Origin of the sequence: Aeromonas simiae (assembly GCF_014892695.1) — a bacterium.
In the GTDB taxonomy this organism is placed as follows: Bacteria; Pseudomonadota; Gammaproteobacteria; order Enterobacterales; family Aeromonadaceae; genus Aeromonas; species Aeromonas simiae.
In genome coordinates this window covers 529,538-587,208 of the sequence record NZ_CP040449.1, presented here as the reverse complement: position 1 = coordinate 587,208, position 57,671 = coordinate 529,538, and the positions used below count along the sequence as shown (strand labels likewise).

The following is a 57,671-nucleotide window of genomic DNA, read 5'->3' as shown; positions in this document are numbered from 1 at the left end:
CGTTGGCATGCTCCCCCTGTGGCCAGCTCGGATAGGCCGGATAGGCCGCCGGCACCACATTCAGGCTGCTGCAACCAGTGCCTCCCGGGGTCTCACCGGAGCCAGTGCTGCCCACCACGGCCTCGGGCAGGGTCGGGAACTCGCCCTTAAGGCCGATGCTCTGGCTACCCACCACGATGCGCATGCCGCTCGGTACCCCGGCCGCCGGCAAGTAGTAGGTCATCGCCACCTCCACGTCGGTGCCCGGCGCCCAGGCCTTCCAGGCCGGCAGCGTCATGGCCACCTTGTGGAAGTCCTTCTCGCCGGCGATGCCGTCGGCGTTCTGGTTGCCGCCACTTTCGACCACCTTGAGCCCCATGCCGCTCTGATCGGTCACGGTGTCGGAGGTGGAGGTGGGCACCAGGAACTCGATGCGGGTACCGCCCGCAATGGTCTGGGTCGAGTGGTTGGTGAGCTTCAACGTCGGGTTGATCGGATAGTTGGAGTCCCCCTCCTTGAAGCCTGACAGGCTCACGGCGATATCGAGCTGGGCGGCCGGGGCCGGCAGATCGTTTTGGGCCGTGCCGTAACGGTTCGCCTTGGCAAACTTGTCATAGGCGAGGCTGGTCAGGGTGTCGCCCATACCGTACTCATTCTTGGCCGGATCAAACTCATAGTCGCCAGCCATCTCCCAGAACATCACGCCGCCGAGGCCACGTTGGATGATGTAGTCGAGCTTGCGGCCCATGGACTCTTCATCCTCGGTGGAGAGGAACACCTTCTTCTGCTCGTTCCACAGCCAAGGCGCCTGCGCCTTGTCGTCGTAGTAGCGCACATACTGGCCTTGCATCACGTGGGCCGGGTTGTTGGGGTCCAGCCCCCAGGCCTGGCCGTAGCTCGGCATGGTGGTGATGCCAAGGCGAGCCGCATGCTCCAGGTTCTTGGCATGCCACATGGGCACGGCGCCGGCACCGACTTCCTTGCCGTTCTTGTCGAGATCATGCCAAAGGTTGTCGATACCGACCGCGCCATTACCACAGGGAATGGTGCCGCCACCGGTACCCGGCTGGCATTCGCTCTGGCTCGGCAGCGGCGCCTTACCGCCCAGGCCCTGGGTGCCACCGGTGACTCCCTGCCAGCCACGGGTATAGTAGGGCACGCCGACGTTGATCTTACCGGCCGCCAGGGCGCCACGGAAGTAGTGGGCCGCCCAGGCCGCGTTGAGGTAGCCGATGCCCCCATATTGCGCCTGGCTGTAGACCCCCCACTGCGCCAGCTCGCCGTCAGCCTTGTTGTCAAACAGGGCCGCGTTGTGGCCGACAAAGTGGTTCCAGGCCCCGTGGAAGTCGTACGTCATCAGGTTGACGTAGTCGAGGTACTGAGTGACCTGGAAGTTCTCCATGCCGCGCAGCAGATAGGCCGAGGCCGGTGAGGCGATGGTCAGCATGTATTTGCGCCCATCCTCATTGCCGGCGGCATCGAGCCGGGCGCGCAGGGTCTGCATCAGCACCTTGTAGTTGCCAAACAGCTTGCCACGGCAGAGGTTGGAGAGCGGGAAGTCGTTGGGGTTGCCCGCGTCCTTCATCGACGTGGGGTACTCGTAGTCGATATCCACCCCGTCAAAACCATACTGGCGGATGAAGCTCACCGCCGAGTTGGCAAAGGCGTTGATGCCGTCGCTGTTGACCGAGCAATCACCCTTGGTGGTGGCGCTATAGAAGCCACGGGTATCGGCCCAGCCCCCCACCGAGATCAGGGTCTTCACGTCCGGATATTGCTTCTTGTATTTCGACAGCAGGTTGAAGTGGCCCTGATAGGCGAACTCAGAGTCCATCTCGGCCCCCGGCACACCGTCCCAGGTCATCTTGGTCGCCGAGTCGTCCACCTTGATGGTGTGGCTCTGCTCGTCCACCGCGGCGAAGGCGTAGTTGATGTGGGTGATCTTGCTCCAGGGGATGTCGCTCACCAGGTAGGAGGGCAGGCCGTTCTTGCCGGTGCGCCAGGAGGTGAAATAACCGATGACCCGGCGGGCGTGGTCATCCCCCATGCACTCGTAGCCATCCGGGCGGTAGATCTGGCGCACGTCGCAGGAGAGGTTGCCGCCGGGGGGGGGCAAGGCGGCCTCCTCGACTGTGACGCTGACCGGGGCCGACTCGCCGGCCAGGTTGGTCTGGTCGGTCGCGACCAGCTTGAGCGATGCGCTTCCCTTGAGATCCGGCGTCCAGTTCACCTGCCAGGGGGCGGCGTTGTCCTCGCCCACCTTCTTGCCGTCCACAAACAGCTCGACCTTAGCGACATCGTTGTTGACGTCGGTAACGTTGCCGCTCACCGCCACACTGCGCCCCAGCGTCACCTTGGCGCCGGTGGCGGGGCTACTGATGCTCACCTTGGGCGCCTCGGGCGCCACCACGGCGGCGACGTTGAAGCTGGAATCCGCCTCACTCAGCACCTTGCCATCGTTATCCAGCGCCCTGGCCTTGAGGGCATGGGCACCGACGCCAACGGCAGACCAGCTGGCACTCCAGGGGGAAGCGCTGGCCGTGGCGATAAGCTTGCCGTCGACCAGGTATTCCACCTTAGCCAGCGCCGTCACCGGCCCGCTCAGGGTCACCGCCAACGCGACGCTGGCCCCTTCGTTGACGCTGCTGCCCACGGCAGGGGAGCCGATGGCGACGACCAGGGCCGGAGGGGGCACCTCCCCGCCATAGCGCTTCCAAGCATCGCCCCAGACCGTCCCCACTCCTGGCTCGTAATGATAGGGCGAGGCCCCGCACCAGCCGGAGTAGGGGAACTCTTTGCACTCATAGAGATTGCCGACGTTGCTGACGATATCGCCCGCCTGGTAGGCGGTGCCCGCTTGATAGGGGGGATAGGCGGCCTGCGCCAAGGCAGGCATAAACGCCACGGCGACCAACGCCGCCAGGCGAGTAGGATGGAACCTGTTTTGCATTTTTTCTTCCTTGTTTTCTTGGCATGGTTATCCAAGACAAGGCAGACGCAGCAGGCCACGCTGGGGACAGAATGCAGGCATTGGACTATGCCACCGGCTCAAGCGGAATCCTGGGAAACCCACACCGTCTGAAGCGGTGTCTGGGTCTGCGTCCCGACAGCATCGGTGTGCCCTTGTCCCGGGTTCCTTGAGGAACGGCCCGAGTATAGGAACAGTCTGACAAGCGCTCAATCTTTGTTCGCGAAGAAAAACATCTATTTCTGATCGCCGCCATCCTGACCTATTGCTCATAAAACCATATAAATCATTCGATTATGACGGTGATATCGCTGCTTTTCCGAAGGGCACTAGGTTGCAGAAGTGTGGACAAGGTCACGGCGAGCGCCAAACAAAAAGGCCACCGCGATGCGGTGGCCTTCGATATGGTGGAGCTACGCGGGATCGAACCGCGGACCTCTTGCATGCCATGCAAGCGCTCTCCCAGCTGAGCTATAACCCCATATTTTCAGCGACGCGAAGGTGGGACTTCGTCATCGTTTCACGCCCTGCGTGAACCAACTTGGTGGAGCTAGACGGGATCGAACCGTCGACCTCTTGCATGCCATGCAAGCGCTCTCCCAGCTGAGCTATAGCCCCAAGTCTGGTGCTGATCGCCCGGCGAACCGGTCGACCGAAATGATGGTGGAGCTACGCGGGATCGAACCGCGGACCTCTTGCATGCCATGCAAGCGCTCTCCCAGCTGAGCTATAACCCCACAAAGGTTGGCTGTGAAGCCCTGGGCATCGGGAACCTGGTGGAGCTACGCGGGATCGAACCGCGGACCTCTTGCATGCCATGCAAGCGCTCTCCCAGCTGAGCTATAACCCCAGCGTTCCAGATGTTTCCGAGAAGAATTTGGTGGAGCTACACGGGATCGAACCGTGGACCTCTTGCATGCCATGCAAGCGCTCTCCCAGCTGAGCTATAACCCCAACTCACCTCGGCATCACCAGCAGATATTGCCCGGCGACGGAGGCGCATAATAGGCATCCCCCCTTGCGCTGTCAACACTAAAAATAACGCCAGGGCATCGCTTAGCCACTTTTCGAGCAGGCTGCTGCTTTTGCCAACACCGTTTCCCCCTCAGCCAGCCACAGACAACAAAAAGGGCCCCCGCAGGAGCCCTTGTCAGATGTGGCGTCTCTTATTCGGCCGCCATGCGCGCCGCGATGTACTCAAGCGCCCGCTCGATACGGGAGAGCACGCGCTCCTTGCCCACCAGGGCCATCACGGCGTCGATGGAGGGGGACTGGCCCTGACCGGTGACGGCCACGCGCAGCGGCATCCCGACCTTACCCATGCCCTGACCCAGTTCGGCGGCGGTGGCTTCGATCACCTCGTGCAGCGCCTCGGTGCTCCAGCTCTCCAGCGCAGCCAGCTTCTGCTTGGCCAGCGTCAGCGGCTCGGCAGCCACACCGCGCAGGTGCTTCTTGGCGGCGGCCTCGTCGATGGCCTCGTACTCCTCGAAGAAGTAACGGCTCTGGGCCGCCAGCTCACGCAGGGTGTTGCAGCGCTCGGCCAAGAGGGTGATCACGGCGGTCAGTTCGGGGCCGTTAGTGGTGTCAATGTTCTGGTCGGCCATGTGCCACGCCAGATGCTTGGCCACGTAAGCCGGGTCCAGGGTGCGCATGTAGTGGTTGTTGAGCCACAAGAGCTTGTCGGTGTTGAACGCCGACGCCGACTTGGAGATGGCATCCAGGCTGAACAGCTTGATCATCTCGTCGAGCGTGAAGATCTCCTGATCGCCGTGGGACCAGCCCAGACGCACCAGATAGTTCAGCAGCGCTTCGGGCAGGTAGCCGTCGTCGCGGTACTGCATCACGGACACAGCGCCGTGGCGCTTGGAGAGCTTGGCACCGTCGTCACCGAGGATCATCGAGACGTGGGCGAACTCCGGCACCGGCGCGTTCAGCGCCTTGTAGATGTTGATCTGGCGCGGGGTGTTGTTGATATGGTCTTCACCACGCACCACGTGGGTGATCTCCATGTCCCAGTCATCGACCACCACGCAGAAGTTGTAGGTGGGCGCGCCGTCGGTGCGGCGGATGATGAGATCGTCCAGCTCGCTGTTGGCAAACTCGATGCGGCCACGCACGTGGTCGTCGAACACCACCGAGCCTTCGCTCGGGTTGCGAAAGCGGATCACATGGGGGGCGTCAGCCGGGTGATCGTGCTGGTGATCGCGGCACTGACCGTCATAGCGCGGCTTCTCGCCCTTGGCCATCTGCTCTTCGCGCAGCGCCTCGAGGCGCTCCTTGGAGCAGTAGCACTTGTAGGCACGGCCATCGGCCAGCATCTCGTCGATAAGGCCGTTGTAGCGGTCGAAACGCTTGGTCTGGTAGTAGGGGCCCTCATCCCAGCTCAACCCCAGCCACTCCATGCCCTCGATGATGGCGTCGATGGCCTCCTGGGTGGAACGTTCCAGGTCGGTATCCTCGATACGCAGCACGAATTCGCCGCCCTGATTCCGGGCAAACAGCCAAGAGTAGAGGGCAGTACGGGCACCGCCGACGTGCAAAAAGCCGGTCGGGCTGGGAGCAAAGCGGGTTTTGACTTTCATGGTTGAGCCTTGTGTGGATGACCCATTGCGGGCCGATTCGCCATTAAAACCGCGGCATTTTAGCATCGGGGGCGGCAGATGGGAAAAGCCGTGACCATTTTTCATCCCTGCCCCGAATGGGAAACATTGAATCCCGTCGCAGACAGCCATCGGCACCGGCGCTAAGGTGCCAGGCCAGTTTTGCCGTTCAGATCCCGGCGCCTCGGCCGATAACAGGCTTCCTGCCCCAGCCACGGAGAGCATAAGATGCAGTTTCGCTCCATCCAGACCAAGATCCTGGTCATGGCCGGCCTGGCCATGACGGTGGCCTTGCTGTTACTGATCCTTCTCAACCAATACTCGGGCCGACAGACCCAGACCCTCACCATCGACTCCAGCCGTCAGGCACTGCAAGAGGAGGCATGGCAGAAGGTCACCGCCAACGCCCGCGCCGAGGCGGCCGTCATCACCCAACTGCTGCAAAAGAGCCTCTCCTACACCCAGCAACTGGCCAAGACCATGGCGCTGCAACAGGCAGGTCACCTCCCCTTGAGCCGCGAGAACGCCATCGCCCTGCTGCAAGCACAGCTCTCCCTCGATGACTCCCTCTATGGCAGTTTCGCCGGCTTCGAGCCCAACGGCTTCGATGGCCAGGATGCCGCCTTCAGCGGTCAGGCACCGCTCGGCAGCGACGCCAAGGGGCGCTTTGTGCCCTATTTCTACAAAGATGGCGCCAAGATAGGCAGCGATCTGCTGCTCTCCATCGACAAGGAGGAGCGCGACAGCTTTGGCAATCCGGCCAATGACTATTACGCCTGCCCCAAGAGCCATGGCCGCTCCTGTCTCATCGACCCGTTCCAGGTCGATATCAACGGTCAGAAGGTGATGGTGAGCACCATCACCACCCCGATCATGGCCAGCGGCGCCTTTCGCGGCGTGGTGGCGGTCGATCTGGAGATTGGCGCCCTGAGCCGGCAGGCCAAGAGCCTCAACGCCCATATCTACGACGGCAAGGGCGAGACCCTCATCATCAGCGCCGCCGGTGTCATCACCGGCACCAGCGGCAGTGACAGCAAGCTGGGCCAGCACGCCAACACCCTGCTTGGCGAGCAGTGGCGCGACTACCTCAAGCCCGAGGTGCAGCGCCAGGAGCTGGACGGCGCGTTTCGCATCTCGGTGCCGATCCTGGTGCCCGGCCTGGAGCGCAACTGGGCCATCATCGTCACCTTGCCCTACAAGGTGGTGCTGGCGCGGGCCGATCAGCTCGCGGCCCAGCTCACCGAGATGAACCGCGCCGCCCTTACCCAGCAGCTGGCCGGCGCTATCGCAGTGCTGGTGCTGGCTCTGCTGACCATGTTGCTCATCGCGCGCACCATCACGGGCCCCATTCGCCAGATGGTGGGGCTGGTCGATGACATCGCCGATGGCGAGGGGGATCTCACCAAGCGCCTGGTAAGCCGTTCGTCCGATGAGCTGGGGGCCCTCGCCAAGGGGATCAACCGTTTCATCGACAAGCTGCAACAGCTGCTCGGCGACGTGCTCACCACCGCCGGCGAAGTGAATCGCCATGCCGGCGCCACCGACCAGATCGCCGCCAGCACCAATGCCAACTTGCAACACCATCAGGCCGAGATGGATCAGATGCTCACCGCCGTCCAGGAGATGTCGTACGTGAGCCAGGAGGTGGCCACCCATGCCAACAACACGGCCGACTCCGCCAAACAGGCGCAGCAGGCCGCCGACCAAGGCAAGGGGCGCTTCCAGCAGATGATCGAGGCGATGCACAAGGTGGCCGACGAAGCGGCCCGCGGCGCCGAGGTGGTCGACAGTCTGGCCCGTGACAGCGCCCAGATCACCGACATCCTCACCGTGATTCAAGGGGTCGCCGATCAGACCAACCTGCTGGCCCTCAACGCCGCCATCGAGGCCGCCCGCGCCGGCGAGGCGGGACGCGGCTTTGCCGTGGTGGCCGACGAGGTGCGCAAACTGGCGGGCCACACCCAGCAGGCGGTGCAAGATACCCAGTCCCTCATCGACAGGATCCGTCACAGCTCGGGCAACGCGGTACAGGCCATCGGCCAGAGTCAGCAGCTGACCCAGCAGGCGATGCAGGAGGCGGATCAAGCCGAAGAGGCGCTCGGCCACATCTACCGCGCCATCTCGACCATCAACGACATGACCTATCAGATAGCGTCGGCGGCCGAAGAGCAGAGTTCGGTCTCCGACACCGTCTCGGGCAACCTGGCCAAGACCAATGCGTTGGCCGGTGAGATTGCCCATGATGCGGCTCAAACGGCACAAGCCAGCCAGGCGCTGCGCGCGGCGGCGGAGCGACTCCAAGCGCTGCTCGGTCAGTTCAAATTGCAATGAAGGTGTAAAATTCCTCGCCCGGACTCTCCCCCTCGGGGACGAGTCCGTTTACCATAGGCACCGAATTGCCTGATGGTGGCAATGCAGTAAGAGGAAAATACTGTGCCGACTCCGGATCGCCGTCCCCGCGGCCAACACCGCCGTGCCCGGCAGGGGCGCCGAGCGCCCGCCGAGGGATCCCTGCTTCAACGCATCCAGATCATGATGAAAGACTGGCGCCAGGCGCGTCAGGAGCGCGCCGCCGGCGCTGCCAAACCGTCTGCCTCCCGAAGCAGTGCCAACGCGCGGGGGAACTGGCTGGACAAGAGCCCGCTGCCACGCCGCCATACCCTGGGGCTGTTGATCCTGTTGCCGCTGTGGCTGATATTGCTGGCCTGGCAACCGAGCGACGAACTGCCCGCCACCGCGGCCGCCCCTTCCGGCTCGCTGGAGGTGCCGTTAGCCGTGCCGGTGCAGGCGGCCCGCACCAGCGACGGACAGCCCCAGAAGCCGGTCAAATCGGTTGAACAGCTGCCCGCAGGCTGGCAGTGGCTGGATCACGAGATCGGCGGTGGAGAGACCCTGTTTGCGGTGTTTCGCAAGTACCAGCTGCCGGGCGCCGAGCTGAGCCGTCTGGTGGCCATCGAAGGGCCGGATCGTCCGCTCACCCGCCTGCAATCAGGCAAGACGGTCAATATCCTGCTCGACAACAACCGCCGCATCCAGCGCGTCGAAATCCGCTCCCACGACGAGCCCATCTATCGTTATGTGCGCGAAAACGAAGGGTTTGCGCAAAAAGAGATCCCCGCCTCCTGACCCCCTGATGGGGAGGTTTTGCCTCCCCATCATCTCAATAGTTTTAGCTTGCTCAAAAAACCGTAATCCTATCTTTGACTTGTCATACCCCCTCCGTAGAATCGATGTCGCTTGGGACAGGGAAGGTCGCTATCAAAAGCGTTCGATCACCCGGAGTCTTGAGATGTAATGGCCCTCTACCAGGGTCTCTTTACCTCTGTTATTGATAGGATTGACACATGTCTGACATTCGCACCGGCCAGGTAAAATGGTTCAATGAAACCAAGGGCTTCGGCTTTATCGAACAGTCCCAAGGCCCGGACGTTTTCGTTCACTTCTCCTCCATCCAGTCTGACGGGTTCAAGACGCTGGCCGAAGGGCAGAAAGTCCAGTTCACCGTGACTCAAGGCAAGAAGGGCCCGCAGGCCGAGAACGTAAAACTCATCTAACGCTTGCGCTGGTGAAAAAAAAGAGGAGCCATGCTCCTCTTTTTTATTGCGCGTTGACCTACCGCAGGCGAAGGCCGCGAAAGGGGGCTTTCGCCCCCGCGCGCGGTTTATTTGTCGATATCCAGCATCTGATTGGTGAGCAGGTAGTCGATCACTTGGGACGAGGTGACGGCCGCCCCCCCGGTCAGTGAGCCGAACGAGTGATCCTCCAGCACTATCTCCTGAGTGACCTGCTGGGTCGAGGCATCCTTAATCTGCAGATGCACCCCTTCACTGTCCTGAATGGCCGAGAGCAACCCCTTCAACTCGTTCTGGCTCTTACCGCCATCGTGATCGAGCAGATCGCTCAGATCCAGCTTGTCCCCCTCAGAACGGCTGAAATCGACCACATGGTCACGGGTCAAAGAGCCCGCCACACTGTCGCCCTTCTGCCAGACGAAGGTGTCAGCCCCCCCGTTACCGTGCAGCAGGTCATCGCCACTGCCCCCGATCAGAATATCGTTGCCGAGCCCCCCGGCCAGTTGATCGTTGCCGCTGCCCCCTTGCAAGGTGTCATGGCCACTGCCGCCATCAAGCTGATCGTTGCCCTCATCCCCCGCAAGAAGATCATTGCCGCTGCCGCCGAACAGGATGTCGTTACCGGCATCCCCGTGCAGCTCATCGTCTCCCCCCTGCCCATAGAGGATGTCGTTCCCCGCGCCGCCAAACAGGCGATCGCCCTTGTCATTGGCCCCGGACTGATCAAACTCGCCCGCATGGCTGCTGATGTAGGCATGCACCTGGGCATCACTGACTGAGCTGTGACCCAGCGCCTGGGCGACATACTGCTTGACTGCGGCATACCCCTCTCCGGCGACACCGGCAAAGTGCAGTGCATCGCCAAACAGGATGTCATCTCCCCCCCCACCGCTCAGGGTATCGCTGCCCGGCTGGTTGGTGACCGAGGCGCCGAGGATGGCATCGGCCAGATCGCCGGCATTGACGCCGGTCTTGAGCACCCCATCGGAGTCGAAGACCTTGAGCACGTCATGGGAGATGTTGGGCCCGATGCCGATCGCCTCGACCGCGACCTGCAATCCGGCCAGCAGGGCAAAGCCCTCCATGGAGTGGTCACGGATGACGCTGTCATCGCGGGAAGAGCCGAAGGTGGCAAACTGGTATCCGCCACGCCCGTCAGGGCGCATCATCCCCACCAAAGAGCGACCGTCATAGTTGCCCTTGTTGTCGTAGTAGAGGCGATACACGTTGCCATCCTTGTCGATGAACTCACGCCCCCCCTGACCGTCCTGATAGACCACCGACTTGCCAGGCACATAACTGGTGAGCAGATCACTCAGGTTGCGATCACTTTGCCACTTATTTTCCTTGCTGAAATCCACGACGACGGGATCGCTCCCCTCCCCCACCATGTACTCATTCGGATTACCATCCGTGATGAAGTAAGCCAGGTTCTTGGCATCCACATTGGACGTGGCGGTGCTGCCGGCAAACCAGTTGGCGGTGGTCTTGAACACATCCTCGTAGTTGGTCGAGCCGCCGAAGTAACTGCGGCCATCCATGCTGTGGAGTACCTCCTTGAGCTGATCGATGGCGCCAGCATCGCTCAGCTTCACGCTGACCGAGCGGTTGCTTAAGGTGTCAAAGTCGACCAGGAACAGGTTGACCACCCCGGCCCCGGCCGAGCCGACACTGGCCTTGAGGCTGTTGAAGACCTGTAGCAGCTGCGACTCTATGGTCTCCATCGCCTTCGAGCCGATGCTGCCGGAGCTGTCGACCATGAAGGCCAGGTTGTAGTTCTGGCCCGGCGTCGTGATGCTGCCATCGAGATCCCCGACCACCAGGTTGTGTTCGCTGCCGAAGCTGCGCACCTGCCCGCCCGGCTCCCCTTCGGTGGCATTGAAGTAGTTCAGGCGAATGCTGTCCTCTGCGCTGGCGGTGGCAAGCTGGGCGCTGCCGCTTTCACGGGAAGTGGCTTCCACCTTGATCTCGACCAGCCCCGCCTGGTTGCCCGGCACATGCAGGCTCAGCCCGGTCAGTTTGACGTCGGTGGCCGCCGCATTCCACAGCCCCTTGAGCGTCAGGCTGCCATCAGGGTCGACGGTCCCCAGCAGGGTTCCGTTATGGTAGAGCGTGCTCGCAGGGGGCAGACCGCTCAGTACCAGGCTGTCGAGCACCTCACTGCCATCCCTGTCCGTGAGCGAGGCATCGATCTCGATGGGGTACTCCACATGGGTGGGCTGCTGCAACGTCAGGGTTCCGGTCACCTTGTCCAGGGCATAGATGCCGTCATCAAACTGCACCAACTCGACATCATGCAGCGCCTTGGTGACCGCTTGCCCCCCTTCGCGCACCGAGAAGTCGAACCAGCGGTCGTTGACCGAGTAGCCGGCGCCCTGGGTGATGACATAGTCGGCCCGGTTGCCCGGCAACACGGCGATGTCGGTACCGCCCTCACCATAGAGGCCGTCATGGCCCAACCCGGAGACCAGGATATCGTTGCCTTCCCCCCCATAGAGCGCATCGCCCTGCAGGCTGTTGCTGCCGACCAGCAGGTCATCGCCGGCGAGGCCGACCAGCTGATCGCCGCCTCCATGGCGACTGATCAGGTAGTCGTTGCCATTGCCGCCCAACAATTGCTCCTGCTGGCTGCTGGCATCATAACGGGCGGGGGCCACATCGAGCCCATTCACCTTGCCGGACTGGAACTGGGCCGTGCTGATGCCGTCGCTGGCGAACTGGTCGTAGACAGGGCTGCCATTGCCGGCCTGCCGGATATCCACGGTTGGCTTGTCCGCCACGGCGGCGATATCCAGCACCAGGGTGGCCTCCTCGCTTACGTTCGCGCCATCGCTGATCTGATAGTGGAACAGGGCATAGTCGGCCTGCTGGTTGCCGGTGATGCGCCCCCCTTGATCGTCCATGCTGCTGCTCGACTCATCTGCCGCCGGCACAAAGCGCAGGTGACCTGCGTCGATCTCCTGGGCGCTGACACGGCTGCCAGCCGTCACGGCCACCCATAGCCCCGAGCCATCGAGACGCTGCAACACCCCGTTGGCAGGCAGAGTGCCGATCACCAGACTCAGCTCTGCCTTGCCCTGATCGTCGCTGGCGTTGAAGTCGCTCCAGCTTAAGATCGTCGCCGAGTCTTCACTGCCGCTGACATGACCCCCGGTTGTGGTCGGCGCGCGATCATTGTCGATGATGGTTCCAATGCCGCTCTTGTCCCCCACCGCTATGGTGAGGGTCTCGTTGCCCTCGACCCTGTGGTCATCCTTAGTCACCACGGTGACGGTGAAACTGCTCACCCCTTCCGGCACCCGGATGACGCCGCGAACGCTGTCATAGGTCACCCCATGGCTAAAGAGCAGCTGGGTCCAGTCACTGCTGCTGGCCGGGTTGCTACCACTGCCGCCAATCGAGAAATGGTACTCGGTCGGATGCTGGCTGGTGCCGTCCAGAAGCACGGAGTGCACCAGCGTGCCACCTTCGGTCACAGTGGCGCTGCTGACCCCGCTCACCTCGGGTCGGAACAGGGGATTGACCGCAAAGCTGCCCTCGCTGCCATCCCCGTCCTTATCGATCGCCTTGAAGATGAAGTCGATGTCGCCATCACCGGCCGGACGCTGCATCTCGGCATATTGGAAGAACTCCCACTTGCCGGTGGCCGGGGTGAACTCCAGCTTGAACACCAGATTGCCATCGGCATCCTTGCCAAGCAGGGTATTGGCCCCATCGGCCACCATGCTGATGAGCGAGCCGGAGGCCGTTTTGAGGCCGCTCTCGGCACTGACTAGCTCGAGCGCTCCCTTGCCGTCGGCTCCCCACTGCGGATTGAGGGAGCCAGAGCCATAGGCGATCGCCTCCGTCGTGGCAGAGCCGACAAACTCGATACTCTTCACGGTGAAATCACTGTTGTCGCCATAGAGACCGTTGCCATTATTGGTGGCCTTGATCACCATGGCGTCAAAGCCCCCCTGCTGTACCTGGAAGTGCTCGGCATAGTCGCCACCGGCCGCATTTGAGCTAAAGGTCTGACTCCCGATAAGCTTGCCGTCGCGATAGAAATCGACCACACCGCTCTCCAGTTCACCACCGAACATCTGGCTGAACTTGATGTTGACGCCATAGGCGACCTTGCCCGCATCCAGCGTGATCACGAGTTGCTCTGAGGTCGCGGAGCCATCCGCAAAGTGGCGAAAATCAATCTCGTTAGCGAGGTTGTGATTAGGCGAATCGACGCTAGCCACCCCCACGCCAGCACTGGATCCGTTCACCTTGGTCGCGATCAGATCAGCATTGGTGGCCGAGGTGAAGCCAAGGGCGGTAATGGTGAAGCCCGCCATGTTCAGGGCACTCTGATTGCCGCTGTAGTGGGTCAGATCAAACAGGCCGGTCAGGGTGTCGGGAATATGGGTCCTGCTGACCGACACCGCCGCCATGTCGCCGGCGATCGGCGCATCATCCTCAATGGTGATGGGCAAGCTGCCGGAGGTGCTGCTCTTGCCATCCGAGACGGTGACCCCCAGCTGGAAGTGGAGTCGATCCTCAGTGCCCTTGACCGGATGATCGAGCGGCCCATTGAGGTTCACCTCATAGCGCCACTCCCCCTTGCTGCTGCCCGCCGGGGCGGTCAGCGCCACATCGAGCACGACCTGATAGCCGGCGCTCCCCGGCGTGCCGATATAACCGGTCAGCACCTGGGTCGCGGCGTTCCACGACCACTGCACGGGCGCGCCACCCGAGGTGAGGTTATCCGGGCCGCTCAGGCTGATGGTCAGGTTGTCATGATTGTCCATGTCACCGACCACGATCTTGCCGCCGGCACTCACCGCATCGGTGCTATCACGGGTTCCCGCCGTATCGGCGATACCGCCGGTGAGCCCCTCTTCGGAGAGCACGGCCCCCTGATCGACGCTCAGGGTAGGGGCGTCATTGGTGCCGGTGATGGTGATGGTGACCGTGGTGGTCGAGCCATCGTTGAGATGCACGGTGAACTGCTCCAGCTGCTGCTGACCGGCGGCCAAGGCGTCGACCCGGGCGTTATCCGCCAGCACGAAGCGCCACTGCCCCTGCCCGTCCACCTCAAAGCGGCCGTAGTCACTCTGCTGCGAGCCGGCCACGAAGGCGAGATCTGGGTTGTCGGCGTCGCTGGCGCTCAGGGTGCCGGTGACCGGGGTCTGATCCCCCTCGGTCACCGCGCCGCTGCCGGCCGAAATGACCGGAGCGTCGTCGGTACCGGTGATGGTGATGGTGACCGTGGTGGTCGAGCCGTCAGTGAGGCGCACAGTGAACTGCTCCAGCTGCTGCTGACCGGCGGCCAGGGCGTCGACCCGGGCGTTGTCGGCCAGCACGAAGCGCCACTGCCCCTGCCCGTCCACCTCAAAGCGGCCGTAGTCACTCTGCTGCGAGCCGGCCACAAAGGCGAGATCTGGGTTATCGGCATCGCTGGCGCTCAGGGTGCCGGTGACCGGGGTCTGATCCCCCTCGGTCACCGCGCCGCTGCCGGCCGAAATGACCGGCGCGTCGTCAGTGCCGGTGATGGTGATGGTGACCGTGGTGGTCGAGCCATCGGAGAGGCGCACGGTGAACTGCTCCAGCTGCTGCTGGCCGGCGGCCAGGGCGTCGACCCGGGCGTTATCGGCCAGCACAAAGCGCCACTGCCCCTGCGCATCTACTTCAAAGCGGCCAAACTCACTCTGCTGAGCACCGGCCACGAAAGTGAGATCTGGGTTATCGGCGTCGCTGGCGCTCAGGGTGCCGGTGACCGGGGTCAGATCCCCCTCGGTCACCGCGCCGGCACCGGCCGAAATGACCGGAGCGTCGTCGGTACCGGTGATGGTGATGGTGACCGTGGTGGTCGAGCCGTCAGTGAGGCGCACAGTGAACTGCTCCACCTGCTGCTGACCGGCCGCCAGGGCGTCGACCCGGGCGGAGTCCGCCAGCACGAAGCGCCACTGCCCCTGCGCATCTACTTCAAAGCGGCCGTAGTCACTCTGCTGAGCACCGGCCACAAAGGCGAGATCTGGGTTATCGGCATCGCTGGCGCTCAGGGTGCCGGTGACCGGGGTCAGATCCCCCTCGGTCACCGCGCCGGCACCAACCGAGATCACCGGCAGATCGTCGGTGCCGGTGATGGTGATGGTCACCGTGGTGGTCGAGCCGTCAGTGAGACGCACAGTGAACTGCGCCAGCTGCTGCTGACCGGCCGCCAGGGCGTCGACCCGGGCGGAGTCCGCCAGCACAAAGCGCCACTGCCCCTGCGCATCCACCTCGAAGCGGCCGTAGTCACTCTGCTGAGCAGCGGCCACAAAGGCCAACTCCGGGTTGTCGGCGTCGCTGGCGCTCAGGGTGCCGGTCACCGGGGTCTGATCCCCCTCGGTCACCGCGCCGGCACCGGCCGAAATGACCGGCAGATCGTCGGTACCGGTGATGGTGATGGTGACCGTGGTGGTCGAGCCGTCAGTCAGATGCACGGTGAACTGCTCTACCTGCTGCTGACCGGCCGCCAGGGCGTCCACCCGGGCGTTATCCGCCAGCACAAAGCGCCACTGCCCCTGCCCGTCCACCTCGAAGCGGCCGTAGTCACTCTGCTGCGAGCCGGCCACGAAGGCCAAGTCTGGGTTGTCGGCATCGCTGGCACTCAGGGTGCCGGTGACCGGGGTCTGATCCCCCTCGGTCACCGCGCCGGCACCAGCCGAGATCTGCGGTAGATCGTCGGTGCCGGTGATGGTGATGGTCACCGTGGTGGTCGAGCCGTCAGTCAACCGTACGGTGAACTGCTCCAGCTGCTGCTGACCGGCGGCCAGGGCGTCGACCCGGGCGTTGTCGGCCAGCACGAAGCGCCACTGGCCCTGCGCATCCACCTCGAAGCGGCCATAGTCACTCTGCTGAGCACCGGCCACGAAGGCCAACTCCGGGTTGTCGGCATCGCTGGCGCTCAGGGTGCCAGTGACCGGGGTCTGATCCCCCTCGGTCACCGCGCCGCTGCCAGCCGAAATGACCGGCGCGTCGTCAGTGCCGGTGATGGTGATGGTCACCGTGGTGGTCGAGCCATCAGTCAGACGCACAGTGAACTGCGCCAGCTGCTGCTGGCCGGCCGCCAGGGCGTCGACCCGGGCGTTGTCCGCCAGCACGAAGCGCCACTGCCCCTGCCCGTCCACCTCAAAGCGGCCAAACTCGCTCTGCTGGCTACCAGCCACAAAGGCCAACTCCGGGTTGTCGGCATCGCTGGCGCTCAGGGTGCCGGTCACCGGGGTCAGATCCCCCTCGGTCACCGCGCCGCTGCCAGCCGAAATGACCGGTGCGTCGTCAGTGCCGGTGATGGTGATGGTCACCGTGGTGGTCGAGCCATCAGTCAGACGCACAGTGAACTGCGCCAGCTGCTGCTGACCGGCGGCCAGGGCGTCGACCCGGGCGTTGTCCGCCAGCACGAAGCGCCACTGCCCCTGCGCATCTACTTCAAAGCGGCCGTAGTCACTCTGCTGAGTGGTGGCCACGAAGCTTAAGTCCGGGTTATCGGCGTCGCTGGCGCTCAGGGTGCCGGTGACCGGGGTCAGATCCCCCTCGGTCACCGCGCCGCTGCCGGCCGAAATGACCGGCAGATCGTCGGTGCCGGTGATGGTGATGGTCACCGTGGTGGTTGAGCCGTCAGTGAGACGCACGGTGAACTGCGCCAGCTGCTGCTGACCGGCCGCCAGGGCGTCGACCCGGGCGTTATCGGCCAGCACGAAGCGCCACTGCCCCTGCCCGTCCACCTCAAAGCGGCCAAACTCGCTCTGCTGGCTACCAGCCACGAAGGCCAACTCCGGGTTATCGGCATCGCTGGCGCTCAGGGTGCCGGTGACCGGGGTCAGATCCCCCTCGGTCACCGCGCCGGCACCAACCGAGATCACCGGCAGATCGTCGGTGCCGGTGATGGTGATGGTCACCGTGGTGGTCGAGCCGTCAGTGAGACGCACAGTGAACTGCGCCAGCTGCTGCTGACCGGCCGCCAGGGCGTCGACCCGGGCGGAGTCCGCCAGCACAAAGCGCCACTGCCCCTGCGCATCTACTTCAAAGCGGCCGTAGTCACTCTGCTGAGCAGCGGCCACAAAGGCCAACTCCGGGTTGTCGGCGTCGCTGGCGCTCAGGGTGCCGGTCACCGGGGTCTGATCCCCCTCGGTCACCGCGCCGGCACCGGCCGAAATGACCGGCAGATCGTCGGTACCGGTGATGGTGATGGTGACCGTGGTGGTCGAGCCGTCAGTCAGATGCACGGTGAACTGCTCTACCTGCTGCTGACCGGCCGCCAGGGCGTCCACCCGGGCGTTATCCGCCAGCACAAAGCGCCACTGCCCCTGCCCGTCCACCTCGAAGCGGCCGTAGTCACTCTGCTGCGAGCCGGCCACGAAGGCCAAGTCTGGGTTGTCGGCATCGCTGGCACTCAGGGTGCCGGTGACCGGGGTCTGATCCCCCTCGGTCACCGCGCCGGCACCAGCCGAGATCTGCGGTAGATCGTCGGTGCCGGTGATGGTGATGGTCACCGTGGTGGTCGAGCCGTCAGTCAACCGTACGGTGAACTGCTCCAGCTGCTGCTGACCGGCGGCCAGGGCGTCGACCCTGGCGTTGTCGGCCAGCACGAAGCGCCACTGGCCCTGCGCATCCACCTCGAAGCGGCCATAGTCACTCTGCTGAGCACCGGCCACGAAGGCCAACTCCGGGTTGTCGGCATCGCTGGCGCTCAGGGTGCCAGTGACCGGGGTCTGATCCCCCTCGGTCACCGCGCCGCTGCCAGCCGAAATGACCGGCGCGTCGTCAGTGCCGGTGATGGTGATGGTCACCGTGGTGGTCGAGCCATCAGTCAGACGCACAGTGAACTGCGCCAGCTGCTGCTGGCCGGCCGCCAGGGCGTCGACCCGGGCGTTGTCCGCCAGCACGAAGCGCCACTGCCCCTGCCCGTCCACCTCAAAGCGGCCAAACTCGCTCTGCTGGCTACCAGCCACAAAGGCCAACTCCGGGTTGTCGGCATCGCTGGCGCTCAGGGTGCCGGTCACCGGGGTCAGATCCCCCTCGGTCACCGCGCCGCTGCCAGCCGAAATGACCGGTGCGTCGTCAGTGCCGGTGATGGTGATGGTCACCGTGGTGGTCGAGCCATCAGTCAGACGCACAGTGAACTGCGCCAGCTGCTGCTGACCGGCGGCCAGGGCGTCGACCCGGGCGTTGTCCGCCAGCACGAAGCGCCACTGCCCCTGCGCATCTACTTCAAAGCGGCCGTAGTCACTCTGCTGAGTGGTGGCCACGAAGCTTAAGTCCGGGTTATCGGCGTCGCTGGCGCTCAGGGTGCCGGTGACCGGGGTCAGATCCCCCTCGGTCACCGCGCCGCTGCCGGCCGAAATGACCGGCAGATCGTCGGTGCCGGTGATGGTGATGGTCACCGTGGTGGTTGAGCCGTCAGTGAGACGCACGGTGAACTGCGCCAGCTGCTGCTGGCCGGCCGCCAGGGCGTCGACCCGGGCGTTGTCCGCCAGCACGAAGCGCCACTGCCCCTGCCCGTCCACCTCAAAGCGGCCAAACTCGCTCTGCTGGCTACCAGCCACAAAGGCCAACTCCGGGTTGTCGGCATCGCTGGCGCTCAGGGTGCCGGTCACCGGGGTCAGATCCCCCTCGGTCACCGCGCCGCTGCCAGCCGAAATGACCGGTGCGTCGTCAGTGCCGGTGATGGTGATGGTCACCGTGGTGGTCGAGCCATCAGTCAGACGCACAGTGAACTGCGCCAGCTGCTGCTGGCCGGCCGCCAGGGCGTCGACCCGGGCGTTGTCCGCCAGCACGAAGCGCCACTGCCCCTGCGCATCTACTTCAAAGCGGCCGTAGTCACTCTGCTGCGAGCCGGCCACGAAGGCGAGATCCGGGTTGTCGGCGTCGCTGGCGCTCAGGGTGCCGGTCACCGGGGTCTGATCCCCCTCGGTCACCGCGCCGCTGCCGGCCGAAATGACCGGGGCGTCGTCGGTGCCGGTGATGGTGATGGTGACCGTGGTGGTCGAGCCGTCAGTCAACCGTACGGTGAACTGCGCCAGCTGCTGCTGACCGGCGGCCAGGGCGTCGACCCGGGCGTTATCGGCCAGCACGAAGCGCCACTGCCCCTGCGCATCTACCTCAAAGCGGCCGTAGTCACTCTGCTGAGCACCGGCCACAAAGGCCAACTCCGGGTTGTCGGCATCGCTGGCGCTCAGGGTGCCGGTGACCGGAGTCTGATCCCCCTCGGTCACCGCGCCGCTGCCGGCCGAGATCTGCGGCAGATCGTCGGTGCCGGTGATGGTGATGGTGACCGTGGTAGTCGAGCCGTCAGTCAGACGCACGGTGAACTGCTCTACCTGCTGCTGGCCGGCCGCCAGGGCGTCGACCCGGGCGGAGTCCGCCAGCACGAAGCGCCACTGCCCCTGCCCGTCCACCTCGAAGCGGCCGTAGTCACTCTGCTGAGCACCGGCCACAAAGGCGAGATCTGGGTTGTCGGCGTCGCTGGCGCTCAGGGTGCCGGTCACCGGGGTCTGATCCCCCTCGGTCACCGCGCCGCTGCCGGCCGAAATGACCGGCAGATCGTCGGTGCCGGTGATGGTGATGGTCACCGTGGTGGTCGAGCCGTCAGTCAACCGTACGGTGAACTGCTCCACCTGCTGCTGACCGGCCGCCAGGGCGTCGACCCGGGCGTTATCGGCCAGCACGAAGCGCCACTGCCCCTGCGCATCTACCTCAAAGCGGCCGTAGTCACTCTGCTGCGAGCCGGCCACAAAGGCGAGATCCGGGTTATCGGCATCGCTGGCGCTCAGGGTGCCGGTGACCGGGGTCTGATCCCCCTCGGTCACCGCGCCGCTGCCGGCCGAAATAACCGGCAGATCGTCGGTGCCGGTGATGGTGATGGTGACCGTGGTGGTCGAGCCGTCAGTCAGACGCACGGTGAACTGCGCCAGCTGCTGCTGACCGGCCGCCAAGGCATCGACCCGGGCGTTGTCCGCCAGCACAAAGCGCCACTGCCCCTGACCGTCCACCTCGAAGCGGCCGTAGTCACTCTGCTGCGAGCCGGCCACGAAGGCGAGATCCGGGTTATCGGCGTCGCTGGCGCTCAGGGTGCCGGTGACCGGGGTCTGATCCCCCTCGGTCACTGCGCCACTGCCGGACGAGATCTGCGGCAGATCGTCGGTGCCGGTGATGGTCAGGGTGATAACATGGCGGGTGCCGTCCACGCTCTGGACGGTGAAGCGCTCGACCTTGGTCTCCCCTTCGCCCAAGAACTGCACCTGGCTGTTAGCAACCTGATAGGTCCAAACGCCCGTTTCGCTGATGGTCAGGCGGCCCAGCGCGCCGTCACTCGGCGTGCCGCTGCCAGCCACAAACCTGGCCTCGTCTGCCCCGTCTACGTCGGTCACGGTCAGGGCGCCGCTCTCGAGCAGGGTCGGGGAGCTCTCATCTTCGGTCACACCGCCACTGTCGCTACCCGCGATAACGGCCCCATCATTCACGCCGGTCACGCGACCGCTCACCGTGGCCGTATCGGCGTTCACGCCATCGCTGATGGTGTACTGGAAGCTGATGTCGCCGTTGAAGTTGGCGCCGGGCATGAAGATCAGCTGGCCGTTGCTCAGCATCACGGCGCCGTTTTCGATGAGGAGGCTCTGCCCCTCGGCAATCGTCTGGCCATTGATCGCCGTGATGGTGAGGGGGTTGCCCTCGGTGTCGAGGTCGTTACCCAATACGTTCAGGGTGATGGAGCCATCCTCGGCCACAGTAAAGGCGTCGTTGATCGCCTCCGGCGCCGCATTCACCACGCTGTTGTCACTGCCCTTGGGCGAGAGATTGCCCGAGGTGTCGGTCAGGGTGGCATCCACGGTCACCGGCCCGGTCAGCGGCAGGCTGCCGGAGGGAATCGTGGTGATCACTTGACCCGACGTGACGTCCTCCTCGGTCAGGAGCTTGCTGAAATCGGGTTGCCCATCGCCGTTCCAATCCACATTTAGGGTGTCGCCACTCTGGGCACTCTCCGGCAGGCGGATAACGATATCGACGCCATGTTGGCGCTCTGTGTCTGAGATGACGCCATCACCGTCGAGGATCTCGACAGTCGGTGCCACCGGCGCCGTGGTGTCCGCCACAGCACCCTCGTCACTCACTTGAACCTGAGCGGCGATCTGCTCGTCCGTCGTATCGTAGCCGGCGGTGGCGATGGTCTGATTCAGGTTCATCTCGACCACGACAAAACCGCCATTACTGGCGCCAGCGACACCCCCTGCGCCACCTGCGGCGGGCGCGCCCCCTGCCGCCGAGGCCTCAAAGGCCTGCGTCGGATCGACCCCCTGCATAATGGCTTGTTGCAACGCGGCAATATCGTCGGGAACCCCTGCGCCGGGCAGCGCCGCCAATAGTTCGGGGGCGGCCTCATCAGCCGCTCGCATCTCCAACTGCCCTTCACCCTGGCTTTCCACCACGCTGCCCTTGGGCAAGTGATCTCCCACCTGCACCGGTTGCCGGGAGCCATCGTCGGCGATGACATAGGCAGTGCCGTTGACATGGGTGATAACAACATCCTGTTGCAGCCTGGTGGTACTCATTGAGCGCTCCTCGTTCCTTGTTCAGGGACAGTTTTTTGAGCGTCTACTTTAACGATCGGAAAAGACCGACAACCAGTGGTAAATTTCGAATGAATCTCTCACTCCAAAGAGAGATGTAACGTAAAACCCGAAAGATTTCATTCGGATGGAAATACTAAGCCCCATCAAAAAAACAAGGCCGCATGAAGCGGCCTTGGCGGTAGGGGTCAGACACCGGCCCAGAGCAGGAGGGCCAGCAGTTGTGGCGATATGATGCGCAGGAACATCACCAGTGGATAGACAGTGGCATAAGAGAGCGCACTGGCACCGCTGGTTGCATGCATGCCATTGGCAAAGGCCAGAGCGGGAGGATCCGTCATCGAGCCCGCCAGCATGCCACACAGGGTCAGGTAGTTCATCTCGCCATACCAGCGAGCCAACAGGCCGACCGTCAGCAGTGGGATGAAGGTGATCAATGCCCCGTAAAACATCCAAGCCAGACCATCCCCATGCAGCAAGGTCTCAAAGAAGCCCGAGCCAGACTTGAACCCCACGACGGCCAGGAACAAGACGATGCCGATCTCGCGCAGCGCCAGGTTGGCACTGGGCGGCATGAACCAATAGAGACGGCCTATGCTGCCAATTCGCGCCAGGATCAGCGCCACCACCAGCGGGCCGCCGGCCAACCCCAGCTTGAGTGCAGCCGGGAAACCCGGCAGGTAGAAGGGGATGGAGCCGAGCAGCACCCCCAACCCGATGCCGATGAAGACCGGCAACATCTGCACCTGTTGCAGTTTCTGCTGCACGTTGCCGACTATGCTGGTCACCGCTTCGATGCCGTCGAGTCGCCCGACCAGGTTCAGTATGTCCCCAAATTGCAGGCTGGTCTGGCTGGTTGGCACCAGCTCGACCCCGGCCCGGTTGAGGCGGGAGATGACCACATCGTATTTTTGCTTGATGTCGAGATCGCGGATCTTCTTACCAAGCACCTGCTCGTTGGTCACCACTACCCGCTCCACCCGCATGTCGGTCCCCCGGGTTGAGAGGGAGGTTTCCACCTCTTCACCGAGCACCAGCAGGGCGTTGTGCAGCGCCGGTTTTTCCCCCACCAAGTGCAGTAGATCCCCCAGCTCAACCCGAGTATCCGGGCGCGGAACCATCAGCTCGTCACCACGTTTTAGGCGGGAGCAGACGATATCGGCCTCGTTCATGCTCGGGATCTCGCTGATCATCAGCCCGTTCATGTTGGGGTTGCGTACCGCGATGTTGATGGTGTGCAGGCTCTCGGCGGTCTTGCCGCTGTGCTTCTCAAACTCGGCCGCTTCGCTGTCGATCTTGATACGAAAAGCGAGGCGCACCAGCCACATGGTCAACAGGATGCCGCAGATGCCAAACGGATAGGCCACCGCGTACCCCATCCCCATCAACCCGGTGATCCCAGGATCGGCCCCCAGTTCGGAGAGGATCTGCTGGCCGGCACCGAGTGAGGGGGTATTGGTCACGGCTCCCGAGAAGATCCCGAGGATAACCGGCAGCGGCACATCGAAGACGTGGTGCAGCAACACCACCATGAGCCCGCCCAGCAGGACGATCAGGCCGGCAAATAGGTTCAACTTCAACCCCGAGCTACGCAGGGAAGAGAAGAAACCAGGGCCCACCTGGATACCAATGGTATAAACGAACAGGATTAACCCGAACTCCTGAATGAAGTGCAGGGTATGAGCATCCAGCTCAAGTTGCATCAGACCGGCGAAATGACCGACCAAGATGCCGCCAAACAGAACGCCACCGATGCCGAGACCGACTCCATAGACTCGCAAATTACCGAGCCACAGACCCAACACGGCCACCAGCGCCAGTATGCTGATGGCGAGTGCGATATCACTCATCTGTCTGTATCCTCAAAAGAAAAACAGCTCCTAGCTTCTCAGTTCCCCCCTGAAATGACTGTGTTTAAGAGCACGTTTTAATGAAATAACGCCCTTTCATCTACCAATTTAGGGTTATTTGATAAGGCCCTATCGGACTTTTCCCTCCCAGTGCCGCTCCTGCTGCCATGCCCGGCCATTTGCGGTATGCTCTGCGCCCAGTCCGGCGCATCGAGCATGGAGTGTAGGCCGCCAATGAAATTCGACGAGTTGTTTCTCTCTCCCCATCAGGATCTCGATGGTCACATCAGCGCCCTGATCCACGCCTTCCACGAGACCGATGACAGTCGCCTGCCCTACGATCGCGCCCATTTCATCCACCAACTGAGTGAAGCCGGCATGCCTTCTGGCGAGGCATCGCTGGCCGACTATGTCGAGCGGCTGGCCGGATTGCTGCCCGGGATCTCCCACCTCGCCTCTCCCCGCTACATGGGACACATGACGGCACCGTTGCCGGCCTATACCGGGGAGCTGTCACGCCTGCTGGCCATGCTCAATCAGAACCCGATGAAGATGGAGTCATCGCGCCTGCTCAGCTTCCTTGAGCGCGAGTCGCTGGCCCGCCTGCATCGCCTGGTCTATGACCAGGACGACGCGTTTTACCAGGCACACATGCATGCCAAGGATTCGGCCCTCGGCGTTATGACCAGCGGTGGCACCATCGCCAATGTCACGGCGCTCTGGCTGGCGCGCAACCGTGCCTGCGGCGATAACCTGTTCGCCTTGGCGGCCGAAGGGTGGCGAGGGGTTGCGGTGCTCGGCTCACGCCTGATGCACTACTCGTTTGATAAAGGCATGGATCTGCTGGGGGCTGGCGCCAGCGCGGTACACCGTCTGCCGGTCGATGAACACAACCGCCTCAGCATTCCCGCCCTCGAGGCTGAGCTGGCCCGCTGCAAGGCGGAGCGGATCAAGGTGCTGGCCCTCGTCGGGGTAGCGGGAACCACCGACTTTGGCTCCATCGATCCCCTGCCCGAGATGGCCGACATCGCCCAACGGGAGCATATCCACCTGCATATCGATGCCGCCTGGGGAGGCCCAACTCGCTTCTCTTCGCGCTACCGCGATCTGCTGGCCGGCATGGAGCGCGCCGATACCGTCACTCTGGACGGGCACAAGCAACTGCTGGTGCCCCTTGGCACCGGCATGCTGCTGTGCCGTGAACCCGGCCTGATGATGGCGGTCAAGCGCGAGGCCCCCTACGCCATCCGCGCCACCTCGTTCGATCAGGGGCGCTTCACCCTGGAAGGTACTCGCCCGGCCAACGCCCTCTATCTGGACGCAGCCTTCCACCTGATAGGGGTAAGTGGTTACGCCCGCCTCATTGAGGAGAATTACGACCGGGCCCGCCTGATGGCAACCCTGATCGAGGCCGATCCCGCCTTCGAGCTGATGGCCGCACCGGTGATGAACCTGCTGGCCTACCGCTGCATTCCACCCCATTTGCAGGGGCGCACCCCGGATGAGTCAGACAATATTCAGATCAATGCCTTCAATATTGCGCTGCAAAAACGCCAGCGGGCCGAGGGACACAGCTTTGTCTCCCGCACCGCACGCAGCGTCACCCGCTATGGCGAACAGCCATTGACCCTGTTGCGCGCCGTGCTGCTTAACCCGCAGATCCGCCGCGAACATATCGAGGCGCTGCTGGCAGAGCAAAAGCGCCTTGGTGCCGAACTGGCGCAAGAGTTATTTACCTGAGCTGTTGTGCCCGAACCGACTCGGGTACACTGATTTCCACACCGAATTGACGACCTCGACATGAAACAATTTATCGAATTTATCCCGCTGATCGTCTTCTTTGCGATCTACAAGCTCTACGACATCTATTACGCCACGGCCGCGCTGGTGGTGGTCACTGCCCTGCAACTGCTCTACAACTGGCTGAAATATCGGAAAGTAGAGAAGATGCAGCTCATCACCTTCGTGGTGGTCGCCTTCTTTGGCTCATTGACCCTCATCTTTCACAACGATGCCTTCATCAAGTGGAAGGTCACCGTCATCAACGGACTGTTTGCACTGGCCTTGCTGATCAGCCGCTACGGCTTTGGCAAGAATCTGATCAAACAGATGCTCGGCAAGGAGCTGACCGCTCCGGATGGGATTTGGGATCGCCTCAACCTCGGCTGGGTCGGCTTCTTTGCCCTGTGCGGCGCCCTCAATCTCTATATCGCCTTCAGCCTGCCGCAAGAGGTCTGGGTCAACTTCAAGGTGTTTGGCCTGCTTGGCATGACCCTAGCGTTCACCCTGCTCAGCGGCTTTTATCTCTATCGCCATCTGCCGGCCGAGCAGAAGAAATAGCGTTTAACACAAGGAGAGTCACATGTGGTACCTGATCTACGCCGAAGATGTCCCGGGCAGCCTGCCCATGCGCAAAGAGGCCAGACCGGCCCATCTGGCCCGCCTGCAAACACTGCAAAATGAGGGGCGACTGCTGGTTGCCGGCCCGAACCCGGCCATCGATGCAGAAGATCCGGGCGAGGCAGGCTTTACCGGCTCGACCGTGATCGCCGAATTTGCCTCCTATGCCGAGGCGCGCGCCTGGGCCAATGCCGATCCTTATGTCGCCGCGGGTGTCTACGCCCAGGTGACGGTGAAGCCGTTTAAGAAAGTGTTCTAAAAAAACACCGGGCACTGCCCGGTGTTTTTTTATTCGCTCGCGCTGACCACAAACCAGGGATTGAGGATCTCGGGCTTGTTGTAGCGAAGGGGGACACCTTCCAAGGTGGTCACCTTACCACCCGCCCCTTCGACCACCGCCTGCGCCGCCGCCGTATCCCACTCACACGTGGGGGCCAGTCGCGGATAGAGGTGCGCCTTGCCCTCGGCCACCAGACACAGTTTCAGCGAACTGCCGAGGGAGATAAGCTCCAGGTTATCTCCAAGCGGCGCCAGATAGTCGAGCGTTTCAGCACTGAGGTGGTGGCGACTGCCAACAACCCGCCACCGTTCCCCTTCCTGATGGGGGACGGTGCGTATTGCACTGCGCGCCCCTTGTGCTTCGCGCCACGCCCCCAGCTCGCGCCCCCCTTCCCACAAAACATCCAGCACAGGGGCATAGACCACCCCCCATACGACTCGCTCCCCTTCAATCAATGCGATGTTGACGGTGAACTCCCCATTGCGGGAGACAAACTCCTTGGTGCCATCAAGGGGATCCACCAGCCAGTAACGATGCCATTGGCGACGCGCTTCCTGCACCTGGGCAGGGGACTCTTCCGAGAGCAGCGAAATGGTGGGGGTCAGGTCAGCCATGGCCTGAACAATGCAGTCATGGGCTCTGCGGTCAGCTTCTGTCAGAGGCGAATGGTCGGCTTTGTGCTCGACGGCAAACGCCTGCCCGTAGACATCGAGGATCTCCGCTCCGGCCGCGCGTGCCACGCGACAGACGGCAGCACGCAGCTCAGTGGTTAGCATCATCTTATTTTTCCTCAATTTTTCATCATGTTGCCATCATATAGCAGCGCCAACCGCAGGCTTATAGCCATTCGTGATGGGGTATGCCCGTGTCAAATCTGACATAGGCCCGACAGACCGCTCTCCTAAACCTAAAACGGTTTTTCCACCGTCGAGGAATGCACCATGAAGACACGGAATCTGTTGTTGGCCATGCTACTGGCCGCCCTCCCCCTGACCGGCCTGCAAGCCGCAGAGAAACCCGCCGCCAAGCCCCAGAGCGCAGTGGTGGAGACCACCAGTCCCGGCAAAATCAATATCAATACCGCCAGTACCGAGCAATTAACCCAACTCAAGGGGATCGGAACCAAGAAAGCGCAGGCGATCGTTGATTACCGGGAGAAGCAGGGCAAATTCACCTCGGTCGAACAACTGGCCGATGTCAGCGGTATCGGGCCGGCCACCCTGGAGTCGAACCGGCAGAGCATCGTCGTAAAATAACCCCCGGGCGGCCAGTGGCCGCCCGTTTCTTCTTGGAGTAAGATGCCGGCACTTACTCTCCCAATGGGACTCATCAATGAAAAAGACGCCAAGCGTAGTTCGCAAAGCCATCCTTCCCGTTGCCGGCCTTGGCACCCGCATGCTGCCCGCCACCAAAGCTATCCCCAAAGAAATGCTGCCGGTTGTCGACAAGCCGCTGATCCAATACGTGGTCAATGAAGCCATTGCCGCCGGGATCAAGGAGATCGTCCTCGTAACCCACTCAAGCAAGAACTCCATTGAAAACCATTTCGACAAGAGTTTCGAACTGGAAGCGACGCTAGAGAAGCGGGTAAAACGCCAGCTGCTGGCAGAAGTACAGGCCATCTGCCCGAAAGATGTCACCATCATGCATGTGCGCCAAGGCGAAGCCAAAGGTCTTGGCCACGCCATCCTGTGCGCCCGTCCGCTAATTGGTGACAATCCCTTCGCCGTACTGCTGCCGGATGTACTGCTCGATGATGCCGCCAGTGACCCCAGCCGCGACAACCTCTCCGAGATGGTTCGCCTGTTCGAGGAGCAGCAGGGGGTCAGCCAGATCATGGTGGAAGAGGTGCCGCAGAGCGAAGTCGACAAATATGGTATTGCCGACATCAACGGCGAGACATTAACTGCCGGTATGTCATTGCCGATGCAGGCCATAGTGGAAAAACCAGCCAAGGATGAGTCCCCATCTAACCTCGCCGTCGTCGGCCGCTATGTGCTCTCTTCGAACATCTGGCCGCTGCTGGAGAAAACTCCGCCTGGCGCCGGAGACGAGATCCAGCTGACCGATGCGATTGCCATGCTGATCAATCAGGAGCAGGTCAACGCCTACTTCCTGAAAGGCAAGAGCCACGACTGCGGCAGCAAAATGGGGTACATGAAAGCCAACGTCGAGTATGCGGTACGTCACCGCGAACTTAATGGTGAATTCATCAGTTGGCTGAAAGCGTTTGCCAACCAACTGTAAAATTGAATATTTCTGAATAAATCAGCATAAAAAACTGGGCATCATTCGATGCCCTTTTTTCTTTAAATCAACAAAAAACAATAAAAAAAATAATAAAAATACGTTAAATCATATTCTTGTAATTAACCCACCATTGCTTTATAAGAAATGAGGCTAGTTCCATAGCCCTTGCATAAAATCACAAATAAAACAGTAAACACAGGTGGAAGTTCCATGCAAACCCCGTCTCAAGGGACCTTCTTAGGTCATCCTAAAGGGCTTTTTTTGCTCTTTAGTACCGAACTATGGGAGCGATTCTCCTACTACGGCATGCGTGCCGTTCTGGTTCTCTATCTCACTGCCCAGACTACCAATGGCGGTCTCGGCTGGAATGAAGCCGATGCACTTCGGCTCTACGGCATCTATACCGGTCTGGTCTACATCACCCCGCTCATTGGTGGTTGGCTGGCCGATACCTTCCTCGGTCAACGCCGAGCCATTCTGATAGGCGCGACCCTGATGGCCGCCGGTCAGTTTACCCTGGCCCTCCCCCACTCCCTGTTCCCAGATCAAGTCTTCACCGTTTTCTATTCCGGTCTTGCCCTGCTCATCATTGGTAACGGTCTGTTTAAGCCCAACATCTCCACCATGGTGGGGGACCTCTATGAAGAGGGAGATCACCGCCGTGATGGTGCCTTCACCATCTTCTATATGGGGATCAATCTCGGCTCCCTGCTGACAGGCGTGATCTGTGGCGCCGCTGCCAATGCCTTCGGCTGGCAAGCTGCCTTCGTCGGTGCCGGTATCGGTATGCTGATCTCGCTGCTGCTGCAAGCCACCATGGCCCAGCGCTTTCTGGGTGATATCGGCCGCGTGCCGGCAGCCAAGCGTGCAGTAGAAAAAAGTCTGAACAAACAGAAGAGCCCCTTGACCAAGCAGGAGAGGGATCGCATCAAGGTCATCTTAGTGCTTGGCCTGTTCACCATCATCTTCTGGGCCGGTTTTGAACAAGCCGGGGGGCTGATGAACCTCTATACCCAGGAGTACACCGACCGAATGATCGGCAGTTTTGAAGTCCCTGCCGCATGGTTCCAGTCCTTGAACCCCTTCTTCATCATCACACTGGCACCGATCATCGCCACTGTGTGGGTCAAACTGGGACAACGTGAACCCAACTCCCCGGTCAAGTTCGCTATGGGTCTGCTGTTCCTCGCTATCGGCTTCCTGTTCATGGTCGGAGCCGTACTGCAACAAGGTGGTGACAGTACCGTCAAGACCTCCATGTTCTGGCTGATCGGCGCCTACCTGTTCCATACCCTGGGCGAGCTCTGCCTCTCCCCCATCGGTCTTTCCATGGTGACCAAGCTGGCTCCGCTGCGCCTGGCCTCCCTCATGATGGGTGCCTGGTTCGGCTTCAATGCCCTTGCCAACTATATTGCAGGCTTTATCGGCTCCTTCGTCGGCGAGTCTGGCCCGCTAGCCATCTTCAGTGGCATCGCCGTGGCGGCCACCATCAGCGCCGTCTTGTTGCTACTGATGGCAAACCGTCTGGTCTACTGGATGCATGGTGCCGAAGGTCCGGCCACCCATCAGGAGGCCGCAGATCAAGGGAAGCCACACGCTTCCACCATCTGATGGATCTCAATGAGAGAGGGCGCCCTAGGCGCCCTTTTTTGTTACTGCTGATGCTGGATACATAGATTGAGTTCCGCCCCGGATTCATTGCTGACCTGTAGCGAGAAGGGGGCATGCCAACTACGGCGGTGCAAGGGATAGTCGGTATCACGCAGTAGCCCAAGTGGCATGCCACCGCAACGCGCCAACCAGTGGGGCGAGGCCAGACCCGCATTAGCCAGCAGCAGGTTGTCATCGGGTGAGAAGAGCAGCGCCGCCACGCTGACAGGCTGGCGGATCCCCGATTCACACAGGTGCCAGTTGAGATAACTGAGCAGCTTCGCTGGCTGCTCTAACAGCCGGCTCTCTCCCTCTTGATACTGGCGATAAGGGCCGTTCATCAACATGCGGACCAATGCCGAACAGAAAGGGCCATCCTGCCCGAGCAGCGGCAGCTCCATCACTAAGATGAGCAGGGAACGGGAGACCCGAAAGCTCTCGACGATGAACAGATGGCCCATCCCCTCGCTGGTCACCTGCCACGGCCCCCACTCCTGCAGGGTCGAGTCCAGCTGCTGCCTCACCATACGGGTTGCCAGGCGATCGTCGCGCCGCAGCGCATCCATGTGCTCAAGCAGCTCAAGCTGCTGCATCGCACTCGGGGTCTGGTTCAGGGATTGTTCGATGCTAAAGCGCACCAGTTCCCAGTCACGGATGGGTTTGATCAGAAAATCCCTGGCACCCGCCCGGAGCACCCGTGCCACCACATCCATCCGGCTCTGGGCCGAAATCACGATGATCGGCAGCTCGGGATAGCGCACCCGCAGGCAAGCCAGCACCTCATGGCCATCCATCGCCGGCATATTGAGATCACACAGCACCAGCTCGGGTTTATGCAAAGCGGCGGCAGCCACCCCCTCAATCCCGTCTTCGGCCTCGAACACACGGGCCCCACAGATCTCCAGATAGCAGACCAGCTGATGGCGAAAGATCGCATCATCCTCGATGACCAGTATTCGGATTCCGGTTTCCAACATACAGCGACGGCTCGGCAAGAGGGTGAAAAGGGGAAGGCATCGCCATTAAGACTAGTTCAGCTCAAAGGGCGTGCACCACGATTGCCTGAGAATAATATTCCGGTCAATAGCGTTCTATGTCAGAAAACATGCCAGCCGGTTGGCCATCGTTCGCCATTAATTCGGTGTAGATGGTCTGTTCGACTCCGTTTCCCCTGCGACAGGGGCGCATTTTCACCCTACGATGCGCTCGTTTGTCTGCAACGCCCGCTTCGGGGATAATGCTCGCAGGAACCTTCTCCAATAAGCCATATGACCCCAGCCGAATACAGTGCGCTCGAACACCCCCGCCTCTCCCACCCGGCCCGCACGCTCTACTGCCTGCAACTGCGCCGGATCTGGTTGGAGCATCAACCCCGGGTCATCAATTACCCGGTGCTTGGGCGTGCCCTGGCGGTCGTGGATCCGGGCGATCCCTCCGGTTTCAGCTTTCAGGTCAATGCCAGGCAACTGACCGGCCTGCTCGATGAACTGGTCATGGCCGGGCTGCTCGAGTGCGAGCAAAGCGGTGAGCACTATCACCAGCAAACCTTCCGATTGCCCCTGCTGGAGGAGGAGACCAGCTCTCCACTGCCCCAGCGCCCCTTCCCCATGCATCTGCACTGGCGACCCGATGATGCCCTGCCCGCCCTTGCTAGGTTGTGTGGCGTTATCGATTGCAGCTACGGCGAGGAAGAACTTGGCGAATTTATCGCCTACTGGCTGGGGAGACCTGAGGTGTTCGAAAACCAGCATCAGTGGATGCTCAAGTTTGTCCGGGCGATCAAGACCCGGCGCTATATCCGCCGCCCCCCAGCAGAGTCTGGCGCCCAAGGCTATCAGCAGGCCCGCCCGCCAGTCGCCGAATCAGGCCCCAGCCGCCGGGCCCAGGAAATGATTGAAGAGGCCAAGCGCCTGACCCAGCAAAAGGAACAAGATGATGTCCAATGAGCAGGATCCCCTGAAAGAGGCGCTGGCTGACATCGAGGCCAAACGCCAGCAGATCCAGCACGAAAAAAAGCGAGGACGCCAGCCCCATGATCCCGATCTGCAACGCCATGTCGGCACACTGCTGGATCGGATCCGTCGCCTGCAACGCGAGACCGGCGGCTCACACTACGAGTACGAGGCCCTGCGCAAAGAGTACGAGGCCAAAGCCAATGCCGAGGTACGCGAACTGCAAAAACAGGCGCGTCAGGAGCGGATCTCGCGCCTCATCGCCCAAGCCGACCTGAACCCGGAGTGGGTGTTTGAACGCATGGATCACGACGATCCCAGCCTGCAATACCCTATCGAAACCGCTCGCTACTTCATCAGCGGCTTCGAACATTGGGAAAAGAGCGGCGGCGGCTGCATGCTCATCTATGGCGACTATGGCACCGGTAAATCTACTCTGGCTGGCGCGGTGGCTCATGAACTCATCGAACGCCACCAGAAGTCGGTGATCTTCCAGCAATGGGCCTCCATCGTCGATCGCCTGTTCTTCAACGTCATTGGAGATCAGGAGGAGCGCAACCAGTACCGCCGAGCCTTGGAAGAGGTCGATTTGCTGATCATCGATGAGGTGGCGGCAAACCGCGCCAAGCTGGCCGAAAGCCAGTCCAGCTTCCTCGGCCACCTGCTGCGCCGGCGTCGCAACCTCTCCCGAAGTGTCATTCTCATCACCAACCACTCACCGGAAAGCCTGCACCGCGCCATCGGCGACTTCAGCTTTGAAGCCATCAAGGCCTTCAATCCGGTCGACATTCACCTCGCAGGGCCGAGCCGTCGTCCCAACATCGGTCACTATTCCGGCTGAAAAAACGAGGCCCACTATCTTGAGATAGTGGGCCTTGAAAAAGGTGCTACGGAATTGCGACTTACGCCGCAAGAAACTTTAGAAGGGGACACCTTCTAAATTGGCAACAGCGATAATAACGGCGCGCAAACGTTTTACATAGCCTCTACACACAGAACTGAGAGATATCTCTCAGTTCTGTGGCTCCTGCACCTCTTGTTTCCAATCACGACACTCACCAGCCCAAAGCCGGGTATGGATGCCATGACGAAGCACCCAGCACTGCATCGCGGTGACAAACTGTCCTGGCCTGTATCCCTCCGGCCCTGGTAGCAGGATAACCCAGAGGCGGGAACCATCATCAAGCAGCCAGTGTCCCCCACCTAGCGGTGACACCAACATCCCCGTCAACTCGGCGATGCACACCTCTTCACTATCCGGCGCCTCATCCCGACAGCGGACAAACTCCCGGTAAAGGCCAAATTCTGCCAGTTCACACAGGATAGAAAGTCCCACCTTGCACGCCATACTATCCCTCCGAAGGGCGTCATTGGAGACATAGTGGTTAGGACAACAAGAAAATGAAACAACCAGTTTACATTTTGGTGAGCGCCGCCACAAAGATTAAAAATCACGTCACATACAGACAAATGATGTCGCCAATGCAGCATCATTCGATATATCTCACCAATTCAGACGGATATAACCACATCCTCATGCCAAGAAATTCAAGGCACATCTCCTCCCGCTCACACCGCTAACCCGAGTGCCGTCCTGGCCTGTGGCGCACCAGCCCCTTGGTTAACCACAGTCAACTTAAATCAGCCCCATACGAAACCCAAACTAGTAAAAGGAGAAGGCTATCCACGACACTGCGCATCTTCTTTCCCCCTCCTTTTTCGTCCCCACAGCAAGTCGGAAACGAAATCATGACTTATCACTCAATGCAGAATTAATCTGTTGTTTCATATATGGATATAGATCATGCTTCGACTTACCATGGCGGGCCCTGCCGGCTCTTCGCAGCCAGGTGTGGCCTGGCGAAACTCATGACATTTGACGCAAAGGATACGCAGCAATGAGTTTGATTGGTGTACTGTTTGCCGTCCTCGTGATCCTCGGTGGCAACATGATCGAGGGCGGTCACCCGAGCGCCCTGCTTGACCTGCCGGCCTTCATGATCGTGATCGGGGGAACCATAGGCGCAGCCATGACCCAATTTCCCTTCTCGGTCATCGGCGCCTCCATGAAACGCTTCAAGTGGCTGATAAGCCCCCTGCGCACCGACCTGCGTGCCCAATCCGAACTGCTGCAAGAGCTGGCAGGCAATGCCCGCCGCAATGGCATGCTGGCGCTGGAGGGCATGCTCGATCAGATCCAGGATCCCTTCCTGCGCAAGGGGATCCAGATGATGGTCGACGGCTATGAGAAAGAGAAGATCCACGAAGTGCTGGAGAACGAGATCGAGTTCGAGCACGAAGACATAGAGCAGACCGTCAAATTCTATGAGGCCATGGGCGGCTACTGCCCCACCATGGGGATCGTCGGGGCTGTGTTTGGCCTGATCCACGCCATGGGACTGCTGGATGCCCCAGACAAGCTCGGCGGCGCCATCGCCGTGGCCTTTATCGCCACCATCTACGGGGTATCGGCGGCCAACCTCATCTTTCTCCCCTTCGGCAACCGCTATAAAGCCTTTGCCCATCAGATCCGCCACTACAAGGAGATGACCCTCACCGGCATCATGTGCATCATGGATGGTGAATCTCAGCAGCGCCTGCAGATCAGCCTGAGCCCCTACACAGGAGAAGATGGCAATGAAAAAGAAAAAGGCTGAAGCGCCCGAGAATCATGAGCGCTGGCTGGTCTCCTATGCCGACTTCATGACCCTGCTGTTCGCCCTGTTCGTGGTGCTCTACTCCTTCGCCATGGCCAAGCAGTCCGAGGTGCGGGTCATCATTCAGGGCTTTATCCAGTCACTCGGCAAGATTGGGCTCATCTCCCCGCCAGCCGGCTCCCCCGTCTTGCAGGGCGGCACCGGCATCCTTGAGCCAGAATCACGCAGCACCATCAGCACCGAGAACAAGCCGAGCGTGATGGAGAGCGATCACGCCCCCGCCTCCGACCCCATCAATGAGACCATAGGCCAGTCGGCCAAACCGGATCAGACCAACTCCTGGCCCCATCCCAGCCCGGAAACCCAGGGTTGGATCAAACAGAGCAAAGAGAAGCTGGAGCACAGCCTCAAGAGCCAGATCGAAAGCAAGGAGATCGAGGTGGAACAGCTCGGTAGCCAGCTGGTGATCCGCATCGGTGAGAAGGCGCTGTTTCCCGCCGATTCCGCCTTTTTGCAACCCCAGTTCATCCCGCTACTGGAGAAGATCGCCACTGTGCTGACCACGATTCCGGGCTCCGTCACCGTGACTGGACATACCGACAACTCCACGCCCCCTGCCGAGCTTTACCGGGACAATTGGGAACTTTCGGTACTGCGCGCCGCCGCCGTGGTACACACCCTGATCACCAACAAGGATCTCGCCGCCAGCCGCGTTGTCGCTCAAGGCCGCGCCGATGCCCAGCCCCGCTTTGCCAATGACAACCCGGAGCATCGCCAGGCCAACCGCCGCGTCGAGATCACCTTGTCGCAGGGCTCCCCCAGCGAGCAGCAGCTTCCTATGCTCCACTAGCGTCTCAACATAGGTAAAGCCCCTTCAAATGAGAAGTGTTTTTATTTACCAAATAAAAACATGACCACCATCAAGCGTTACGATTAATTAAAAAGCATCACAAATGCGTCACGTTGCGCTATCAAGCAGTTACATAAGATGACATCATTACCCTGCCGTTTCACTCTTCGGTAGGGAACACCGCATATGTTGTCTGGAGTCATAGCGCAACACTGGGCTTTCACTGTCTATGTGATTGGCGCTTTTGCCATTTGCTTCACCATGATCGGCCTCGCAGCCCTGCTGGGTGGCCGCGCCAAGGGGCGAGCCAAGAACAAGCCTTTCGAATCGGGCGTCGACTCTGTCGGCAACGCCCGCTTACGCTTTTCTGCCAAGTTCTATCTGGTTGCCATGTTCTTCGTCATCTTCGACGTTGAAGCCCTCTATCTCTTTGCCTGGTCGGTCTCGGTGCGCGAGAGCGGCTGGGTCGGCTTTGCCGAAGCCGCCATTTTCATTGTGTTGCTACTGGTCGGCCTACTCTATCTGTGGCGTATCGGCGCCCTCGAGTGGTCGCCCAAGAAAAAGCCGCTCAACCAGCACCAGGATTAACGCCTTTTCTGAGGTTTGCGCATGAAGTACACCCTGACCCGGATCGACCCAGACGCGCCCATCGAGCGCTATCCGCAAGAACAACGCCAGACCGTAGACGACCCTCTGGCCCAGCATGCCGAGCGGGGCATCCTGCTCGGGCGGGTGGAGGAGGTGTTGCACGACGCCGTCAACTGGGGCCGCAAGAACTCACTGTGGCCCTATAACTTCGGCATCTCCTGCTGCTATGTGGAGATGTGTACCGCCTTCACCTCTCCCCACGACGTGGCCCGCTTCGGAGCCGAGGTCATCCGTGCCTCGCCGCGCCAGGCGGACTTCATGGTGATCGCCGGCACCCCCTTCATCAAGATGGCCCCGGTCATCCAGCGCCTCTACGAGCAACTGCTCGAGCCCAAGTGGGTCATCTCCATGGGTGCCTGTGCCAACTCAGGGGGCATGTATGACATCTACTCCGTGGTGCAGGGGGTCGACAAATTCCTGCCGGTCGACGTCTACATTCCGGGCTGCCCGCCCCGTCCCGAGGCCTTCCTCGAAGCCCTGATGCTGTTGCAGGACTCCATTGGTAAGGAGCGCCGCCCCCTCTCCTGGGTCGCCGGCGATCAGGGGATCTACCGCCCCCAACTGGAAGCGCTCAAAGAACGCAAGCGTGGCGAGCGGATCGCCGTGAAGAACCTGCGCACCCCGGACGAGAGCTGATATGCGACTGACCAACCAATTTCCGACCAATCCCGCGATGGCGCTCTGGCAACCGAGCGACCATCTGGACGCGCCGATCTTGGGTGAACTGTTCGCCCACTTCGGGGCCGAACGCTTCACCGTGCAGAGCACCCGCACCGGGGTGCCGGTGCTCTGGCTGCCGCGCGAGCTGCTCATCGACGTGCTGCGTTTCGTCAAGCACCAACCCAAGCCGTTTGTGATGCTCTACGACCTGCACGGGGTCGACGAGCGGATGCGCAGCCACCGCGAAGGGCTACCGGCGGCCGACTTCACCGTCTTCTATCACCTGATCTCCATCGACCGTAACAGCGATCTGATGCTCAAGGTGGCGCTGCAAGAGAGCGATCTGCACCTGCCGACCGCCACCGGCGAGTTCCCCAACGCCAACTGGTACGAGCGCGAGGTGTGGGATCTGCTGGGGATCACCTTCGACGGCCACCCGCACCTGACCCGCATCATGATGCCCAAGAGCTGGCAAGGGCACCCGCTGCGCAAAGACTACCCGGCGCGCGCCACCGAATTTGACCCCTTCATGCTCGATGCCGCCAAGCAAGACATGGAGCAGGAGAACCTGCTGTTCAAGCCCGAAGAGTGGGGCATGGCCCGTGGCAACGAGAACGAGGACTACATGTTCCTGAACCTCGGCCCGAACCATCCCTCCGCCCACGGAGCGTTTCGCCTGGTGCTGCAACTCGACGGCGAAGAGATCCGCGATTGCGTGCCCGATATCGGTTATCACCACCGCGGCGCCGAGAAGATGGGCGAGCGCCAGTCCTGGCACAGCTACATCCCCTACACCGACCGGGTCGAGTACCTGGGCGGCGTGATGAACAACCTCCCCTACGTGCTCTCGGTCGAGAAGCTGGCCGGCATCAAGGTGCCGCAGCGGGTCGACATGATCCGGGTGATGTTGGCCGAGCTGTTCCGCATCCAGAGCCACCTGTTGTTCATCGGTACCTACATCCAAGACGTGGGGGCCATGACCCCGGTCTTTTTCACCTTCACCGACCGCCAGCGCATCTACAACATCATCGAGGCGATCACCGGGGCGCGGATGCACCCGGCCTGGTTCCGCATCGGAGGGGTAGCGCACGACCTGCCCAAAGGGTGGCGCCAGCTCATCAAGGAGAACCTGCTCGACTGGCTGCCCGCCCGCCTCAAGGATTACGAGAAGGCGGCCATGCGCAACAGCATCCTTAAGGGGCGCACCATAGGCGTCGCCGCCTACTCGACCGAGCAGGCGCTGGCCTGGGGCACGACCGGCGGCGGCCTGCGTGCCACCGGCCTCAATTTCGATATCCGCAAGTGGCGTCCCTACTCGGGCTACGACCAGTTCGAGTTCGAGGTGCCGGTGGGCGCCAACGGTGATGCTTACGATCGCGCCCTGGTGCGTCTTGAGGAGATGCGCCAGAGCATGCGCATCATCGCTCAGTGCGTCGAGCACATGCCGGAGGGGCCGTTCAAGGCCGATCACCCGCTCACCACGCCCCCTCCGAAGGAGCGCACCCTGCAACACATCGAGACCCTCATCAACCACTTCCTGCAAGTGTCATGGGGGCCTGTGATGCCCGCCGCCGAGTCATTCCAGATGATCGAGGCGACCAAGGGGGTCAACAGCTACTACCTGACCAGTGACGGCTCCACCATGAGCTACCGCACCCGGGTGCGGACACCGAGTTTTGCCCACTTGCAGCAGATCCCCTCGGTGATCCGCGGCCAGATGGTGTCAGATCTCATCGTCTATCTGGGCAGTATCGATTTCGTTATGTCGGATGTGGATCGCTAAGCCATGAGCCACCAGCAATGTCAGTGCCAAAGCGGCGCATTACAACAAGATGCACACGGGTGCCAGGGCAAGGACGCCTTCGTCCTCTCCGACGCCGAGCGTGATGCCATCACCCATGAAAAACACCACTACGAGGACCCCAGGGCCGCCAGCATCGAGGCACTCAAGATAGTGCAGCAGGCCCGCGGCTGGGTGCCCGACGGCGCCATTCCCGCCATCGCCGCCGAGCTGGGGATCCCGGCCAGCGACGTGGAGGGGGTCGCCACCTTCTACAGCCAGATCTTCCGCCAGCCGGTTGGGCGCCACATCATCCGCGTCTGCGACAGCATGGTCTGCTACATCAACGGCCATGAGGGGGTGCTCGCCACCCTCAAGGACGAACTCGGGATAGCACCGGGCCAGACCAGCAGCGACGGCCGCTTCACCCTGCTGCCGGTCTGTTGCCTCGGCAACTGCGACAAGGGGCCGGCCATGATGATCGACGATGACACCTACGGTGGCCTGGATGCCGCCGCGCTCAAGCAGACGCTGGAGGGCTACCAATGAGACTCTCCTCACTGGGCACCGCCAACCGCACGGCGCGCGCGGCCGAGACCCACCCGCTCACCTGGCGGCTGCGCGATGACGGCCAGCCGGTGTGGCTGGACGAATACCAGAGCAAGCAGGGCTACGACGCCGCCCGCAAGGCCCTCACCCAGATGAGCCCGGACGAGATCGTCGGCACCGTCAAGGATGCCGGCCTCAAGGGGCGTGGCGGCGCCGGCTTCCCGACCGGCGTGAAGTGGGGGTTGATGCCTAAGGACGAGAGCCTGAACCTGCGCTACCTGCTGTGCAACGCCGACGAGATGGAGCCCAACACCTACAAGGATCGGCTGCTGATGGAGCAACTGCCCCACCTGCTGATCGAGGGGATGATCATCAGTGCCAAGGCGCTGAAGGCCTACCGCGGCTACATCTTCCTGCGCGGTGAGTACGTCGATGCGGCAGCCAACCTGCGCCGCGCGGTGATCGAGGCCAAGGCCGCCGGCCTGCTCGGCAAGAACATCCTCGGCTCGGGCTTTGACTTCGAGCTGTTTGTGCACACCGGCGCCGGCCGCTACATCTGCGGCGAGGAGACGGCCCTCATCAACTCGCTGGAGGGGCGCCGAGCCAACCCGCGTGCCAAACCCCCCTTCCCCGCCGTCTCCGGCGTCTGGGGCAAGCCTACCTGCGTCAACAACGTCGAGACCCTGTGCAACGTGCCGGCCATCGTCGGCAACGGCGTGACCTGGTACCAGGGGCTGGCACTGGCCGGCTCTGAGGATCACGGCACCAAGCTGATGGGCTTCTCCGGCAAGGTGAAAAACCCAGGGCTGTGGGAGCTGCCTTTTGGCATCACGGCCCGCGAGCTGTTCGAGGAGTATGCCGGCGGCATGCGCGACGGCTATCGCCTCAAGGCGTGGCAGCCGGGCGGCGCCGGCACCGGCTTCCTGCTGCCCGAGCACCTCGATGCCCAGATGTACACCGCCGGTATCGGCAAGGTCGGCACCCGGATGGGAACCGGCCTCGCCATGGCGGTGGACGACAGCATCAACATGGTCTCGTTGCTGCGCAACATGGAGGAGTTCTTCGCCCGCGAATCGTGCGGCTGGTGCACCCCATGCCGTGACGGCCTGCCGTGGAGCGTCAAGCTGCTGCGCGCCATCGAACTCGGCGAGGGACAAAGCGGCGATATCGAGACCCTGGAGCGCCTGTGCCGCCAGCTCGGCCCGGGCAAGACCTTCTGTGCCCACGCCCCCGGCGCCGTCGAGCCACTCGGCAGCGCCATCAAGTACTTCCGCTCGGAGTTCGAGGCAGGGATCAAGGGTACGGGTGACAACCGTAAGGCAATCAAGGGCGTACAGCCCAACCTGCTGGATCAACGCTGGTAGGAAGCGGCCCGGAAGGCTCCGGGCTCGCATCAATCCCACCCGTACCGGTAGTTCGTTGCGAAGGAATCATGCTGTATGGCAACCATTCATGTTGATGGCAAGGAATACGAAGTCGACGGAGCAGACAACCTGCTGCAAGCCTGTCTCTCCCTTGGCCTGGATATCCCCTATTTCTGCTGGCACCCGGCGCTTGGCAGCGTCGGCGCCTGCCGCCAGTGTGCGGTAAAACAGTATCAAAATGCCGATGACAAGCGCGGCCGCCTGGTCATGTCATGCATGACCCCGGCCAGCGACGGCACCTATATCGCCATTGAAGACGAAGAGGCGAAAGAGTTCCGCCAGAGCGTGGTGGAGTGGCTGATGACCAACCACCCCCACGACTGCCCGGTGTGCGAAGAGGGGGGCGCCTGTCACCTGCAAGACATGACGGTGATGACAGGCCATAACAGCCGCAGCTACCGCTTCACCAAGCGCACCCACCAGAATCAAGATCTCGGCCCCTTCGTGGCCCACGAGATGAACCGCTGCATCGCCTGTTACCGCTGCGTCCGTTACTACAAGGACTATGCCGGTGGCGAGGATCTCGGCGTCTACGGCGCCCACGACAACGTCTACTTCGGCCGGGTCGAGAGCGGCACCCTGGAGAGCGAGTTCTCCGGCAACCTGGTCGAGGTCTGCCCGACCGGGGTGTTCACCGACAAGACCCACTCCGAGCGGTTCAACCGCAAATGGGACATGCAGTTCGCCCCCAGCGTCTGCCAGCAGTGCTCGGTGGGCTGCAACATCAGCCCAGGTGAGCGCTACGGCGAGCTGCGCCGCATCGAGAACCGCTACCACGGCGCCATCAACCACTACTTCCTGTGCGACCGCGGCCGCTTCGGCTATGGCTGGGTCAACCGGGAAGACCGGCCGCGCCAGCCGCTGCTGCGCGACGGTGACAGCCACCTCAGCATCACCCGCGAGGGCGGAATCAACCGCGCCGCCGACGCCCTGCGTTCGGCCCGTGGCGTGATCGGCATCGGCTCGCCGCGTGCCAGCCTCGAGAGCAACTTTGCCCTGCGCGAGCTGGTCGGCGCCGAGCGCTTCTCCAGCGGCATCGAGCGCAGCGAGTGGGAGTGCCTGACCCTGATGCACACCGTGCTGACCGAGAGCGGCGTGCGCACCCCGAGCCTGCGCGACATGGAGGAGGCCGACGCCATCCTGATCCTCGGCGAAGACGTCACCCAGAGTGCCGCCCGCATCGCACTGGCCCTGCGCCAGGCGGTCAAGGGCAAGGCGCGCGCCAAGGCCAAGGCAATGAAGGTCGACCTGTGGCAGGTCGCCGCCGTGGCGACCCTGGGTCAGCACGATCGCTGGCCGCTGCTCATCACCGGCACCCACCCGAGCCGGTTGGACGACGTGGCCGAGGCCACTTGGCACGGCGCCCCGCTCGACCAGGCCCGCCTCGGCTTTGCCATCGCCCACCAGCTCTGTGACAGCGCCCCCGCGGTCACCGATCTGGACGAGGCCACCGCGGCCCTGGCCCACCAGTGGGCCGAGCTGCTGGCCGGCGCCAAGAAACCGCTCATCATCGCCGGCGCCCAGGCGCGCACCCCGGCGCTGATTGAGGCGGCTGCCAACCTCTCCCGCGCCCTCAAGCAGCGCGGTCAGGAGGCAGAGCTGGCGCTGGTCGGCGCCGAGGTCAACTCCCTGGGGCTGGCCATGCTCGGCGGTATGCCGCTCGAGGCCGCCTTCGAGGCCATCGAGAGCGAGGCAGACCAAACCCTGCTGGTGCTGGAAAACGATCTCTATCGCCGCGCCCCGCGTGAGCGGGTCGATGCCGCGCTGAGCCGACTGCACCAGCTCATCGTCATCGATCATCAAGAGACCGCCACCACAGCGCGGGCCAACCTGGTGCTGCCGGCCGCCACCTTCGCCGAAGGGGATGGCACCCAGATCAACATGGAGGGGCGCGCCCAGCGCCTGTTCCAGGTGTTCGATCCCCACTGGTATCAGCCGGACGTGCTGATACAGGAGAGCTGGCGCTGGTTGAGCGCACTGGAAGGCGCCGTACTCGGCGAGGCGCCGCGCTGGTCCACGTGGAGCGACGTCTGCCACGCCTGCATCGACGCCTATCCGGTACTGGCCCCGATGACCGAGCCGGCCCCCAACGCCGGTCTGCGCATCCGTGGCATGAAGCTGGCCCGTGAGCCGCACCGCTACAGCGGCCGCACCTCCATGCTGGCCGATCGCAACGTGCACGAGCCGCGGGTGGCGCAGGATCAAGACTCGCCGTTCGTCTTCTCCATGGAAGGCTACGCCGGTGCCCGCCAACCGCTCTCCCAAGTGCCGTTTGCCTGGGCGCCGGGGTGGAACTCGCCGTCGGCCTGGAACAAATTCCAGGACGAAGTGGGCGGCCACCTGCGCGCCGGCGACCCCGGTCGCCGCCTGATTGAGCCGGGTCACGACACCCTGACTTGGTTCCAGGCACCGGCCCCCTTCAGCGCCCCCACCAGCGGGTTGCAGGTGGTGAGCCTCGCCCGCCTGTTCGGCAGCGAGGAGCTCTCGGCCAAAAGCCCGGTCTTCCAGCAGCGCATGGGCGTGCCGGAAGGGCTGCTGAGCCCGGCCGATGCCGCCCGCCTGCAAGTGCAAGATGGCCAGAAGATCGCCTTCAGCTGGGGCGGTAACCACTGGCAATGCCTGGTGCGGGTGAGCGAGCACTTCCCGACCGGTCTGGTCGGCCTGCCGCTTGGCATGGAGGGGCTGCCGACCGCCATGCACCACGCCGTGCTTCACGATCTCAAGGAGGCGATCGCATGAGCGACGAACTGCTGAACCTGCTGATGGAGGTGGGCAAGGCGCTGGTGATCCTGGTGGCCGTGATCGGGGCCGGCGCCTTCATGAGCTTCATCGAGCGGCGCCTGCTGGGGCTGTGGCAGGATCGCCACGGCCCCAACCGGGTGGGCCCGTTTGGCCTGCTGCAACTGGCGGCGGACATGATCAAGATGTTCTTCAAGGAGGACTGGATCCCGCCGTTCGCCGATCGCCGCCTGTTTGTGCTGGCGCCCATCATCGCCTTCACCGCCTTCATCCTGGCCTTCGCCGTGGTGCCGGTGACCCCCACCTGGGGCGTTGCCGATCTCAATGTCGGCCTGCTCTACATCCTGGCCATCGCCGGGATGGCGGTGTACGCGGTGCTGTTTGCCGGCTGGTCGAGCAACAACAAGTACTCCCTGCTCGGCAGCCTGCGTGCCTCGGCCCAGACCCTCTCCTACGAGGTGTTCCTCGGTCTGTCGCTGATGGGCATCGTCATCCAGACCGGCAGCTTCAACCTGCGCGACATCGTCGAGGCCCAGGCGGGACTGTGGAACATAGTGCCCCAGTTCCTCGGCTTCATTACCTTCCTGTTCGCCGGTGTGGCGGTGACCCACCGTCACCCTTTCGATCAACCGGAAGCCGAGCAGGAGCTGGCCGACGGCTACCACATCGAGTACGCCGGCATGAAGTGGGGTCTGTTCTTCGTGGGTGAGTACATCGGCATCGTGCTGATCTCCTCGCTCATCGTGACCCTCTTCTTCGGCGGCTGGCACGGCCCCTGGCTGCCCCCCATCCTCTGGTTCGCCCTGAAGACGGCCTGTTTCATCGTCTTCTTCATCCTGCTGCGGGCCTCCCTGCCACGCCCGCGCTTCGATCAGGTGATGGCGTTCGGCTGGAAGGTGTGTCTGCCCCTGACCCTGCTCAACATGCTGGTCACCGGGGCGCTGGTGTTGGTCAATGCGTGAGGCGAGATGAGATGAAGATCGTCAGTATTATCAAGGGGGTCGGCTCCCAACTGCGCAGCCTGGCCATGGTGTTTTCCCACTCCTGGCGCCCGCGCGAAACCCTGAACTATCCGGAGCAGGCGGTGCCGCTCCCTCCGCGCTATCGCGGCCGCATCGTGCTGACCCGCGATCCGGACGGCGACGAGCGCTGCGTGGCGTGCAACCTGTGCGCCGTGGCCTGCCCGGTCGGCTGCATCTCGCTGCAAAAGTCCGAACGCGAGGACGGCCGCTGGTACCCGGAGTTCTTTCGCATCAACTTCTCGCGCTGCATCTTCTGCGGTCTGTGCGAGGAGGCCTGCCCGACCACGGCGATCCAGCTCACCCCGGATTTCGAGATGGGCGAGTATCGCCGCCAAGATCTGGTGTACGAGAAAGAGGATCTCCTCATCAGCGGCCCGGGCAAGTACCCGGATTACAACTTCTACCGCATGAGCGGGATGGCCATCGACGGCAAGCCCAAGGGCGCCGCCGAGAACGAGGCCAAGCCCATCGATGTGAAGAGCCTGTTGCCCTGAGGAGCCTGCATGGAACTGCTTTTTTACATGGCGGCATTGGTCGCCGTTTACTCCACCCTGAGGGTCATTAGCACCAGCAACCCGATGCATGCGCTGCTAAACCTCATCGTCTCCCTCATCGCGGTGGCCATCATCTTCTTCACCTTGGGCGCCTCGTTCGCCGGGGCCATGCAGGTGATCGTCTATGCCGGCGCCATCATGGTGCTGTTCGTGTTCGTGGTGATGATGCTCAACCTCGGCTCGGCCAAGGAGCAGGAGAAGCAGTGGCTCTCTCCGGCCACCTGGGTCGGCCCGGCCCTGCTCTCGACCCTGCTGCTGGCGTTTCTCGCCTACGGCATCCTCGGGGTGACCGGCGGCCAGCTCGGCAGCGCCGAGGTGACCGCCAAGCAGGTGGGCATCAGCCTGTTCGGCCCCTATGTCATCGCCGTCGAGCTCGCCTCCATCCTGCTGCTGGCCGGTCTTATCACCGCCTGGCACCTGGGGCGCGAGGAGAAGCCGGGCGAGGTGCTTTCGGTGCCGAAACAGAAAGAACAACAAGGAGGTGAGGCGTGATCAACATTCCCATGGAGCATGGCCTGCTGCTGGCAGCCGTCCTCTTTTGCATCGGCCTGTGCGGTCTGCTGATCCGGCGCAACCTGCTGTTCATCCTGATGAGCATCGAGATCATGATGAACGCCTCGGCGCTGGCCTTCGTGGTGGCCGGTAGCCGCTGGCTGCAACCTGACGGCCAGATCATGTACATCCTGGTGATTTCCCTGGCAGCCGCCGAGGCCAGTATCGGACTGGCGCTGGTGCTGCTGCTCTACCGTCGTTACCACACCCTGAACGTGGATACTGTGAGCGAGATGCGCGGATGAGCCTGCTAACCCTGACTTTCGTTTACCCCTTGCTCGGCTGGCTGCTGCTGGCCTTCTCCCAGGGCCGCTGGAGCGAGCAACGTGCCGCGCTGGTCGGCGTGGGCAGCATCGGCCTCTCGGCGCTCACCACCCTGTGGGTCGGCATCGATTTTATCGGTAACCCGCCCGAGGGGGGCGTCTTCAGCCAGACCCTGTGGCAGTGGATTGCCGTCGGCAACTTCACCCCCGCCTTCACCCTGTCACTGGATGGGCTCTCGCTCACCATGATGGGGGTGGTCACTGGGGTGGGCTTCTTCATCCACCTGTTCGCCTCTTGGTACATGCGCGGCGAAGAGGGGTATTCGCGCTTCTTCGCCTACACCAACCTCTTCATCGCCAGCATGATCTTCCTGGTGCTGGCCGACAACCTGCTGTTTGTCTACCTGGGCTGGGAAGGGGTGGGGCTGTGCAGCTACCTGCTGATCGGCTTCTACTACCGAGATCGTAACAACGGCGCTGCCGCCCTCAAGGCGTTCGTGGTGACCCGGGTGGGCGACGTTTTCCTCGCCATCGGCCTGTTCATCCTCTACCGGGAGCTCGGCACCCTCAACGTACACGAGCTGCTGGTGCGCGCTCCTGCCATGCTCGAGCAGGGCTCGCCAGCCCTCGAACTGGCCTGCCTGATGCTGCTCGGCGGCGCGGTTGGTAAGTCCGCCCAGCTACCGCTGCAAACCTGGCTGGCCGACGCCATGGCCGGCCCGACCCCGGTCTCGGCGCTGATCCACGCGGCCACCATGGTGACGGCAGGGGTCTATCTCATCGCCCGCACCCACGGCCTGTTTGTGATGGTGCCGGACGTGCTGCATCTGGTCGGCGTGGTCGGGGCCATCACCCTGCTGCTGGCCGGCTTCGCCGCCCTGGTGCAGACCGACATCAAGCGCATCCTGGCCTACTCAACCATGAGCCAGATCGGCTACATGTTCCTGGCCCTCGGGGTCGGTGCCTGGCAGGGAGCCATCTTCCACCTGATGACCCACGCCTTCTTCAAGGCGCTGCTGTTCCTCTCGTCGGGCTCGGTGATCCTCGCCTGCCACCACGAACAGAACATCTTCCGCATGGGGGGGCTGAGAAAGAGCCTGCCGCTGGTCTATCTCTGCTTCCTGGTGGGGGGCGCGGCCCTCTCGGCCCTGCCGCTGGTCACCTCGGGCTTTTACAGTAAGGACGCCATCTTGTGGCAGGTGCAGGCCTCGGGGCAACAGACCCTGCTGCTGGCCGGTCTGGTGGGGGCATTTCTTACCTCCCTCTACACCTTCCGCCTGATCTTCATCGCCTTCCACGGTAAGGAGAAGATCCAAGCCCACGCCGGCCACGGGCTGGCCCATCATCTGCCGCTGCTGGTGCTGCTGGTGCTCTCCACCGCGGTGGGCGCCCTGATCGTGCCGCCGCTGGCCGGTGTGCTGCCGGCCGGCCCCGGCGATCATCTCGAAGAGGGGCGCCACAGCCTGGAAATATTGTCTGGCATCGTTGCGATAGCGGGCATTGCCCTGTCGGCCCTGCTGTTCCTCGGCGAGCGCCGCCTCACCACGGCGCTGGGCCAGAGCGCGCTCGGCCGCCCGGTCGCCAGTCTGTGGCTGCACGCCTGGGGTTTTGACTGGCTCTATGATCGCCTGTTCGTACGGCCATTCCTGGCCCTGGCCCGCCTGAGCGGCCCGGACCCGGCCGATCGGGTGATGGGCTGGAGCGCCACCTTGGCCCTGCTGGGTAACCGTCTGGTGGCGTTGACCGTCACCGGCAAGCTGCGCTGGTACGCCGCGTCCATCGGCATGGGCGCCGTACTGGTGCTGGCCGTGCTGTTGTTGGTGTGACGGCGCTGCCGTCACCGCATTAAGAGAGGATATCGTGACTCTACTCCTAATCCTGCTCATCCCCTTCATCGGCGGCCTGCTCTGCTGGCAGGGTGAGCGCTTTGGCGCCCATTTCGTGCGCTGGGTGGCGCTGGTGTCGATGACGACGGTGCTGGTGCTGGCCGGGGCCCTCTGGCTCGGCGGCACCTATGCCCTGCCGCAAAGCGGCTTCATTCAGTGGGCCGCCGAGCTGCGCCTTGCCTGGATCCCGCGTTTTGGCATCGATCTGCACCTGGCGGTCGACGGTCTCTCCATCCTGATGGTGGTGCTCACCGCCTTCATCGGCGTGCTGGCCATCCTCTGCTCCTGGAAGGAGATCGTGCAGCGAGTGGGCTTTTTCCACCTCAACCTGCTGTGGATCCTAGGCGGCGTGCTCGGCGTCTTCATGGCGGTGGATCTGTTCCTGTTCTTCTTCTTCTGGGAGATGATGCTGGTGCCCATGTACTTCCTGACCGCCCTGTGGGGCCATTCGGTCAGTGACGGCAAGTCGCGCATCAACGCGGCCACCAAGTTCTTCATCTACACCCAAGCCAGCGGCCTCATCATGCTGGTGGCCATCATCGGCCTGGTGCTGACCCACTACCACGCCACCGGCGTCTTCACCTTCAACTATCAGGATCTGCTGCACACCGAGATGAGCGAAGGGATGCAGTGGGCGCTGATGCTCGGCTTCTTCATCGCCTTCGCGGTCAAGATGCCGCTGGTGCCGCTGCACGGCTGGCTGCCGGATGCCCACAGCCAGGCGCCAACCGCCGGCTCGGTGGATCTGGCCGGCATCCTGCTAAAGACCGCCGCCTATGGCCTGCTGCGCTTTGCCCTGCCCTTGTTCCCCGAGGCGTCGGCGGCGTTTGCCCCTTATGCCATGGCGCTCGGCGTCATCGGCATCTTCTACGGAGCCCTGGCGGCCTTCGCCCAGACCGACATCAAGCGCCTGGTGGCCTACACCAGCATCTCCCACATGGGCTTTGTGATGATCGCCATCTACTCGGGCACCGAACTGGCCATCCAGGGCGCCGTGGTGCAGATGATCGCCCACGGTCTCTCGGCGGCTGGCCTGTTTATCCTGTGCGGCCAGCTCTATGAGCGCCTGCATACCCGCGATCTGCGCGAGATGGGTGGCCTGTGGAGCCGGCTGCGCTACCTGCCCGGCGTGATGATGTTCTTCGCGGTGGCCTCGCTCGGTCTGCCGGGCACCGGCAACTTCGTCGGCGAGTTCCTGATCCTGCTCGGCAGCTTCCCGGTCGCCCCGCTGATGACCATCCTCGCCACCTTCGGCCTGGTGCTGGCCTCGGTCTATTCGCTCATCATGCTGCATCGCGCCAGCTTCGGCCCAGCCAAGAGCAGTAATCCGCTACAGGCCCTCGATGGCCGTGAGGTGACCATGATGCTGGTGCTGGCCGGCCTTTTGATCCTGCTCGGCCTCTACCCGCAACCCGTGCTGGATACCGCCAGCGCCAGTGTGGCCCAAGTGATGCACTGGTATGTGACCCCCTCTGCCGGAGCCCTGCAATGACGTTTACAGCTTCTCAACTGCTGGCCCTGCTGCCCCTGCTGCTCACCAGCGCCACTTTGGTGGCGCTGATGCTGGCCATCGCCTGGCGGCGCAACCACGAGTTCGCCTTCATGGTGACCATCGCCGGCCTCAACGCCGCGCTCCTCTCGGTGCCCTTGGTGATGGGGCTAGGCACCCAGCAGGTCACCCCACTGCTGGTCATCGACAGCTACGCCCTGTTCTATTCGACGCTGGTGCTGGTCGGGGCGCTGGCCACCTGTACCCTCGCCCGTAGCTGGCTCAAGACCCTGCCGGACAACCGCGAGGAGTTCTACCTGCTGCTGCTCATCGCCACCGCCGGGGGGCTGGTGCTGGCTGGCTCACGCCATCTCGCCTCCCTGTTTATCGGTATCGAGATGCTGACCCTGCCCATGTTCGGCCTGGTCGCCTATGCCCGTGGCGAGCGCCACAGCCTAGAGGCCGGCGTGAAATACATGGTGCTCTCGGCCGCCTCCACCGGTTTTCTGCTGTTTGGCATGGCCCTACTCTATGCCCAGGCCGGCAGCCTGAGTTTTGCCGACATCGGCAAGACCCTGACCACCAGCCCTGAGCACCATCCGTTGCTGCTCGGCGGCATCGGCATGATGCTGGTGGGCTTTGGCTTCAAGCTCTCGCTGGCGCCGTTCCATCTGTGGACCCCAGACGTTTATGAGGGCTCGCCGGCCCCGGTGGCCACCTTCTTGGCCACCGTCAGCAAGGTCGCCGTGTTCTGCGTACTGCTGCGCTTCTACTTGGCGGTACCCGCCGCCGGTGACGCCGCAGTGCAGTGGCTGCTGACCGCCATCGCCATCCTGTCGATCCTCATCGGCAACCTGCTGGCCCTGATGCAGAGCAACATCAAGCGGATGCTCGGCTACTCCTCTATCTCCCACTTCGGCTACCTGCTGACCGTGGTGGTGGCAAGCCGACTGGGGCAGATCCCGGTCGAGGCGGCCGGTGTCTACCTGCTGATGTACCTCTTGACCAACCTGGGATCGTTTGGGGTGGTGAGCATGATGTCGAGCCCGTTCCATGGTAAGGATGCCGACAGCCTGCACCACTACCGCGGCCTGTTCTGGAAGCGCCCCTACCTGACTGCCGTGCTGACCGTCATGATGCTCTCGCTGGCCGGGATCCCGATGACCCTTGGTTTTATCGGCAAGTTCTATCTGGTCGGCGTGACCGTCGAAGCCAAGCTGTGGTGGCTGGCCGGCGCCATCGTGCTCGGCAGTGCCTTGGGTCTTTTCTATTACCTGCGGGTCATGGTCACCCTCTACCTGCGCGAACCCGGCATGCAGCGCCGCGATGCCGAGGCGGGTTGGCACCTCTCCTCAGGCGGCGTGGTGGTGCTGCTCTCCGCCATTTTGGTGGTGCTGCTTGGCATCCTGCCGCAACCGGTCATCTCGCTGGTACGCGGCCTGATGACGATGCAGTTCTGACAAAAAGACCCCGGCCAAGGCCGGGGCCTTTTTTTTACGCATTCTCCGCCAGCAACGCATGCACTATGCCGTGCCATGCGAAGCGACATACCAATAGTGTCCACCCAGTCCCACCCGATCCTGTGCGTTTTTATCGCCCCCAAAGGCCGGTTTTTCAGCATCAGCCTCTCCCTGCCCGACCTCGAACGCCGCCGGCTGTGGTACTATGAATGCCTCATGAGAAATAACCAATCGAGTGATGGAACAGGATCAACTGCTAGAGCGCGCCCGCCTTCTGTGTGACCAGCGCGGACTTCGTTTCACTGCCACCCGGCAGCAGGTGTTGCGCCTGCTGGCCCGGCATGGCAATGCCATCAGCGCCTATGAATTGCTCGATCAGTTGCGCCTCACCGAGCCCAATGCCAAGCCGCCAACTATCTATCGCGCGCTCGATTTCTTACTAGAACAAGGTTTTGCCCATAAGGTAGAATCCCTCAACGCCTACCTGTTCTGCTGTCATTTCGATCACGCTCATCCTATGCAACTCCTCATCTGCGATCGCTGTGGCAACGTAGTCGAGCTGCACGACAAAGCGATCGACAGTGCGTTTATGGAACAGGCTTCACTGTATGGCTTTACTATTACCAACAAGACCATAGAGGCACACGGTCAGTGTGCCCGCTGCACATCCAGTCAGGGGAATAAACATGAAGGCTGATTTCATCAATCCATTTCTCTTATCCCTGCTTAACGTCATGTCCACCATGGCCCAGCTCGAACTCAAACCCGGCAAGCCCAAGCGTAAAACCGATGAGCTGGCCCGTGGCGACATCTCCGGGCTCATTGGCATGGTGGGCCCGAAGACCCGTGGCTCACTCTCCATCAGCTTAGAGAAGCGACTGGCGCTCGAGATCATGCGCCGCATGCTGGGCGAGGCCCCCGCGCACCTCAATGGCGAAGTGACGGACATGATTGGCGAGATCACCAACATGGTCGCCGGTGGCGCCAAGCGAATGTTGGGAGAAAAGGGCTATGAGTTCGACATGGCGACCCCCATCGTCGTCGCAGGGCCGAGCCATGCCATTACTCACAAGGCCGAAGGCATGAAGATCATGATGCCGTTCGAAAGTGAGTTCGGGGGCGCGACCGTCGAGATCTGCTTCGAATAGGAGCCACGCCATGTAGACGCTGTTGAAATGGATCTTCATCGGCTGGGCTGGGGTGCTTGTCCTGTGTGACATGCGCTTGCAGACCTCCATCTACCGCTACGAGGACAACCGGGTCGAACTGCGGCTACCACGCTGGCAGGCAGACACCCCATGGGCCCGCCTGATCTGGCATGCCGGGCAGTGGCAGTGGGACTGGTATGGTCTAGAAGGCGCGCGTCGCCCCCTCGACATCTCCCCCGAATAACGAAAAGAAAAAGGGCCTGCAATTGCAGGCCCTTTTTCATGGAGATGACTCTCAGGCTGTCTTGGCCTCGACCGGGGTTCTCGGGCGAACCAACATTCCCAGCCCGCAGGCGGCCAGGGTCGGCAGCAGCCAGGCCAGGCCCTTATCAAACAGGGGCAGGAAGGAGAAGGTGTCCATCTTCACGCCAGCCGCACCCAGCCCATCCAAGCAGCCGAACAGGAAGGCGATGGTCAGCACCAGACGGAAGGTGAGGGTCGGGCGACCGAACTGCTCTTTGAGGAAGGTGAGCACCACCAGCGCCACTGCCACCGGGTAGATAGCGACCAGTACCGGGATGGAGAGGCTGATGAGCTGGCTCAGACCCACGTTGGCGACCAGGGCACAGATGGCACCCATCAGCACCACCAACTTGCGATAAGAAACGCCAGTCAGGTTGTGGAAATAGTCGGAGCAGGCAGAGATCAGCCCCACGGCCGTGGTGAAGCAGGCCAGGGTGATGATGCCGGCCAGGATCAACTGACCCGGTTGCCCGAACAGGCTCAGTACATAGGCACTGACGATAACGCCGCCGTTGCTCGCCTCGCTCACTACGCCCAGCGCCGTGTTGCCGAGCTGGAACAAGGAGACATAGACCACACACAGGCCGGTGGCAGAGATGGTACCGGCAATGGCCAGATACTTGAACTGACTGCGGTAGTCGGTGACACCCTTCTGACGCAGCAGGTCAACGATGAGGGCACCAAACATCAGGGACGCCAGGGTGTCCATGGTGTTGTAGCCTTCCAGCATCCCTTTGATGAAGGGGGTGCTGAGGTAGTCGCCAGAGGCTTCCGGCATGGTGCCCTGCGGGGCGATCAGCACACCGGCGGCCAGCGCCAACAGCAGCACGATCAGCACCGGAGTCAGCACCTTACCGACGGCATCCATCAGCTTGCCCTGATTGAGGGAGACCAGAATGGCCAGACCGAAGAAGATCAAGGTATAGAGGATCAGCCCCTCCTGTCCCATCTCCCCCAGGAAGGGTTTAAGACCCATTTCATAGGCCACCAGACCGGTACGGGGAGCGGCAAACGCCGGCCCGATAATGATATAGATGGCCACCGCCAGCACGGTGGCGACCCCTGCCGGCAGCAGACGGGTCATGCCCGCCCACCCATCGCCCGCCTTGGCGACGGCGATGATGGTCACCAAGGGCAGACCGACGGCGGTGACCAGAAAGCCAAACATGGCCAGGGTCATGTGCTCACCAGCCAGAAAACCGGCCAGAGGGGGGAAGATGATATTGCCTGCGCCCAAATAGAAGGCGAAGGTCATAAAGCCCAATCCGAGTACATCGGACAGTGTCAGTGATTTCGTCAAGGTCAACCTCGTCTGTCTTGTAACTTATTGCTTTTTTGTATTTTTTGGCTCTGCCGACCCCATGGGAGAACGGTAGGCAAAAAAAAGGCGCCGCTGTTTTATTGACCTGAAGCAGTGGTTTTTGCTGGTCTGGAGCGGTCGCTCGTTTTAACGTCAGAATAAAGGAGTGAGAAATAAGTTCAAGACGAAATTTACATCTTAAGATAGAAGGGAGAGGTTAACTGGATATATCTTTCGCAATAACGACCATCAACAGAATGGATCACGATTTGACCCTGTTTAGCCGTGATTAATTCTCTGGAAAACAGCAATAAAACACGATTTGCCTCTTTCCCCTCCTTGCCGACCACTATTTCATCACATGCACAATGCAGATCATATCGTGCTGCAATATTCCGCAAACGTTCGCCCTCCTCGCGGGGAAGTACCAACGCCACCCGCCCCTGCGGAGCCAGTAGGCGCTGACAGGCAGCCAGCAGATCGTGCTGGCTGAGGCTTCCCGTATGTCTGGCGCGGGCTCGCGCCGGATCGGCAAAGGACTGACCGGCATGGAAATAGGGGGGATTGGAGACAATGAGATCATACGGCCCGCCCTCGAACTGCTGCAAGGAAACAGGATGCACATGAATCTTATCAGGCCAGGGGGAGGCCAGCACATTCTCCTGTGCCTGCGCGGCGGCAGCAGGATCTATCTCGATCGCGTCGATCTGCACATCAGGGGCTGAGCGCTGGGCCAGCATCAGGGCGATGAGGCCGGAGCCGGTGCCAATATCGAGGATGCGCCGCACCCCGTCGAGCGGCGCCCAGGCGCCTAGCAGCACCCCGTCCGTCCCCACCTTCATGGCGCAGCGGTCATGGGCCACATGAAACTGTTTGAAGGTAAATCCAGGGCTTGCCATTACACACTCCTACTGCACAGGGAGCGGATTATAGCGATTGTCGCCCTCTCGCCATAGGAGCCGGCCTCACTATCGCCTATAATGCGGCGTTTTCTCCGTAACCGAGTATCGCCATGAGCATGTCCTTCGACGACTTCGACCTGCACCCAGCCCTCAACCAGGCCCTGGCCGACATGGGCTTCACCCGCCCCACGACCATCCAACAGATGGTGCTGGAGCCGGCCCTGGACGGCCGCGATATTCTGGCCTCAGCACCGACCGGCACCGGCAAGACCGCCGGTTTCCTGCTGCCTGCCTTGCAACATCTGCTCGATTTTCCGCGCCGCAAACCCGGCCCTTGCCGGGTACTGGTGCTGACACCGACCCGTGAGCTGGCGTTGCAGGTGACTGCCCACGCCAAGGCGCTGGCGGCCCACACCTCACTCGCGGTCGAGACCATCATCGGCGGTGTCTCCCACGAGGAGCAGCGCCCGGCCATGACCCGTACCACCGATATCGTGGTTGCCACCCCAGGCCGTCTGCTCGAATACATCAATGCCGGCGAGTTCGAGAGCGATGACATCGAGATCCTGGTGCTGGACGAAGCGGATCGCATGCTCGACATGGGCTTCATCGACGACGTCGGCCGCATCGTTGCCGAAGCGCGCTATCGCAAGCACACCCTGCTCTTCTCTGCGACCCTGGAAGGGGCGGGTCTGACCCGCTTTGCCAATGAGATCCTCAAGGAGCCGGTCGAACTGCACGCCGAACCGCCGCGCAGTGAACGCCGCAAGATTACCCAATGGATCCACCTGGCCGACGATGCGGCCCACAAGCTGGCGCTGCTGACCCACATACTGCGCGATCCCGAGACCAAGAAGGCCATCATCTTCGTCAAGACCCGTGAGCGGCTGGCCGAACTCGCGGGCCAGTTGCAGACCGCAGAGATCCCCTGTGCCTGGATCCGTGGCGAGATGGAGCAGGAAAAGCGCGTCGAGGCAATCCGCAAGTTCAGCGAGGGGGATGTTCCCTTCCTCATCGCCACCGACGTGGCCGCCCGTGGTATCGACCTGCCAAACGTCAGCCATGTCATTAACTACGACATGCCCTACAGCGCTGACGTCTATGTGCACCGTATCGGCCGTACCGGCCGCGCCGGTAACCGCGGTTGCGCCATCAGCCTGACCGAAGCCCATGACATGGCGGTGGTCGCCAAGATCGAACGCTACACCGAGGAGCGCCTCAAGCGCCGGGTGATCGACGAGCTGCGCCCCAAGCACAAAGAGGCCAAGGTGCCCACCAAGAAGAAAAAGCCCAAGGAGGACAAAAAGAAGTCCACCAAGAAGAAGGGCAAGAAGCGCTAATAAAAAAACAGGCCGGGGAAACCCGGCCTGTTGCTTGATGACGCTCAGGCGTCGAAGTGAGCGGCAGGCGCCTCGTCAGAGGGCATCACCGGCATCTCCCCGTCGGTAAAGATGTCGCGATAGGCGACATAGACGGAGTAGTTGAGCGTCGGGATCACCACCAATAACCCCACCACGAGCAGCATGCTGCTAAGGAGCAATAGCACGCAGGCCAGCAGGCTCCAGGTCAGGAAGGGCCACATATTGCGCAGACAGCCGATGAAACTCAGCCACAGGGCGTGATGAACAGGCACTTTCTGCAACAAAATGAGCGCCGGAGCAAACGTGATCGCCATCAACAGTGGCACCGCCATTAACAGGCTAAGCGAGACGGCCAGCAATACCGCCCGCATCTCATCAACCGTGAAGGAAAGGTTGAGCGGCTCCTGGGCCAGCAACAGTTGGGCCGGCTCCCAGTGAGTGAGCAGCGCCGAGCTGAGAAGCTCAATCGGCAACAGCGCTAGGATCAACACCACGCCACCAGCCAACAGAGACCGGAACTGCTGACGAAAACCGGTGAACAGATCGTCGAAACGGATCTGCCGCTCCCGCCAAGCTCGCTGGGCTGCGGCCATCCACCCTGCCATCCACACCATATAAAGCAGATTGGAGATCACACCACCAATGGGCAGCATCTCCAACAACAAGCCGATGGTCAGCCAGCAAAGCAACATAACCACGCTCACTCCCCGCCCATGAAGAAAGAGAGCAAACCCGCCACGGGTCCAGTACCAGCCACGACCAGCAGGATGGCGACGCGGCATGGGGTGAGTCTGCATAAACGGGCTCCTTGAAAAACAAGCCGTTGATTTTATATGAGAAGAGTGAATATACCATGAGTGTTTTGGCACAATTACCGCACCATTGAGCAGAAAGGGGCCGACTTGGCCCCCATTTACCGTTAAAATCCGCCCATTGTTGCCATCGCGGAGGCCTTATGCGCACCCGTCTGCTCTTCATCCTGCTGTCACTTTCTCTTGCGCTCAACCTGACCCTGTTGATGCGCTTGCCATCCTTCGAGCAGGCCGCCGACGCAACACCAGAGGTCACGCAACAAGAAGAGTCACCATCGTCCCTCCCCTGTCCTGTGCCCTCACTCAAACCCGGAATGCGAGCCCCCATCGGCAACCGCACCGAGACAAGTGGAGCCCTTCCCCCTCCGATAGAGCTGGAGCAGGCCATCAGCGAATGGACCCGCGGCAGCGAAGGGAGCCAGTTGCTCGACAAGTTGTTTATCGCCGAGCAGGGACGCGCCTTACCGGCCCTGTTCACTCAGTTGGCAATTCCTCCTGCCTTGCAATCACAAATTGGCGAGCTACTTGAAGAACTCTATCGCCTCAGCTTCGAGCAACCGGCCAACTATGGGCCGCGCAGCAAGGCCATCTGGGAAGAGATCGCCATGCTGACCGACCCGCAAACACAAGAGCGGCTCGAGCACACACTCAGCAGCGATGATCCCTATCGCATGCGAGAGTTGCAGGGGCGGATGGCCGAGCAAGGGGAACTGCTCAGTGCCTCGCAGCGCGACGCCTTACTCAGGATGCTGACCGAGACCGAGCAGCAGCTCTCCCAGAACCTGGCCGCCGACCCGGCCCAATGGTTAGAGACCCAGCGTCAGACGACTCAGCAGTTGCTGGCCCAAGCGGCCAAACAGCTCAACGCACACCAGTATCAGGTGCTGCGTGACATGCTCGAGCTGGATCTGCTGCACCAGGAGGTCAGCACCCGTCTCGAACAGATCTACCAAGACCTAGACCCTAAACCGGAATTATGATGATGCGCTCCCTGCTGTTACTCTCTGCCCTGCTCTTCTCTCTCACCGCTCATGCCGAAGGCTTCCTGACCCGGCTGCTTAATCATCCCGTTCCCGGTGGTGTGGCCGTCCTCAATCTGGGGGATGGCTCCCCGCCGCCGCAGGCCAGCTTCAACAGCAAACCGGTCATGGTGGTAAAAGAGGAGGGAACCCGCTGGATTGCCGTGGTCGGCATCGACCTCAAGACCCTCCCTGGGGAGCAGACGCTGAGAGT

The 57,671-nt window shown here is 62.1% G+C and carries 41 protein-coding genes and 5 tRNA genes (2 of these 46 running past the window's edge); 32 read left to right on the top strand and 14 right to left on the bottom strand.

Features of this window, described 5'->3' with window-relative positions:
• From FE240_RS02765 to gltX, 7 genes are all read right to left on the bottom strand, one after another.
• Positions 1–2,929, bottom strand: the 5' portion of a protein-coding gene (locus FE240_RS02765) for a glycosyl hydrolase family 18 protein (protein WP_193003293.1). Its footprint begins 110 nt before the window's first position; the window shows 2,929 of its 3,039 coding nt (coding positions 1–2,929); the start codon lies at positions 2,927–2,929; the stop codon falls past the left edge of the window.
• Between the two features lie 423 nt (positions 2,930–3,352).
• Positions 3,353–3,428, bottom strand: a tRNA-Ala gene (locus FE240_RS02760).
• A gap of 61 nt (positions 3,429–3,489) precedes the next feature.
• Positions 3,490–3,565: transfer RNA gene (locus FE240_RS02755), tRNA-Ala, on the bottom strand.
• A gap of 43 nt (positions 3,566–3,608) precedes the next feature.
• A tRNA-Ala gene (locus FE240_RS02750) sits at positions 3,609–3,684 on the bottom strand.
• A gap of 37 nt (positions 3,685–3,721) precedes the next feature.
• Positions 3,722–3,797 (bottom strand) — tRNA-Ala (locus FE240_RS02745).
• A gap of 28 nt (positions 3,798–3,825) precedes the next feature.
• Positions 3,826–3,901, bottom strand: a tRNA-Ala gene (locus FE240_RS02740).
• 212 nt (positions 3,902–4,113) lie between these two features.
• Positions 4,114–5,529 carry a glutamate--tRNA ligase gene (gltX, locus tag FE240_RS02735; RefSeq protein ID WP_042046814.1) on the bottom strand — a complete coding sequence of 472 codons (1,416 nt, stop codon included), beginning with the start codon at positions 5,527–5,529 and terminating at the stop codon, positions 4,114–4,116.
• Between the two features lie 246 nt (positions 5,530–5,775).
• Here gltX and FE240_RS02730 point away from each other — a divergent pair, with 246 nt between their 5' ends.
• The 3 genes from FE240_RS02730 to FE240_RS02720 all read left to right on the top strand — a co-directional run bounded on the left by FE240_RS02730 (position 5,776) and on the right by FE240_RS02720 (position 9,101).
• The gene (locus FE240_RS02730; RefSeq protein ID WP_193003292.1) at positions 5,776–7,878 is read left to right on the top strand and encodes a methyl-accepting chemotaxis protein; all 2,103 of its coding nucleotides are present in this window, start codon (positions 5,776–5,778) and stop codon (positions 7,876–7,878) included.
• Between the two features lie 102 nt (positions 7,879–7,980).
• Positions 7,981–8,673: a LysM-like peptidoglycan-binding domain-containing protein gene (locus tag FE240_RS02725; RefSeq protein ID WP_193003291.1), complete on the top strand. Its 693-nt coding sequence runs from the start codon at positions 7,981–7,983 to the stop codon at positions 8,671–8,673.
• 218 nt (positions 8,674–8,891) lie between these two features.
• Positions 8,892–9,101, top strand: a complete 210-nt coding sequence (locus tag FE240_RS02720; protein WP_042046817.1) for a cold-shock protein — start codon at positions 8,892–8,894, stop codon at positions 9,099–9,101.
• A gap of 107 nt (positions 9,102–9,208) precedes the next feature.
• On the opposite strand, the gene FE240_RS02715 is transcribed toward FE240_RS02720, so the two are convergent.
• Positions 9,209–21,679 (bottom strand): retention module-containing protein, encoded by a 12,471-nt coding sequence (locus FE240_RS02715; RefSeq protein ID WP_193003290.1) that lies wholly within the window; start codon positions 21,677–21,679, stop codon positions 9,209–9,211.
• A 206-nt stretch (positions 21,680–21,885) separates the two neighbouring features.
• On the bottom strand, positions 21,886–23,547 hold the full coding sequence (locus tag FE240_RS02710) for a putative transporter (protein ID WP_193003289.1): 1,662 nt from the start codon (positions 23,545–23,547) through the stop codon (positions 21,886–21,888).
• Between the two features lie 234 nt (positions 23,548–23,781).
• On the opposite strand from FE240_RS02710, the gene FE240_RS02705 reads away from it, so the two are divergent.
• Genes FE240_RS02705 through FE240_RS02695 form a run of 3 tightly spaced genes read left to right on the top strand, consistent with a single transcriptional unit; the run spans position 23,782 to position 26,206 of the window.
• A complete protein-coding gene (locus FE240_RS02705) occupies positions 23,782–25,287 on the top strand; it encodes a pyridoxal-dependent decarboxylase (protein WP_193003288.1) in 1,506 nt (501 codons plus the stop codon).
• A 60-nt stretch (positions 25,288–25,347) separates the two neighbouring features.
• Positions 25,348–25,887, top strand: a complete 540-nt coding sequence (locus FE240_RS02700; RefSeq protein WP_193003287.1) for a septation protein A — start codon at positions 25,348–25,350, stop codon at positions 25,885–25,887.
• A gap of 22 nt (positions 25,888–25,909) precedes the next feature.
• Positions 25,910–26,206, top strand: a complete 297-nt coding sequence (locus tag FE240_RS02695; RefSeq protein ID WP_042048552.1) for a YciI family protein — start codon at positions 25,910–25,912, stop codon at positions 26,204–26,206.
• 29 nt (positions 26,207–26,235) lie between these two features.
• On the opposite strand, the gene cysQ is transcribed toward FE240_RS02695, so the two are convergent.
• Positions 26,236–27,006: a 3'(2'),5'-bisphosphate nucleotidase CysQ gene (cysQ, locus tag FE240_RS02690; RefSeq protein WP_193003286.1), complete on the bottom strand. Its 771-nt coding sequence runs from the start codon at positions 27,004–27,006 to the stop codon at positions 26,236–26,238.
• Between the two features lie 162 nt (positions 27,007–27,168).
• Here cysQ and FE240_RS02685 point away from each other — a divergent pair, with 162 nt between their 5' ends.
• The 3 genes from FE240_RS02685 (at position 27,169) to FE240_RS02675 (ending at position 30,088) form a co-directional block, all read left to right on the top strand.
• A complete protein-coding gene (locus tag FE240_RS02685) occupies positions 27,169–27,483 on the top strand; it encodes a ComEA family DNA-binding protein (protein ID WP_193003285.1) in 315 nt (104 codons plus the stop codon).
• A 76-nt stretch (positions 27,484–27,559) separates the two neighbouring features.
• On the top strand, positions 27,560–28,474 hold the full coding sequence (gene galU / locus FE240_RS02680; RefSeq protein WP_193003284.1) for a UTP--glucose-1-phosphate uridylyltransferase GalU: 915 nt from the start codon (positions 27,560–27,562) through the stop codon (positions 28,472–28,474).
• A gap of 213 nt (positions 28,475–28,687) precedes the next feature.
• Positions 28,688–30,088 (top strand): peptide MFS transporter, encoded by a 1,401-nt coding sequence (locus tag FE240_RS02675; protein ID WP_193003283.1) that lies wholly within the window; start codon positions 28,688–28,690, stop codon positions 30,086–30,088.
• Positions 30,089–30,129: 41 nt separating this feature from the next.
• Here FE240_RS02675 and FE240_RS02670 read toward each other — a convergent pair whose 3' ends face one another.
• Positions 30,130–31,104, bottom strand: a complete 975-nt coding sequence (locus FE240_RS02670) for a response regulator (RefSeq protein ID WP_193003282.1) — start codon at positions 31,102–31,104, stop codon at positions 30,130–30,132.
• Between the two features lie 291 nt (positions 31,105–31,395).
• Between FE240_RS02670 and FE240_RS02665 the strand changes: the two genes are divergently transcribed.
• The 20 genes from FE240_RS02665 (at position 31,396) to FE240_RS02570 (ending at position 52,004) form a co-directional block, all read left to right on the top strand.
• Positions 31,396–32,073: a DnaT-like ssDNA-binding domain-containing protein gene (locus FE240_RS02665; protein WP_193003281.1), complete on the top strand. Its 678-nt coding sequence runs from the start codon at positions 31,396–31,398 to the stop codon at positions 32,071–32,073.
• On the top strand, positions 32,063–32,920 hold the full coding sequence (locus FE240_RS02660) for a DnaA ATPase domain-containing protein (RefSeq protein WP_193003280.1): 858 nt from the start codon (positions 32,063–32,065) through the stop codon (positions 32,918–32,920). The genes FE240_RS02665 and FE240_RS02660 overlap by 11 nt, the downstream gene beginning before the upstream one ends.
• A gap of 1,057 nt (positions 32,921–33,977) precedes the next feature.
• Positions 33,978–34,736: a flagellar motor protein gene (locus FE240_RS02655; protein WP_042048563.1), complete on the top strand. Its 759-nt coding sequence runs from the start codon at positions 33,978–33,980 to the stop codon at positions 34,734–34,736.
• On the top strand, positions 34,711–35,586 hold the full coding sequence (locus tag FE240_RS02650) for a MotB family protein (RefSeq protein WP_193003279.1): 876 nt from the start codon (positions 34,711–34,713) through the stop codon (positions 35,584–35,586). Before FE240_RS02655 ends, FE240_RS02650 begins: the two co-directional genes overlap by 26 nt.
• Positions 35,587–35,772: 186 nt before the next feature.
• A complete protein-coding gene (locus FE240_RS02645; protein WP_193003278.1) occupies positions 35,773–36,174 on the top strand; it encodes an NADH-quinone oxidoreductase subunit A in 402 nt (133 codons plus the stop codon).
• Positions 36,175–36,195: 21 nt separating this feature from the next.
• Positions 36,196–36,870 carry a NuoB/complex I 20 kDa subunit family protein gene (locus tag FE240_RS02640; protein WP_042048566.1) on the top strand — a complete coding sequence of 225 codons (675 nt, stop codon included), beginning with the start codon at positions 36,196–36,198 and terminating at the stop codon, positions 36,868–36,870.
• A gap of 1 nt (position 36,871) precedes the next feature.
• The gene (gene nuoC, locus FE240_RS02635; protein ID WP_193003277.1) at positions 36,872–38,677 is read left to right on the top strand and encodes an NADH-quinone oxidoreductase subunit C/D; all 1,806 of its coding nucleotides are present in this window, start codon (positions 36,872–36,874) and stop codon (positions 38,675–38,677) included.
• Positions 38,678–38,680: 3 nt separating this feature from the next.
• Entirely contained in the window at positions 38,681–39,223 is a 543-nt protein-coding gene (nuoE, locus tag FE240_RS02630) for an NADH-quinone oxidoreductase subunit NuoE (RefSeq protein ID WP_084214849.1), read from the top strand.
• On the top strand, positions 39,220–40,587 hold the full coding sequence (gene nuoF / locus FE240_RS02625; protein WP_193003276.1) for an NADH-quinone oxidoreductase subunit NuoF: 1,368 nt from the start codon (positions 39,220–39,222) through the stop codon (positions 40,585–40,587). The genes nuoE and nuoF overlap by 4 nt, the downstream gene beginning before the upstream one ends.
• 75 nt (positions 40,588–40,662) lie before the next feature.
• The gene (gene nuoG / locus FE240_RS02620; protein WP_193003275.1) at positions 40,663–43,386 is read left to right on the top strand and encodes an NADH-quinone oxidoreductase subunit NuoG; all 2,724 of its coding nucleotides are present in this window, start codon (positions 40,663–40,665) and stop codon (positions 43,384–43,386) included.
• On the top strand, positions 43,383–44,348 hold the full coding sequence (gene nuoH / locus FE240_RS02615; RefSeq protein WP_042048572.1) for an NADH-quinone oxidoreductase subunit NuoH: 966 nt from the start codon (positions 43,383–43,385) through the stop codon (positions 44,346–44,348). The genes nuoG and nuoH overlap by 4 nt, the downstream gene beginning before the upstream one ends.
• A gap of 11 nt (positions 44,349–44,359) precedes the next feature.
• Positions 44,360–44,902 (top strand): NADH-quinone oxidoreductase subunit NuoI, encoded by a 543-nt coding sequence (nuoI, locus tag FE240_RS02610; protein ID WP_042048574.1) that lies wholly within the window; start codon positions 44,360–44,362, stop codon positions 44,900–44,902.
• Positions 44,903–44,911: 9 nt separating this feature from the next.
• Positions 44,912–45,454 (top strand): NADH-quinone oxidoreductase subunit J, encoded by a 543-nt coding sequence (gene nuoJ / locus FE240_RS02605; RefSeq protein WP_193003274.1) that lies wholly within the window; start codon positions 44,912–44,914, stop codon positions 45,452–45,454.
• Positions 45,451–45,759 (top strand): NADH-quinone oxidoreductase subunit NuoK, encoded by a 309-nt coding sequence (gene nuoK, locus FE240_RS02600; RefSeq protein WP_193003273.1) that lies wholly within the window; start codon positions 45,451–45,453, stop codon positions 45,757–45,759. Before nuoJ ends, nuoK begins: the two co-directional genes overlap by 4 nt.
• Positions 45,756–47,603, top strand: coding sequence for an NADH-quinone oxidoreductase subunit L (nuoL, locus tag FE240_RS02595; protein WP_193003272.1), 1,848 nt, complete (start codon positions 45,756–45,758; stop codon positions 47,601–47,603). Before nuoK ends, nuoL begins: the two co-directional genes overlap by 4 nt.
• A gap of 34 nt (positions 47,604–47,637) precedes the next feature.
• On the top strand, positions 47,638–49,155 hold the full coding sequence (gene nuoM / locus FE240_RS02590; RefSeq protein WP_193003271.1) for an NADH-quinone oxidoreductase subunit M: 1,518 nt from the start codon (positions 47,638–47,640) through the stop codon (positions 49,153–49,155).
• On the top strand, positions 49,152–50,612 hold the full coding sequence (gene nuoN / locus FE240_RS02585; protein WP_193003270.1) for an NADH-quinone oxidoreductase subunit NuoN: 1,461 nt from the start codon (positions 49,152–49,154) through the stop codon (positions 50,610–50,612). Before nuoM ends, nuoN begins: the two co-directional genes overlap by 4 nt.
• A 238-nt stretch (positions 50,613–50,850) precedes the next feature.
• Complete coding sequence (zur, locus tag FE240_RS02580; protein ID WP_193003269.1) at positions 50,851–51,309, top strand: zinc uptake transcriptional repressor Zur; 459 nt, start codon at positions 50,851–50,853, stop codon at positions 51,307–51,309.
• Positions 51,299–51,760: a chemotaxis protein CheX gene (locus FE240_RS02575; RefSeq protein WP_042048581.1), complete on the top strand. Its 462-nt coding sequence runs from the start codon at positions 51,299–51,301 to the stop codon at positions 51,758–51,760. Before zur ends, FE240_RS02575 begins: the two co-directional genes overlap by 11 nt.
• 22 nt (positions 51,761–51,782) lie before the next feature.
• Positions 51,783–52,004 (top strand): hypothetical protein, encoded by a 222-nt coding sequence (locus FE240_RS02570; RefSeq protein ID WP_193004606.1) that lies wholly within the window; start codon positions 51,783–51,785, stop codon positions 52,002–52,004.
• A 51-nt stretch (positions 52,005–52,055) separates the two neighbouring features.
• Here FE240_RS02570 and brnQ read toward each other — a convergent pair whose 3' ends face one another.
• Complete coding sequence (gene brnQ / locus FE240_RS02565; protein WP_264293197.1) at positions 52,056–53,318, bottom strand: branched-chain amino acid transport system II carrier protein; 1,263 nt, start codon at positions 53,316–53,318, stop codon at positions 52,056–52,058.
• 236 nt (positions 53,319–53,554) lie between these two features.
• Complete coding sequence (locus FE240_RS02560) at positions 53,555–54,262, bottom strand: tRNA1(Val) (adenine(37)-N6)-methyltransferase (protein WP_193003267.1); 708 nt, start codon at positions 54,260–54,262, stop codon at positions 53,555–53,557.
• A gap of 113 nt (positions 54,263–54,375) precedes the next feature.
• Here FE240_RS02560 and srmB point away from each other — a divergent pair, with 113 nt between their 5' ends.
• Positions 54,376–55,605 carry an ATP-dependent RNA helicase SrmB gene (gene srmB / locus FE240_RS02555; RefSeq protein ID WP_193003266.1) on the top strand — a complete coding sequence of 410 codons (1,230 nt, stop codon included), beginning with the start codon at positions 54,376–54,378 and terminating at the stop codon, positions 55,603–55,605.
• 44 nt (positions 55,606–55,649) lie between these two features.
• On the opposite strand, the gene FE240_RS02550 is transcribed toward srmB, so the two are convergent.
• The gene (locus FE240_RS02550; protein ID WP_193003265.1) at positions 55,650–56,423 is read right to left on the bottom strand and encodes a BPSS1780 family membrane protein; all 774 of its coding nucleotides are present in this window, start codon (positions 56,421–56,423) and stop codon (positions 55,650–55,652) included.
• 158 nt (positions 56,424–56,581) lie between these two features.
• On the opposite strand from FE240_RS02550, the gene FE240_RS02545 reads away from it, so the two are divergent.
• Both FE240_RS02545 and FE240_RS02540 read left to right on the top strand, forming a co-directional pair.
• Complete coding sequence (locus FE240_RS02545) at positions 56,582–57,418, top strand: hypothetical protein (protein WP_193003264.1); 837 nt, start codon at positions 56,582–56,584, stop codon at positions 57,416–57,418.
• A gap of 2 nt (positions 57,419–57,420) precedes the next feature.
• A protein-coding gene (locus FE240_RS02540) for a M23 family metallopeptidase (protein ID WP_193004415.1) crosses the window boundary here: on the top strand, positions 57,421–57,671 show its start. The gene runs 574 nt beyond the window's last position; the window shows 251 of its 825 coding nt (coding positions 1–251); the start codon lies at positions 57,421–57,423; its stop codon lies off the right edge, out of view.

Coding starts and splice junctions, on each gene's coding strand:
- gltX (WP_042046814.1), bottom strand. CDS start 5,529: ATGAAAGTCAAAACCCGCTTTGCTCCCAGCCCGACCGGCTTTTTGCAC.
- FE240_RS02730 (WP_193003292.1), top strand. CDS start 5,776: ATGCAGTTTCGCTCCATCCAGACCAAGATCCTGGTCATGGCCGGCCTG.
- FE240_RS02720 (WP_042046817.1), top strand. CDS start 8,892: ATGTCTGACATTCGCACCGGCCAGGTAAAATGGTTCAATGAAACCAAG.
- FE240_RS02715 (WP_193003290.1), bottom strand. CDS start 21,679: ATGAGTACCACCAGGCTGCAACAGGATGTTGTTATCACCCATGTCAAC.
- FE240_RS02710 (WP_193003289.1), bottom strand. CDS start 23,547: ATGAGTGATATCGCACTCGCCATCAGCATACTGGCGCTGGTGGCCGTG.
- FE240_RS02705 (WP_193003288.1), top strand. CDS start 23,782: ATGAAATTCGACGAGTTGTTTCTCTCTCCCCATCAGGATCTCGATGGT.
- FE240_RS02700 (WP_193003287.1), top strand. CDS start 25,348: ATGAAACAATTTATCGAATTTATCCCGCTGATCGTCTTCTTTGCGATC.
- FE240_RS02695 (WP_042048552.1), top strand. CDS start 25,910: ATGTGGTACCTGATCTACGCCGAAGATGTCCCGGGCAGCCTGCCCATG.
- cysQ (WP_193003286.1), bottom strand. CDS start 27,006: ATGATGCTAACCACTGAGCTGCGTGCTGCCGTCTGTCGCGTGGCACGC.
- FE240_RS02685 (WP_193003285.1), top strand. CDS start 27,169: ATGAAGACACGGAATCTGTTGTTGGCCATGCTACTGGCCGCCCTCCCC.
- galU (WP_193003284.1), top strand. CDS start 27,560: ATGAAAAAGACGCCAAGCGTAGTTCGCAAAGCCATCCTTCCCGTTGCC.
- FE240_RS02675 (WP_193003283.1), top strand. CDS start 28,688: ATGCAAACCCCGTCTCAAGGGACCTTCTTAGGTCATCCTAAAGGGCTT.
- FE240_RS02670 (WP_193003282.1), bottom strand. CDS start 31,104: ATGTTGGAAACCGGAATCCGAATACTGGTCATCGAGGATGATGCGATC.
- FE240_RS02665 (WP_193003281.1), top strand. CDS start 31,396: ATGACCCCAGCCGAATACAGTGCGCTCGAACACCCCCGCCTCTCCCAC.
- FE240_RS02660 (WP_193003280.1), top strand. CDS start 32,063: ATGTCCAATGAGCAGGATCCCCTGAAAGAGGCGCTGGCTGACATCGAG.
- FE240_RS02655 (WP_042048563.1), top strand. CDS start 33,978: ATGAGTTTGATTGGTGTACTGTTTGCCGTCCTCGTGATCCTCGGTGGC.
- FE240_RS02650 (WP_193003279.1), top strand. CDS start 34,711: ATGGCAATGAAAAAGAAAAAGGCTGAAGCGCCCGAGAATCATGAGCGC.
- FE240_RS02645 (WP_193003278.1), top strand. CDS start 35,773: ATGTTGTCTGGAGTCATAGCGCAACACTGGGCTTTCACTGTCTATGTG.
- FE240_RS02640 (WP_042048566.1), top strand. CDS start 36,196: ATGAAGTACACCCTGACCCGGATCGACCCAGACGCGCCCATCGAGCGC.
- nuoC (WP_193003277.1), top strand. CDS start 36,872: ATGCGACTGACCAACCAATTTCCGACCAATCCCGCGATGGCGCTCTGG.
- nuoE (WP_084214849.1), top strand. CDS start 38,681: ATGAGCCACCAGCAATGTCAGTGCCAAAGCGGCGCATTACAACAAGAT.
- nuoF (WP_193003276.1), top strand. CDS start 39,220: ATGAGACTCTCCTCACTGGGCACCGCCAACCGCACGGCGCGCGCGGCC.
- nuoG (WP_193003275.1), top strand. CDS start 40,663: ATGGCAACCATTCATGTTGATGGCAAGGAATACGAAGTCGACGGAGCA.
- nuoH (WP_042048572.1), top strand. CDS start 43,383: ATGAGCGACGAACTGCTGAACCTGCTGATGGAGGTGGGCAAGGCGCTG.
- nuoI (WP_042048574.1), top strand. CDS start 44,360: ATGAAGATCGTCAGTATTATCAAGGGGGTCGGCTCCCAACTGCGCAGC.
- nuoJ (WP_193003274.1), top strand. CDS start 44,912: ATGGAACTGCTTTTTTACATGGCGGCATTGGTCGCCGTTTACTCCACC.
- nuoL (WP_193003272.1), top strand. CDS start 45,756: ATGAGCCTGCTAACCCTGACTTTCGTTTACCCCTTGCTCGGCTGGCTG.
- nuoN (WP_193003270.1), top strand. CDS start 49,152: ATGACGTTTACAGCTTCTCAACTGCTGGCCCTGCTGCCCCTGCTGCTC.
- zur (WP_193003269.1), top strand. CDS start 50,851: ATGGAACAGGATCAACTGCTAGAGCGCGCCCGCCTTCTGTGTGACCAG.
- FE240_RS02575 (WP_042048581.1), top strand. CDS start 51,299: ATGAAGGCTGATTTCATCAATCCATTTCTCTTATCCCTGCTTAACGTC.
- brnQ (WP_264293197.1), bottom strand. CDS start 53,318: ATGACCTTCGCCTTCTATTTGGGCGCAGGCAATATCATCTTCCCCCCT.
- FE240_RS02560 (WP_193003267.1), bottom strand. CDS start 54,262: ATGGCAAGCCCTGGATTTACCTTCAAACAGTTTCATGTGGCCCATGAC.
- srmB (WP_193003266.1), top strand. CDS start 54,376: ATGAGCATGTCCTTCGACGACTTCGACCTGCACCCAGCCCTCAACCAG.
- FE240_RS02550 (WP_193003265.1), bottom strand. CDS start 56,423: ATGCAGACTCACCCCATGCCGCGTCGCCATCCTGCTGGTCGTGGCTGG.
- FE240_RS02545 (WP_193003264.1), top strand. CDS start 56,582: ATGCGCACCCGTCTGCTCTTCATCCTGCTGTCACTTTCTCTTGCGCTC.